Raw genomic sequence first — 55,352 nt, forward strand, 5'->3', positions numbered from 1 at the left:
ACAACGGCCGGGGCATGGTCATCATCCGCATCCTGACGGCGGAGGCGGGCGGCCGGCTCTCGGTCACGCCGACCGCCGAGGGCGGCAAGACGGTCTGGATCAGCCTCCCCTGGACGGCCTCGCCGCACCACGTGCTCACCCCTCTGACCTCTTAGCCCCGCGCGAACCCACCCCCGTCAGCCTCGGGCGAACCCGCCGCGCAGCAGGGCCCGCAGGGAGCGGGCGGCCGGGCCCGACTCCTCGCCGCGGTGCGCCACCGAGATCGTCCGGCGGAACGACGTCGGCTCCAAGGACCGTACGCCCAGCGGCGACGACGCCGTCGAGGCGACCATCTCCGGTACCACCGCCACCCCGAGCCCCGCGCTGACCAGCGCGCACACCAGCGCGTACCCCGGCGTACGGCAGACCACCGAAGGGGTCGCACCGGCCCGGGCGAGCGCCCCCTCCACGCCCCGTCGTGGCGGATGGCCGGGCGCGCTGCTGATCAACGGCTGACCCGCGAGCTCCTCGATCGGCAGCCGCCCCGAACCCTCCGCCAGGACATGGCCCGGCGCCGTGACGAGGACCAGCTCCTCCACCAGCAGGGGTTCCAGCTCGACCCCCGGCGGCAGCGGCGCCGGCTCGGCCGGCTCGTAGGCGTGGGTGAGCGCCAGATCGACCTCGCCCTCCGCCACCGCGATCACCCCGCCCGGCGGCTCGTACTCCGCGACCGTCAGCTCCACGTCCGGATGGGCCCGGCGGAACGCGCTGAGGACCGGGGGGAGCAGGTGGATTCCCACGGTGGTGAAGGTGCCGACGCGGAGGGTGCCGCCGGAGAGCCCGCTGAGCCGCGCCAGCTCGTGCCGGGCCCGTTCCATCTCGTCCAGGACCCGGCGGGCCCGGACGACGAGGAGCTCGCCCGCCGGCGTCAGCCGTGCGCCGCGGTGGTGGCGTACGAGCAGCGCGGCCCCCGCCTCCCGCTCCAGCTTGGCGAGCTGCTGCGAGAGAGCGGGCGGGGTGTAGCCCAGTCGAGCGGCGGCCCGGGTGATCGAGCCGTCCTCGGCGACGGCCACCAGCGCCGCGAGCCGCACCAGATCCTGCATAAAGCATCCCTTTGGCCAGACCCACGAGATCGTGTCTACACAGTAAAGGCTCGCACCGGGCAGGCTGGGGCCATGGATGGACAGCTGATCGCCTTCGTCGGGGTCGCGGCGGGCATGGTGGCCATGCCGGGCGCGGACTTCACCGTCGTCGTCCGCAGCGCTCTCGCCTCGCGCCGGGCCGGAGTGGCCTGTGCCGTCGGGGTGGCGGGCGGGCTCCTGGTGCACACCGCCCTCGCTATAGCCGGACTCGCGGCCGTCCTGATCGCCGTACCCGCGCTCTACCGGGCCCTGCAGATCGTCGGCGGCGCGTACGTCCTCTACCTCGGCGTGCAGGCCTTGCGCGGCGCGCTGCGGGCGACGGGCGAGTCGTCGGCCGACACCGCGGGGGAGCGGGCGGCCGGGCGGGCGCTGCGCCAGGGCTTCCTGACCAACGTCCTGAACCCCAAGGCGCCGGTGCTCTTCCTGAGTCTGCTGCCGCAGTTCGTGCCGGAGGGCGCGGCGGTGCTGCCCCGCACGCTGCTGCTCGCGTCGGTCGTGGTGCTCTTGGCCCTGCTCTGGTTCCCGCTGGTGGCGGTCCTGGTGGACCGCCTCGGCCACCGGCTGCGGCGGCCGCGGACGGCCCGGACCGTCCAGGGCGTGACGGGCGGCATGCTCGCCGCCCTCGGCGTGACGCTGCTCGTGTCGCCGGGGCACTGAGGGATGCCTCCGGGGCGCTGAGGGGTGTCTCCGGGGCACTGACGGGTGTCTCCGGGGCGCCGCGAGGGCGAGAGGTGCGGCGGCGCCACCGCACTCCCCGTCACGTCATGTCACATGTCAGGGCATGAGGCAGGGTGTCAGCGGACCCGGCCGTAATAGACCTTGGACGACCAGATCCTGTCGAGCTTCACCCAGGAGCCGGTCTTGGGCGAGTGCCAGATCTTGCCGCTCCCCGCATAGATCCCCACGTGGTAGACCCTTCCACCGGAGTGGAAGAAGACCAGGTCCCCCTTCCGCCTGCTGGACGCGGAGATGTGCCGGGTCTTGTTGTACTGCTGCTGCGCGGTACGAGGCAGTGACTTGCCCGCCTTCTTGTACGAGTAGAGCGTGAGCCCCGAGCAGTCGAACCTGGAGGGTCCGGACGCTCCGTACCTGTAGGGCGATCCCTTCTTCGACGCCGCGATGTTCAGCGCCTTGCCGGCGTGCGACGTCGCGGCCTGGGCCTCCGGTGCGGCACCTGGTGCCAGCATCGTGCCGCCGAGGGCGGCGAGGGTGAGAACCGAGACGGCTCCGGCCCGGGACAGCATGGACGGGACATGAATCTGCGCAGTCATGCGCAACCCTTCGTCAGCCGCCTGTGAAGGATGACCTGTCGGGTTCGGGCTGGCGAAGTCGCCCGGCCGCGGCTGCGGCTTCACCCCGAGGAACGGCCCCACTGGCCGGCCGTCCCGTACTGCTCGGGTCCTCCACTCCTGCCGATCCACTCCTGTCGACCAGGCATCCGGGACAGCGGCAGGACTCGGCGTCCGCCCGGACCGCCCCGCCGCGGTGGCGGGGGCTTGTCGTCGTGAGGGATCTTGACCCAGATCCCGGGCGAAATCCGAGTCGAAACGACGTTATGTGAGGCTCCTCACGACTGATCCATTCGGGTGGACAGGCATGTTTCGTGATCGTCGGAGGTTTGGCCGATGAGTCCCGGACCAGGGGTGGAACGCCCCATTCCGCCAGATGCGTACACCTGTTGCGCAACTCACCCCGCACATAAGTCGATTCATCGACTACGCCGAACGGGGGAGCGATTCTGCGGCTCCGCTGCTCCGAGTGGACCTCGACACGACACGCCCGTCTGTCAACTGTCCGGCGTCTCCGGGACCGTGACCCGGCCTGCCCGGCGCTCCCCGTCCAACACCCGCAGAGCGCGGGCCAATGTCTCCGCGTGGACCTCGCTCTCGCCCCGCACATGCATGACCGTCAGCGCGTCGCGCAGCGCGTTCACCCTCCCCACCAGGGCCTGGGCCGCGCGCAGCGCCCCATACGTATGCGATGACCTGGATGGATTGATCCGCCCCAGCAGATCGACGACTTCGAGGTACGCGTCGATGAACTCGCCCTCGGCGCGCGTCAGGGCCGGCAGCGGCGGCAGCTCGGGCACCATCCCCGGCTCACCTGGCCCCGGCGTCGCCGGCCGCCCCGCGATTCCGAATCACGTGATCCACCAGGCCGTAGTCGGTCGCGGCACGCGCGTCGAGGATCGTGGTGCGGTCGATGTCGGCGTCGATCCGCTCGCGGCTCTGCCCGGTGTGGGTGACCAGCATCCCCGCCACCATCGCGCGCAGCCTGATCAATTCCCTTGCCTGGATGTCGAGGTCGCTGGGCTGCCCCTGCAACGGCTCGTCCGTCGTGGGCTGCTGGAGCACGACCCGGGCGCCCGGCAGGGCGAGCCGCTTCCCCGGCGCGCCGGCCGCGAGCAGCACGGCGGCCGTCGACGCAGCCTGGCCGAGGCAGGTGGTCTCCACGTCGCAGGTGACGACCTGCATCGTGTCGTAGATCGCGGCCATCGCGCTGAGCGAACCGCCGGGGGAGTTGATGTAGAGCGAGATGTCCTGGTCCGGGGCGTCGTACTCCAGGTGCAGGAACTGGGCGATGACGTCGTTGGCCGAGGTCTCGTCGATCGGCGTGCCGAGGAAGACGATCCGCTCCTCGAGCAGCTTGGAGTACGGGTCGAGGGTCCGGCTCCCGAAGCTGGTGCGCTCGGTGAGCTCGGGCAGGACGTAGCGAGCGTGCATGACGGCGCCTCCTTGTAAAAAATGTACAGGACGTACAGGCCGTAAGATGAGGAGCATGGCCTACGAGATTCCGGTGACGCAAGCACGAGCAGAGCTCGCCGACCTGATCAACCGCGTGGTGTACGGCAACGAGCGCGTCGTCGTGACCCGGCACGGGAAGCCGCTCGTGGCCCTGGTATCGGCCGCTGACCTGGCGAAACTCGAAACCGAGCACGAGACGGCCGAGGACCTGGCGGTCAGCACCGTCTCCGAGGTCCGCCCGCTGTCGTCCGCTCCGGGTGAACAGGGCCGGTTCGGCCTCGCGGCCCGCCACCGCACCCCCGGCACCCCCGGCGCATGACAGAGCCGCGTGCCCCCGTCCGCTACAGCGGGGGCACGCGGCCGTACGAGAGGGGCGTCAGCCCACGGGTGCCGCTTCGGGGGCGGCCGGGGCGGACGCAGGCAGAGCCGCGGCGCGGTCGCGCCGGCCGCCGACGAGCAGCGCGGTCGTCCCGGCGGCCGCCCATATGGCGAGGACCAGCAGCGCCGCGCCCGCGCCCGCGCCGTCGAAGAACGCGACCGAGCGCAGCGCCGTCCCGCCCGCGCCCGGCGGCAGCCACTGACCCAACGCGCCCGCCGGCACGGGCAGCAACTCCGGCGCGCTCGCCACCCCCGAGAACGGGTTGCCCAGCAGCACCATGAGCAGCGCGCCGAGGCCCAGGCCCGGCTTGCCGATCAGGGCGGCGAGCCCCGCGATCGTGGCGCCGATGGCGAACACGGTCAGCCCGAGGACGCCGGCCTCGGTCCACCAGTAACCCGAGAGCGCGCCGAGCCAGCTGTCGGCGAGCGAGGCGCCGACGACGCCCGCGAGCGCGGCGGCGCCGAGGAGGGCGAGCGTCGCGCGGCCACGGCGCAGACCGAGGACGGTCACCACGATGCCGGAGGCGGCGCCGGCCAGGACCAGGGGGAACAGGCTCGCCCCGAACGCGCTGCCGCGGGGATCGCCGGCGGGGGTCGCCACGACGTCCGTCACCTTCACCTGGGTGCCCGGCGGGGCCTGGGCGGCCACGGCCTCGCGCAGCAGCCCGGCGACCACCGGGCTCGCGGCGGAGGCGGTCAGCAGTTCGGGGCCCTGCGGTGTGACGATCACCGCGCCGTATACGGCCCGGTCCTCGATCGCCGTACGGGCGGCGGCCTCGGAGTCGTAGCGGTGGACCTCGAAGGCCCCGTCGTGCGCGGCGAGACGCTGTTCCAGAGGGGCGGTCGCGGTGGCGGGACCCGCGACGCCGATCGGCAGGTCGCGGGGGGCGATCCGGGCGGCGGGCCAGGCGAAGGCCCACAGGGCCAAGGCCACGACGACCGGGATCAGCACCATCACCGCGAGGGTCTTACGGGTGGCGGTGGCAGGCATGACGTTCTCGATTCAAAGAGAAGGATCGTTCGTTTTGCGTAGTGGGGCCACTGTCCCGCCGGTGCGGGCGCTTGTCAAGAATGAATGTTCGTTTTAGGTTCTGTGCATGGCCCGTGTATCCCAGGAACACCTCGACGCCCGCCGCCGGCAGATCCTCGACGGCGCCGCGCGCTGCTTCGCCCGCAACGGCTTCCATGCCACATCGATGGCGGACGTGCTGACCGAGGTGGGCCTCTCGGCCGGCGCCGTATACCGCTACTTCCGCGGCAAGGAAGAGCTGATCGGCGCCATCGCGACGGAGGCGTTCACCGGAATCCGCAGCGCCTTCGAGGAGGCCTCCCGCGCGACTCCGCCGCCCACGCCCGACGTGCTGCTCGGCGCGGTCCTGCGGCTCTTCCTGGAGGAGCGCGTCGCGGGTGCCGACCGGCAGGCCTTCGCCCGGCTCATCCTCCAGGTCTGGTCGGAGACCCTCCGCAACGAGCAGCTCTTCGAGACGCTCTCCGCGGGGTACGACGGCATGCGCGAGGCGTGGGGGGAGCTCGTCGAGGCCTACCGCGCGAACGGGATCATGACGGCGGACGTCCCGGCCGACCGGGTCGCGCGCACCCTCATCGCCACGGCCCAGGGCTTCATCGCCCAGCAGGCGCTCTTCGGTGACGTGGAGGTCGACATCCTGGAGGACGGCCTGCGCGGGCTGATGTCCATGGAGATGCAAAGGCCGAGTTAACGCGCCGGAAAAACTTCCGCCCTAACGTGCAATGTCTGGCCGAGCAGCCGATCACCGCAGCTCAACAGAGTGTTGAAGATCGGTAAGGTCCGCTGCTGTCCGGGAGTGAACCGCCCGGTGGACGACTGTGAGGTGGAAGCGTGCAACTGACCCCGCACGAGCAGGAACGCCTGCTCGTTCATGTCGCGGCGGACGTCGCGGAGAAGCGCAGGGCGCGCGGAGTGAAGCTCAACCACCCCGAAGCCGTCGCCCTGATCACGTGCCACATCCTGGAGGGCGCGCGCGACGGGCGTACCGTCGCCGAACTCATGGCCTCCGGGCGCAAGGTGCTCACCCGCGACGACGTGATGGCGGGGATCCCCGAGATGATCCACGACGTCCAGGTCGAGGCCACCTTCCCGGACGGCACCAAGCTCGTCACCGTCCATGACCCGATCGTGTGACGGGGGAGTACCGCCGATGATTCCCGGAGAGATCCTTTTCGGTGAAGGTCCCGTGGCCCTCAACGAGGGCCGGCCGGTCACCCGCCTCACTGTCCTGAACGCCGCCGACCGGCCCGTCCAGGTCGGCTCCCACTACCACTTCGCCGAGGCCAACCCCGGACTGGACTTCGACCGCGCGGCCGCACACGGACAGCGGCTGCACATCGCCGCCGGCACCGCCGTGCGCTTCGAGCCGGGGATCCCCGTCGAGGTCGAACTCGTACCGCTGCGGGGCCGTCGTGTCGTCCCCGGTCTGCGCGGCGAGACCGCCGGCCCGCTCGACCCGTCCGACGCCGAGGCCGAGGGGGCCGACCATGCCTGAGCTCCACCGTGCCGTCTACGCCGATCTGTTCGGGCCCACCACCGGCGACCGCATCCGGCTCGCCGACACCGATCTCCTCGTCGAGATCGAGGAGGACCGCTCCGGCGGCCCCGGTCGCGCGGGCGACGAGGCCGTGTTCGGCGGCGGCAAGGTCATCCGCGAGTCCATGGGCCAGGCCCGTACGACCCGTGCCGAAGGCGCGCCCGACACCGTCGTCACCGGTGCCGTGATCATCGACCACTGGGGTGTCGTCAAGGCCGACATCGGCATCCGCGACGGCCGGATCACCGGCATCGGCAAGGCCGGCAACCCCGACACCATGGACGGTGTCCACCCCGAACTGGTCATCGGCCCCGAGACCGAGGTGATCGTCGGCAACGGGAAGATCGTCACCGCGGGCGCCGTCGACGCCCATGTCCACTTCATCTCGCCGACCGTCGTCGAGCAGGCCCTCGCCACGGGAGTCACCACCCTCGTCGGCGGCGGCACGGGCCCGGCCGAGGGCACCAAGGCCACGACCATCACCCCCGGCCCCTGGCACCTCGCCCGGATGTTCGAGGCCCTCGACACCTTCCCCGTCAACATCGGACTGCTCGGCAAGGGCAACACCATGTCCCGGGACGCCATGCACTCCCAACTCCGGGGCGGGGCGCTCGGGTTCAAGATCCATGAGGACTGGGGAGCCACCCCGGCCGTCATCGACGCCTGTCTGAGCGTCTGCGAGGAGACCGGCGCCCAACTCGCCATCCACACCGACACCTTGAACGAGGCGGGCTTCGTCGGCGACACCCTCGCCGCGATCGCCGGCCGCACCGTCCACGCGTACCACACCGAGGGCGCCGGAGGCGGGCACGCCCCCGACATCATCACCGTCGTCTCCGAGCCGTACGTACTGCCCAGCTCGACCAACCCCACCCGGCCCCACACCGTCAACACCATCGAGGAACACCTCGACATGCTGATGGTCTGCCACCACCTCAACCCGGCCGTCCCCGAGGACCTCGCCTTCGCCGAGTCCCGTATCCGGCCCTCCACCATCGCCGCGGAGGACGTCCTGCACGACCTGGGCGCCATCTCGATCATCTCCTCCGACTCCCAGGCCATGGGACGGATCGGCGAGGTGATCATGCGTACCTGGCAGACCGCGCACGTGATGAAGAAGCGCCGCGGCGCCCTGCCCGGCGACGGCCGCGCGGACAACCACCGGGCCCGGCGCTATGTCGCCAAGTACACGATCAACCCCGCCGTCGCACAGGGCATGGACCACCTCATCGGCTCCGTCGAGCCCGGCAAGCTCGCCGATCTCGTGCTCTGGGAGCCGGCGTTCTTCGGTGTGAAGCCGCAGACCGTGCTCAAGGGCGGCCAGATCGCGTACGCCCAGATGGGCGACGCCAACGCCTCCATCCCCACCCCGCAGCCCGTCCTGCCGCGCCCGATGTTCGGCGCGCTCGGCAAGGCAGCCGCCGCGGGATCGTTCAACTTCGTCGCCGAGGCGGCGATCGAGGACGACCTCCCGCAACGCGTCGGTGTCCACAAGGAGTTCACGCCCATCCGCAGCACCCGCAGGGTCACCAAGGCCGACATGCGGGAGAACGACGCCCTGCCCCGGGTCGAGGTCGACGCCGACACCTTCACCGTCACGATCGACGGCGAAGCGGTCGAACCGGCACCCGCCGCGGAACTGCCCATGGCCCAGCGCTACTTCCTCTTCTGATGACAGCGCCCACCACACCGCTCACCGAGCCCGGCGGCCGGCCGGACGACCGTCCGGCCGCGGGCCCCGGCGGCCGGGCCGCGCTCCTGGTGCTCGCCGACGGGCGCTTCCCCGCCGGCGGGCACGCCCACTCCGGCGGAGCGGAGGCCGCCGTCAAGGCCGGCCGGATCACGGACGCGGCGAGCCTGGCCGCCTTCTGTCGCGGCCGACTGCACACCACCGGTCTCACCGCGGCGGGACTCGCCGCCGCGGCCGCGCTCGGCCACGACCCGCACGCGCTCGACGCGGCCGCCGACGCCCGCACCCCGTCACCCGCCCTGCGCGCCGTGGCCCGCAAGCTCGGCCGGCAGATGATGCGCGCCGCCCGAGCCACCTGGCCCTGCCCCGAACTCGACGCGCTCGCCACGGCGTTCCCGCGCGGCGCGCACCAGCCGGTCGTCCTCGGCGTCACCGCGCGGGCGGCGGGCCTCGGCCCCGAGGACGCCGCGCACTGTGTCGCGTACGAGACGGTCAGCGGCCCGGCCACCGCCGCCGTACGCCTGCTCAGCCTCGACCCCTTCCGGGCCACCGCCGTCCTCGCCCGTCTCGCCCCCGAGATGGACCGGGTCGCGGAGCGCGCCGCCGCCGCGGCCCGCCTGGGCATCGGCGCCCTCCCGGCGGCCTCCGCACCCCTCCTCGACATCACCGCCGAACAGCACGCGGCGTGGCCCGTACGCCTCTTCGCTTCCTGAGACCCACTGGAGCCGTCCCATGCACCTCGACCACTCCCACGACCACCTCGGCGCCGTATCCGCCGACGCCCACCGCCCCGACGGCACCCGCCGCGCCCTGCGGATCGGGCTCGGCGGACCCGTCGGCTCCGGCAAGACCGCGACCGTCGCCGCGCTCTGCCGGGCGCTGCGCGACCGGCTCTCGATCGCCGTGGTCACCAACGACATCTACACCCGCGAGGACGCCGAGTTCCTGCTCCGCAACGCCGTCCTGCCGCCCGAGCGCATCCAGGCCGTCGAGACCGGCGCCTGCCCGCACACCGCGATCCGCGACGACATCTCCGCCAACCTCGAAGCCGTCGAGGAGCTGGAGGACACCGTGGGCCCCCTCGACCTCATCCTGGTCGAGTCCGGCGGCGACAACCTCACCGCCACCTTCTCCAAGGGCCTCGTCGACGCCCAGATCTTCGTCATCGACGTCGCCGGCGGCGACGACATCCCGCGCAAGGGCGGCCCCGGCGTCACCACCGCCGACCTGCTCGTCGTCAACAAGACCGACCTCGCCCCGTACGTCGGCTCCGACCTGGAGCGGATGGCCCGTGACGCCAAGGCGCAGCGCGGCGACCTCCCCGTCGCCTTCACCTCGCTCACCGGCGAGCAGGGTGTCGCCCCCGTCGCCGACTGGGTCCGCGAGCGGCTGGCCGCCTGGACCACGACCGCCGCCGCATGAGCCTGCGCGCCACCGCCCGGATCGTCGCCGACGCGGACGGCGGACTGCCCGTCCTCCGGAGCGACGGCCCCCTCGCACTCCGCCGCACGCGTACCACCGACGCGTACACCCGTGTCACCGTCGTCGGCGCCATGAGCGCGCCGCTCGGCGGCGACCGGCTGGCGATCGAGACGGAGGTACGGGACGGGGCGCGGCTCCTGGTCGACTCGGCCGCCGCGACCGTCGCCCTGCCCGGCCGCGGCACCGAACCCGCCACGTACGACCTCCGGATCACGGTGGGCGAGGGCGCGGTGCTGCGCTGGCTCCCCGAGCAGCTCGTCTCCGCCAGGGGATCCGACCTGTCGATGCGCACCACCGTCGAACTCGCCTCCACCGCACGGCTCGTGCTCAGGGAGGAGCAGATCCTCGGCCGTCACGGCGAGGAGACCGGAACCCTCGCCACCCGTCTCACCGTCCGCCGCGCCGGACTCCCGTTGCTCGACCAGGAGCTGGCGTACGGACCCGGAGCCGCCGGTGGCTGGGACGGCGGAGCGGTGCTCGCCGGGCATCGAGCGGCGGGCCAACTCCTGGTGGTGGACCCGGAGTTCGCGGAGAAGCCGGTGGAGCCCCGGCCGCTCGCCGAGAACGCCGTCCTGGCTCCGCTCGCCGGACCGGCGGCGCTGGTCACCGCCGTCGCCCCCGACGCGCTCCGGCTGCGCCGCATCCTCGACGAAGCGCTGGACAGCCTCGCCGCGTGGTGAGTTCACCGCTCAGCGGTACACGGCTGTCCGGTTATTGGTTCGGCAAAGAAACACCAGTGCGACCTTCCGCCGCGCGCCCCACTGACGAAAGGATCCCCCGGACAACCGACACCCACAGGGGGAGCGACCACGTGAGACGCACGGCAGTGCTCGGCTCGGCCGGCACTCTGATAGCGGGCACGCTCGTGGCGGGCGCGCTTGCCGCCCCGGCCGCGAGCGCCCAAGACCGGGGCCGGCCCGACGCGGAGGCGCGCGGAGCGGCCGTCGCCGCCCAGCGCGCCGCGGACCAGGGCATCGACTGGGAGGACTGCCCCGAGGACTGGGGCCTGGAGAAGCCCATCCAGTGCGGATGGGTCACAGTCCCGGTCGACTACGCGAAGCCGAACGGCAAGAAGATCAAGATCGCCGTCGACCGCATCGGCGCCACCGGTACCCCGGCCGAGCGCCAGGGCGCGCTGCTCTACAACCCCGGCGGTCCCGGCGGATCCGGCCTGCGCTTCCCGCGGCGGGTCACCACCAAGAACACCATCTGGGCGGGGGCCGCCAAGGCATACGACTTCGTCGGGTTCGACCCGCGCGGCGTCGGCCACTCGGCGCCCATCTCCTGCGTCGACCCGGCCGAGTTCGTCAAGGGCCCCAAGCTCGACCCGGTCCCCGACAGCGAGGCCGACAAGCGCGCCCAGCGCAAGCTCGCCGCCGAGTACGCCGAGGGATGCGCGGAGAAGAGCGGCGACCTCCTGCCGTACATCAACACCCTCAACACCGCCCGTGACCTCGACGTCATCCGCGCCGCGCTCGGCGAGAAGAAGCTCAACTTCGTCGGGGTCTCCTACGGCACCTACCTCGGCGCCGTCTACGGCACCCTCTTCCCGACGCACGTCCGCCGCATGGTGCTCGACAGCGTCGTCAACCCGTCGACGCGGAAGATCTGGTACGAGGCCAACCTCGACCAGGACATCGCCTTCGAGGGCCGGCTCAAGGACTGGATGACCTGGGTCGCCCAGAACGACGCCACCTACCACCTCGGCGACACCTACCCCGAGGTCCGCCGGCAGTGGGACATCCTGCGCGCCGACGCCAAGAAGAACCCCCTCGGCGGCAAGGTCGGTCCGGCCGAGCTCATCGGCTTCTTCCAGAACGCGCCGTACTACGACTCGATGTGGGCCCCGGTCGCCGAGGCCTGGAGCGCCTACGTCGCGGGTGACCCGCAGCCGCTGATCGACTCGGCGGCCTCCGACCCCACCGACACGGCCGGCAACGCCGCATCCGAGAACGGCAACGCCGTCTACACCGCCGTCGAGTGCGCGGACGCCCCCTGGCCGACCAGCTGGAGGAAGTGGGACCGGGACAACAGCCGGCTCCACGAGCGGTACCCGTTCATGACCTGGGCCAACGCCTGGATGAACCTGCCCTGCGCCACCTGGTCCACCCCGCGCCAGCGGCCGACCGAGGTCCGTACGGGCAAGGGCCTGCCGCCCGTGCTCATCACCCAGGCCGAGCGCGACGCGGCCACGCCGTACGCCGGAGCGGTCGAACTGCACAAGCGGTTCAAGGGCTCGCGCCTCATCACGGAGCGGGACGCCGGCTCGCACGGCATCACCAACCTCGCCAACCCGTGCCTCAACACCCGGGTGGAGGCCTACCTCCTCACCGGCAGGCTCGACAGCCGGGACGTGACGTGCGCACCGCACGCCACACCCCGGCCGTAGTCACGGGGTGACATCCGAGGGGCGGCCGTCGCGCGACGGCCGCCCCTCGCTCACGCATGGGCGGCGAGCCAGGCGTCCTCGGCCGCGTAGTCGAAGAAGTCCACCCCGTACTTCGCCAGGCCCGGGAAGGCCTGACGCCACTCCAGCTCGGCCACCCGCCGGGACAGGTACGCGACCGTCGCCGGCAGGGAATCGGCGTACGAGACGACCGGCCGGTACCCGAGCTCCCGCTGCGCCGCGCCCATGTCGTAGACGACCGGGTGGGGCGCGGTCCACGGAGTGAGCCCCACCGTGCCCTCCGGCGCCCCCTCGATCAGCACCGTCTCGCTCTCCACCCCGACGACGGCGTCGATCGCCGCGCCGATCTCCGCGACCGTCGGAGCCTCGGGATCACCCCCGTTGAGCACCCGGGTCCCCGGGTCGGCCGCCGCGAGCCGCACCAGTTCCCCGAGGTTGTCCACGTGCACCGGATGGAACCGGGACGCACCGTCGTACGCCAGGACGCGCACCGGCCGCCTGTCGAGCGCCCGCTTGACGAACCACAGCTCGCGCGGGCCCGGGCAGTACGGCCCGTGGATCGCGCCCGCCCGCAGCACGGTCGTCGGCAGCGCCTCGCCGGCCGCGAGCAGCTCCCGCTCCAGCGCCACCTTCCGTGTCCCGTACGTCCCTTCGCCCGGCGCGACCGTCGGCCACGACTCCGGGATCGGCACCGGGTAGGCGGGGAAGCCGTCGGGCTCCTCCTGGGTGTCGAAGCTACGGCCCCGGTCGTCCTCGTAGACCGCGCCGCTGGAGACCACCACGGCCGAGCCGATCCGGTCGGCGAGCCCCGTCAACTGCCGCCCGTGCCCCGCGTGGTAGCCGACGATGTCCACCAGGACGTCGCAGCCGTCACCGAGCGCCGTGGCGAGCGCGCCCTCCTCGTTCCGGTCGAGGGCGACCGACCGGACCTCGGCGGGCCACCTCTCGTCCCGTCCGCCGCCCCGCGAGGCGGCCGTCACCTCCCAGCCGTCCGCGACGAGCGCCCGCACGGCCGCCCGCCCCACCTGTCCTGTCGCTCCGACGACGAGTGCGTTCCCTTGTCCCATGGGCGCGACGCTACGGCGGAGGTGATCACCGGCCCAGGCTCTTTCGCCGTGCGCGGATCCGCCGTCAGCGTTCCCCGCGGGGGAACTTTCTCGGGGATCCGGTGTTCTTCGCCTTCGCCTCCTGCTCGGCGGCCTTCACCTTGGCCGCGTAGTCGTCGACGTACTCCTGGCCGGACAGCGCGAGGATCTCGTACATGATCTCGTCCGTCACCGCGCGGACCGCGGCCTTCTCGCCCTCCATGCCGGCGAAGCGCGAGAAGTCGAGCGGGGGCCCGAACCGGATGGTGACCCGCTTGACCCGGGGCACGACCTTTCCGGGCGGCTGGATCTCGAAGGTGCCCACCATCGCGCACGGGACGACCGGCACCCCTGCCGTGATCGCCATGACCGCGACCCCGACCTTGCCCTTGTAGAGCCGTCCGTCGTGCGAGCGCGTGCCCTCGGGATAGATGCCGAGCAGTTCACCCTTGGCCAGCACCCCGAGCCCCTCGCGGATCGCGGCCTTCCCTGCCTCCTTGCCCGAGCGGTCGACCGGGATCTGGCCGGCGCTGCGGAAGAACGCGGCGGTCAGCCTTCCCTTGATCCCCGGCCCGGTGAAGTACTCCTGCTTGGCGAGGAACGTGATCCGCCGCTTGAGGACGACCGGCATCAGGAAGTGGTCCGAGAACGACAGGTGATTGCCGGCGACGATCGCCGCGCCGTCCTCCGGGATGTGTTCGAGGCCCTCGATGCGCGGCCGGAACACCAGCCTCAGTAAGGGTCCGAGCAGCACGTACTTCAGGACGTAATAGAACAACTGTTGCCCCCGTCTCGGTAGAGCGATGATTATTTGTAACCACTGGCGCGACCCTGGTCCACACTGGAGACGGAGAGTGGGTCCCGATGGCTGCCGAACGCCCCCGCACGACGCGACGCAGAAGGCCCGGCGCAGCCGCCACCGCGTTCCTCTGCGCCCTGACGACCGCCGGGTTGTACGGATGTACCGATTCCGGTACCCCGGAACCGACCCCGAGCACCACCCCGACCGCCCCCGTCCCGCAGGGCGTCTCGCCCTTCACGGGACTGCCCGCCCGGGCGGCCCCGGTCCTCGCGGTCAAGATCGACAACGTGCCGCCGGCCCGCCCCCACACCGGGCTCGGCGCCGCCGACCTCGTCTACGTCGAGCAGGTCGAGGGAGGCCAGACCCGGCTGCTCGCCGTCTACTCCGGGCAGCTCCCCGACCGGATCGGTCCGGTGCGCAGCGCCCGCGAGTCCGACATCGAGCTGCTCCGGCAGTTCGGCCGCCCCGCGCTCGCCTACTCCGGCTCCCAGTCCGCCCTGAAACCGCTGCTCAAGGCCGCCCCGCTGTACGCCCTGCCACCCGAGGACGCCCCCGGGGCGTACGTCCGCGACCGCGGCCGGGCCGCGCCCCACAACCTCTACGTGCTGCCCGGGCGGGCGCTCGCCGCCGCCCCCGAAGCGGAAGACGCCAAGGACATCGGATTCCGCTTCGGACCGGCCCCCGAGGGCGGCGAGCCGGTCAACGAGCGCACCGTGCGCTTCCCGGCCTCCCGCTACACCTTCACCTGGAACGCGGCTGAAAAGGACTGGCGGGTCACGATGGACGGCAGACCCGCCCGTACCACCGACGACGGTCCGGTCACGGCGTCGACCGTCGTGGTGCAGTACGTGGACATCCGGCCGTCGCGCTTCCACGACGTCCTCGGCAGTGTCTCCCCGTACACCGAGACGGTCGGCAGCGGCAGCGCCGTCGTCCTGCGCGACGGCCGCGCCCACGAAGCCCGCTGGAGCCGCCCGGCCGCCGCGAACGGCACCGCCTTCACCGCTGCGGAGGGGGAGCCTCTGAACTTCGCCCCCGGCCGGACCTGGGTCGTTCTCGCCCCACGCGGATAGCCGGGCCCGCACCGGGTACCCGCCGCGCACGACCGGAAAGGACGCGACCAGGGAGGAGACGCGCCATGGGCGCCGACATGTGGGGATACTCCGAGTCCGCGGGACACGTGCCCGGAACCCGGCTCATCGGCTTCTCGGTGGAGGCCACCGACGGGGCCATCGGAAAGGTCGACAAGCACACCGAGGACGTCGGCCGGTCCTACCTCGTCGTGGACACCGGACCGTGGATCTTCGGTCGGCGGGTCCTGCTGCCCGCCGGCCTGGTCTCCCGCGTCGACACCGAGAACGAGACGATCCGTCTCTCCTGCTCGCGCGACGACGTCAAGGAGTCGCCGGATTTCGAGAGCGGGCAGCACCAGGACGACGGCAACTTCATCAAGCTGACGGAGCACTACTACAGCAACCGGCACATGTGAGACCCGCGCCGAGCCGGACCGGGCCCGAGGCGGCGACGGGGCTTCAGGACTGGGGCCCGCACTTCAGGACTGGGGACCCGGCCTGCCCGGACCGCGACGGCCCGGTCCCGCCGGGACGGAGCTGTCGGCGGCGGCCATACCGATGGTGACCACCCCGAGCACCACCCAGCCGAACCACAGCCAGCCGCTGCTACCGAGCGCCACCGTGTATGCCGTCGTCAGCACCAGGGCCGCGACCGTGATCACGCTCATCGCCTTCGTGGGACCGGACATGGGTCCGCCCTCCTCCTGACGGGGGCCGTCCTGTTCATCGTCACCCCTGAGGAGGGCGGAGCGCTACTCCCGCGTCGGGACGGGCCGGCCACCGCCCCGCAGCGAGGCGAGGTACGCGTTGTACGCCTCCAGCTCCTTGTCCCCGTCGCGGTCGGCGGCCCGGTCCTTGCGGACGGCCTGCCGCTGCTCGGAGCGGTACCACTGGAAGACCAGCGCGATCAGCACCAGCACCGAAGGGATCTCGCTGAAGGCCCAGGCGATGCCGCCCGCCGCGTTCTGGTCGGCGAGTGCGTCGATCCCGAGGGAGGCCGGCGGGTTCTGGTACGCCTTGATCATCGGCTCGCTCGCCATCATCAGGGCGATACCGAAGAAGGCGTGGAACGGCATGCCCGCGAAGAGCTCCAGCATCCGCATCACGTACCCCGGGCGGTGCGGCCCGGGGTCGACGCCCATGATCGGCCAGAAGAAGACCAGACCGACGGCGAGGAAGTGCACCATCATCGCGATGTGCCCGATCTTCGACCCCATCAGCGTGTCGAAGATCGGGGTGAAGTAGAAGCCGTACAGGCTCGCGATGAAGAGCGGGATCGTGAACGCCGGATGCGTGACGATCTTCATGTAGCGGCTGTGCAGCAGCATCAGGAGCAGCTCGCGCGGGCCCTTGTCGCCCCGGGCCGCGACCGGCAGGGCGCGCAGCGCCAGGGTCACCGGAGCGCCGAGCAGGAGCAGGATCGGCGAGAGCATCGAGATGACCATGTGCTGCACCATGTGCACGCTGAACATGACCATGCCGTAGTCGTTCAGCTTGGTGCACATCATCAGCGCCACGGAGAGCACGCCGACCGTGAAGAAGACGGTCCTGCTCACCGGCCAGCGGTCACCGCGTCCGCGCAGCCGCGCGACGCCCCAGCCGTACAGCGCGAGCCCCACGACACTGCCGACGAGGAAGAACAGGTTCGGCGAGAACTCCAGCCCCCGTCCCAGCGTGAACGGCGGCAGATCCATGGTCATGCCGTGCCCGCTGTGATCCATGTGTGTACTCCTGGAGCCCGATTCGCGCTTGTTGTCCGCACCAGACTAGAACCGCCCCCGTTCGCGGATGCGACCGGGGGCGGTTCGTGGTGCGGTACGAGGGGTCAGAGCACGGTCTCGGCTTCGGCGTAGCGCTCGGCGGGGACCGTCTTGAGGGTCTCCACGGCCTGGGCCAGCGGAACCATCGTGATCTCCGTGCCGCGCAGCGCCGTCAGCATGCCGAACTCGCCGCGGTGCGCCGCCTCCACCGCGTGCCAGCCGAAGCGGGTGGCGAGGACCCGGTCGTACGCGGTCGGCGTGCCGCCGCGCTGGACGTGACCGAGTATCACCGGCCGGGCCTCCTTGCCGAGCCGCCGCTCCAGCTCGACCGAGAGCTGGTTGGCGATGCCGGTGAAGCGCTCGTGCCCGTACTGGTCCTTGGCGCCGACCTCGAAGTTCATCGAGCCCTCGCGCGGCTTGGCGCCCTCGGCGACGACCACGATCGCGAAGCGCTTGCCCGCCTCGAAACGCTCGCCGACCCGGGCGGTCAGCTCGTCGATGTCGAAGGGGCGCTCGGGCACGACGATCGCGTGGGCGCCCGCGGCCATGCCGGAGTGCAGCGCGATCCAGCCGGTGTGCCGGCCCATGACCTCGACGATGAGCACGCGCTGGTGCGACTCGGCGGTGGTCTTCAGCCGGTCCAGGGCCTCGGTGGCCACCCCGACGGCGGTGTCGAAACCGAAGGTGACGTCGGTCGAGGCGATGTCGTTGTCGATGGTCTTCGGCACACCGACGATCGGCAGACCGGCCTGCGACAGCAGGTTGGCGGCCTTCAGCGTGCCCTCACCGCCGATCGGGATGATCGCGTCGAGGCCCAGCTCGGCGACATGGCCCCTGGCGCGCTCGACGCCGTCGACCAGATGCGCCGGCTGGACCCGGGAGGAGCCGAGGATCGTGCCGCCGCGGGCGAGGATGCCGGCCACCGCGTCCAGGTCGAGCTTGCGGTAGTCGCACTCCAGGAGGCCCTTCCAACCGTCGTGGAAGCCGATGACCTCGTCTCCGTGGTCGACGACGGCGCGGTGCACGACGGAACGGATGACGGCGTTCAGACCGGGGCAATCGCCTCCGGAGGTGAGCACACCAATGCGCATAGCCCAAATACCTTTGCAACGTGGGCCGACTCCCGGACCACGTCGTCCGGTTGGATCCCCGCCACCCTATCGGTGCTGGGAGGCGGGGCCGAACCCGATGTCCGCAGATTGGACACCGTATTTACTTACGAATCCAATGGGCGTAGGGGTGCTCAGACGTGCAGTCCGCCGGGCGGTCAGGCGGGCTGGGTCGCCGCCGCGATGCGCTCGGCGCGCAGCGCCTCGTACCACCGGTCGTCGGTCGGCGGCAGCGCGTTCACATCGAGGGCCAGCTTCAGGAGCAGGTCCGCGATCTGCGGGTTGCGGGCCATGACCGGGCCGTGCATGTACGTACCGAAGACGGTGTCGTTGTACGCGCCCTCGGTGCCGTCGCCCGTGCCGTTGCCCTTGCCCAGGACCGTACGGGCGAACGGGCGGGCCGTCGGGCCGAGATGGGTGATGCCCTGGTGGTTCTCGAACCCGGTCAGCTGGGGAAGGCCGAGGCGCGGGTCGATGTCCGCGAGCACGTCGCCGACGCACCGCTCGCCCTCGCCCCGGGTGGAGATGACATCGATCAGACCGAGGCCGGGCTCGCGCTCGCCGAGGTCGTTGATGAACTCGTGGCCCAGGATCTGGTAGCCGGCGCAGACCGAGAAGATGATCGCGCCGTTGGACGCGGCGCGCTCCAGGCCGCCGTCGCGGCGCAGCCGCTCGGCCGCGAGCCGCTGCGGCCGGTCCTCGCCGCCGCCGATCAGATAGATGTCGCCGGAGGTCGGGATCGGCTGGTCGCTGCGGACGTCGACGCGCTGGACGTCCAGACCGCGCTGGCGGGCGCGGCGCTCGACGACGAGGGCGTTGCCCTGGTCGCCGTACGTGCTGAGCAGGTCCGGGTAGACCCAGACCAGGCGCAGGCTGCTGTCACTCATGCTGCAAGTCCTCTACGGGTCAGTTGCCGACGCGGCGGCGGACGTCCTGGAAGGCGGTGTAGTTGGCGATCAGCTCGATCTGCCCGGGCGGGGCCAGCCGGACCGCCTCGTCGAGCGTCTCGCAGACACGGAACTCCACACCCGCGACCTCCAGGCGGACCGCCAGGTCCAGCTTGCGGTCGCCGATGACCATGATCGGGTGGCCGGCGAGCCGCCCGTAGTCGACGTCCCAGAGCCAGGAGGTGTCCGTGCCGTCGGCGCCGCGCGCGTTGACGGAGAGGATGACCGGGGTCGGCGGCTGGTCGATGAGGGAAAACGTTTCGAGCCAGCCGGCCGGGTTCTTCGCGAGCAGCAGCCGCAGCTCACGGCTCTGGAAGGACACCACGTCGTAGCGGCCGGCCACGGCCTGCACCTGGTACATGCGCTCCAGGGCGACCTGCGGCGGGACGCCGAAGACGGCGGCGACGGCGGCCGAGGTCGCGGCGTTGGCCTTGTTGGCCCGGCCGGGCAGCTGGAGGTGGATCGGCCAGGCCGAACCGTGCGGGTCCAGGACGTGGTCGCCGTTGAGCGCCCAACTCGGCGCCGGGCGGCGGAAACCGCACTCGCCGCAGAACCAGTCGTCGCCGGGGCGCTGCATCACACCGCCGCAGGCGGGGCACGACCAGGCGTCGTCCTTCCACTCCTGGCCGGCGGCGACCCACACCACGTTGGGGGAGGAGGAGGCGGCCCACACGATCAGCGGGTCGTCGGCGTTGGCGATGACCACGGCCTTCGTCCCGCTCAGACCCTCGCGCCACTTCTCGGCGAGCATCCGGGTCTCGGCGGCGCGGTCCAGCTGGTCGCGGGAGAGGTTGAGCAGCGCGATCGCCTTGGGCGTGGTGTCCCGGGCGACTCCGGCGAGGTACTTCTCGTCGACCTCGATCACGCCGTACTTGGCGTCCGAGCCGCCGGCCAGGGCCGAGGTGATGCCCGCGGGCATGTTGGCGCCCAGCGCGTTGGAGACGACGGGGCCGCTGGCCCGCAGGGCCTCGGCGATCAGCCGGGTCGTGGTGGTCTTGCCGTTGGTCGCGGACACCAGGACGACGTCCAGATGCTGCGCGAGCCGACCCAGCAGGTCCGGGTCGAGCTTCAGCGCCACCTTGCCGCCGATCACCGATCCGCTGCCGCGTCCCGCCGCGCGCGACACCGCCGCCGCGGCCTTGCCCGCCGTCACGGCCAGCTTGGCGCGTGGCGACAGCGGCTCTGGATTACCGGGGTGTCCTGACATCTTCCTTGTTCCTCCTTGCGTCGGTCCGGGCTCAGCCTATCGAGATCAGGCCAGCGACCCGAACTGCGGCACCCCTGCGACCCTCGACGAAACGTCGAGGTCACAGCGGACCGTACCCTTACGCCCATGCGAAACCGGCCGATCCCCGGCAGTTCCGGCCACGTCCGAGCGATGACACTGCTCGGCGACCCGGTGCTGCACGCCCCCTGTGAACCCGTCAGCGACTTCGGCCCGGAGCTGGCCGGGCTGATCGAGGACATGTTCGCGACGATGTACGCGGCGAACGGTGTCGGCCTCGCGGCGAACCAGGTGGGCGTGGGCCTGCGGGTCTTCGTGTACGACTGCCCGGACGACGAGGACGTGCGCCACCTCGGGCACCTGGTCAACCCGCGCCTGGTGGAGGCGGACGGCGAGGTGTTCCGGGGACCGGAGGGCTGTCTCTCCCTGCCGGGCCTGGAGGCCCCGACGCCCCGCTTCGACCGCGCGGTCGTGGAGGGTGTGCTGATGGACGGCACCCCGGCCAGGGTCGAGGGGACGGGGTTCTTCGCCCGCTGCCTCCAGCACGAGACCGACCATCTGGAGGGCGGTGTCTACGCGGACCACGTGACGGGGTGGCGCAGGTCACGTCTGCTGCGCGCGATCCGCAAGGAGCCGTGGGGCGGGGGAGCGGACGCGCTGCGCTCCTGAGCGGGGGCATCGCGGGTGCGGACGACAGTTGCGGCCCGGGGGCCGACCGTCGTCGGGCCCGGGCGCCGTGGGGCGCGGACGACAGCTGTGGACCGACGCCCGGCCGTCGTCGGTCCGGCGCCGCGGGGGTCGGTCAGAACCCCGGTGCTCCTACGCGGTCCTCCGCGTCCGCCAGGCGGCCCCAGAGGAGGTCGGCCATGGCCCGTACCAACTCGCTTCGCGAGCACGGGCGTTCGCCGAGCCACCAGTCACCCGCCGCGTGCATCATGCCGACGATGCCGTGGCCCCAGATCCGCGCCTGCGCCTCGCCGGCCGGGCCGAGGTCGATGCGTTCCGCGATGACCTGGCCGAGCTCCTCGCCCATGCGCCGCAGCACCGGCGCCGAGTGGCGGCCGACGTCGAAGCCCTGCTCGGCCTGGTGCGTCTCGTCCGCCGGGTGCATCAGGAAGCGGTAGACCTGCGGCATCGCCTCGATCGAGGCGAGGTACGTGTCGAGCGTGGCCTCGACCCGCCGGCGCCGGTCCGCCGGAGCGTCGAGCGCGGCCCGCAGGGCGGCGAGCAGGGCGTCGGTGTGCCGGGTCGCCAGGGCGCGGTAGAGCCCGCCCTTGTCGCCGAAGTGCCGGTAGAGGATCGGCTTCGTGATCCCCGCCTCGGCGGCGATCGCGTTCATCGACGCCTTGGGGCCGTCCCGGAGCACCACCCGGTCCGCCGCCTCCAGCAGTTCGCGGCGCCGCTGATCGGCCGGCTTCTGCTGGTCGGTGGTCCGTTGTGTGGTCTCCATAGCGTGTCTCCCCGCCCGTGCGAAATTTCCGTGAGGCTGTCGCAACGTAACACCCGTCCGGCACTCGGTGCCGCGCCGTCCCTGCCGCTCCGCCGCAGGTTGACAGCGCCTACCAGCCGGTAACAGACTGCTGTTACCGCAAGTAATGTACTGCTGGGAGGGAACATGGCCGAGTTCACGCTCGAACTCAACGACGACCAGAAGCAGGTCCGTGACTGGCTCCACGGATTCGCCGAGGACGTGATGCGCCCCGCCGCCGCCGAGTGGGACGAGCGTGAGGAGACTCCCTGGCCGATCATCCAGGAAGCCGCCAAGATCGGCATCTATTCTCTCGATTTCTACGCCCAGCAGTTCTTCGACCCGACCGGGCTCGGCATCCCGATGGCGATGGAGGAGCTCTTCTGGGGAGACGCGGGCATCGCCCTCTCCATCGTCGGCACCGGCCTCGCCGCCGTCGGCGTCCTCGCCAACGGCACCGAGGAGCAGATCGGCACCTGGATCCCGCAGATGTACGGCGACGTCGACGACGTCAAGGTCGCCGCCTTCTGCTCCTCGGAGCCCGACGCCGGCTCCGACGTCGCCTCCATGCGCACCCGCGCCGTCTACGACCAGGCCAAGGACGAGTGGGTCCTCAACGGCACCAAGACCTGGGCGACCAACGGCGGCATCGCCAACGTCCACGTCGTCGTCGCCGCCGTGGACCCCGAGCTCGGCTCCAAGGGGCACGCCTCCTTCATCGTGCCGCCGAGCACCCCCGGTCTCTCCCAGGGCCAGAAGTTCCAGAAGCACGGCATCCGCGCCTCGCACACCGCCGAGGTCGTCCTGGAGGACGTCCGCATCCCCGGCCACTGCCTGCTCGGCGGCAAGGAGAAGCTCGACGAGCGGCTCGCCCGGGCCCGTGAGAAGGCCAGGGCGGGTGGCGGCGAGCGCGTGAAGAACGCCGCCATGGCCACGTTCGAGGCCTCCCGCCCCGCCGTCGGCGCCATGGCCGTCGGCACGGCCCGTGCCGCGTACGAGGTCGCCCTCGACTACGCCAAGACCCGTGAGCAGTTCGGCCGCCCGATCATCGACAACCAGGGCGTCGCCTTCCAGCTCGCCGACATGCGCACCCAGATCGACGCCGCCCGGCTGCTGGTCTGGCGCGCCTCCTGGATGGCGACCGCCGGCAAGCCGTTCACCTCGGCCGAGGGCTCGATGTCCAAGCTGTACGCGAGCGAGGTCGCCAAGAAGGTCACCGGCCAGGCCATCCAGATCCTCGGCGGCAACGGCTACACCCGCGAGTACCCCGTGGAGCGCATGCACCGCGACGCGGCCATCTACACGATCTTCGAAGGCACGAGCGAGATCCAGCGCCTCGTGATCGCCCGGACGCTCTCCGGTATGCCGATCCGCTGAGCCCCGGCGGGCCCACGCCCCTTCCCGCGCCCCTTCCGGCCCCCCGTCAGGGGCCGGGAAGGGGCGTTCCTGTGTCAGCCCGTACGGCCGGAAGGTCACACGACGCAGAATTCGTTCCCCTCCGGGTCCTGGAGCACCACCGCGTAATAGTCCATCCCGTGCGGCTCGTCCATCGTGTACAGGATCGCCGCCCCGAGCGCCGTCAGCCGGGCCACCTCCCCGTCCACGCGCTCGCGCCGCAGCGCCAGCGGTACGTCCCGTCCGCCGCCGACCTTCAGATCCAGATGCACCCGGTTCTTGACCGTCTTCGGCTCGGGGACCTGCTGGAACCAGACGCGCGGCCCGGTGCCCTTCGGGTCCACGATGGACTCGGGCAGCTCCCCGACCCCCTCGCCCAGCTCCTCGTCGGGCACGCCGATCGACGCCCAGTACGCCCGCCAGCTCTCGTGGCCCTCGGGCGGCGGCTGGGGCACATAGCGCAGGGCGTCCGCCCAGAAACGTACGAGCCGCTGGGGGTCCGCGCAGTCGATGGTGATCTGCAGAGTCATGTCGATCGGTTCCATGGGGCGAGCGTCCCAGACGCCACTGACAGCGGGCTCAACTGACCTGATCCGGCCTGGTGTTCGTTTCGTCCTACCGGTGGGTCACCTGGGTGCGGCACAATCGTCGGGCCGGTGACGATCAAGGGGGCAACGTACACATGGCTACCACCACCACCGCGATTCCGGGCCCGGCGGGGCTACCGCTGCTCGGCTCGATGTTCGACCTCAAGAGCGACGCGCTCGGCACCTTCCTGAAGGCCCAGCGCGCGCATGGTGACGTCGTCCGGATCACGGCGGGACCGCCCGGAGTGCGCGCCACCGTCTACGGGATCTTCTCGGCCGAAGGGGTCCAGCAGGTCCTCGCCACCCAGGCCGCCAACTTCCGCAAGGACAACGCCTTCTACCAGGAGGTGCGCGAGTCCTTCGGAAACGGTCTGCTGACCAGCCAGGACGAGGACTATCTGCGGCAGCGCCGGCTCGTCCAGCCGCTCTTCACCCGCCGCCGGGTCGACAGCTACGCCGAGGCCATCGCCGCCGAGGTCACGACCCTCACCGAGGAGTGGCGTACGGCGGAGAGCTCCACCGTCGACGTCATCGACGAGATGACCCGGCTCGCCCTGCGCGCCGTCGCCCGCATCCTCTTCGGCACGGACGTCGAGGCCGCCGTCGAGATCGTCGAGCGGGCCTTCCCGGTGATGGGCGACTACGTCCTGCGTCGCGGCTTCTCGCCCCTCAACGTCCCCCGCGACTGGCCCACCCCCGGCAACCGCCGCGCCGCCGCCGCGCACGAGGAGTTGTACGCCGTCTGCGACCGGATCATCGCCGAGCGGAGGACGGCCGACGGCGCGCGGGCCGCCGGGGGCGAAGAGGCCGAGGCGCAGGACCTGCTCACCCTCCTCGCCGAGGCGGAGAGCGCCGAGGACGGCAGCTTCGACGCCGGCGAACTGCGCGAGCAGGTCCTCGTGTTCCTGCTCGCCGGGCACGAGACGACGGCCACCTCCCTCGGCTTCGCCCTCCATCTCCTCGCCCTCCACCCGGAGCAGCGCAAGCGGGCGCACGAGGAGGTCGACAGCGTCCTGGCGGGCCGTACCCCCGGCGCCGCCGACCTCGACGCCCTGCCCTACCTCACCCAGGTGCTCAAGGAGGCCATGCGGCTCTTCCCGGCCGGACCGGTCATCGGCCGCCGCGCCGTCGCCGCCACCGAGATCGGCGGGCACACGATCCCGGCGGGCGCCGATGTGGTCGTCGCGCCGTGGGTGACCCACCGGGACCCCGCGTACTGGGAGGAGCCGGAGCGCTTCGCCCCCGACCGCTTCACGCCCGAGGCCGAGGCGAGCCGTCCCCGCTACGCCTGGTTCCCCTTCGGGGGCGGCCCGCGCGCCTGCATCGGCCAGCACTTCTCGATGCTGGAGTCGGTCGTCGCGCTGGCGATGATCCTCCAGACCTACGACCTGGAGGCGGTCGACACCGAGGTGCCGGTCACCTCGGCGATCACCCTCCGCGCGACCGGCCCGGCACGCTGCCGGATCCGGCCCCGGGCCTAGCGGAGGGGCGGGCCCCGCCCGTCAGCGTCGGGTCGAGACGACGACGGTCGCGTACAGCTCGTCCGAGGTGAGCACCCGCGAGGTCAGGCCGTGCCCGGTGAGCGTCTCGACGGCCCGGGCGGCCTGCCGCTCGGACGTCTCGACCAGCAGATGCCCACCGGGCGCCAGCCAGTGGGCGGCCTCGGCCGCCACCCTGCGCAGCACGTCGAGGCCGTCCGAGCCGCCGTCGAGCGCGACCAGCGGCTCGTGCTCGCGTGCCTCGGGCGGCAGCAGCCCGACGTCCTCGGTCGGCACGTACGGGACGTTGGCGACCAGCACCTCGACCCGGCCGCGCAGCACGTCGGGCAGCGGGGCGAACAGGTCGCCCTCGAAGACCCGGCCGCCGCGCGGCTCGATGTTGCGCCGCGCGCAGCGCACGGCGGCGGGATCGATGTCCGAGGCGTACACCTCGGCGCCCTCGACGGCCGAGAGCAGGACCGCTCCCGCCGCGCCGGACCCGCAGCACAGATCGACGCACAGGGCTCCGGGACCGGCCAGGCCCACGGCCCGTTCGACGAGGAACTCCGTACGCCGCCGCGGTACGAACACGCCGGGGTCGACGGCGACGCGCAGCCCGGCGAAGGCCGCCCAGCCCACGACGTGCTCGATGGGCAGGCCGGCGGCCCGGCGTGTGATCATCGTGTCGAGGTCCTCGCCACAGCGGGCCGAGGAGAACAGGAGCTCCGCCTCGTCCTCGGCGAACACGCAGCCCGCGGCGCGGAGTCGGGAGACGGTGGTGGAACGAAGGGAGAAAGAGGGGTCGATCGACATGGAACCTTCCGGGAAGCCGAGGGGCACTCCCGTGGTCACCTCTGTCGGGCGGACCACACGGTCGTCGAGGGGGAGCACCCTGCCTGCGTGGCGTTGATGGGTCCCACCTCCTCGGTCGTCCGTTGCTGGAGCCGTACACATTACATGATCGACACCGTGTGGATCACTCGACGGCGCGGCCTGATCAGGCGGAAAGCTGCGCCTCGATCGCCGCGACGACCTCGGCGGCCTCCGGCTCGGTGCGCGGACGGAAGCGCGTGATCCGCCCGTCCCGGCCGATCAGGAACTTCTCGAAGTTCCACTGCACGTCCCCGGCCTCGCCCTCCGCGTCCGCGACCCGGGTCAGCTCGGCGTAGAGCGGGTGACGGGCGTCGCCGTTCACCTCGGCCTTCTCCAGGAGAGGGAACGTCACGCCGTACGACGTGGAGCAGAAGGTCTGGATCTCCTCCGCGCTGCCCGGCTCCTGGCCGAGGAACTGGTTGCACGGCACGCCGAGCACGGTGAAGCCGCGGTCCCCGTACTGCTTCTGCAGCCGCTCCAGCCCCTCGTACTGCGGCGTCAGACCGCACTTCGAGGCCACGTTGACGACCAGGACGGCCTGGTCGCGGTAGTCGGCCAGCGAGATCGGGTCACCGGACAGGGTGCGCAGCGGAATGTCGTACAGGCTCATGAACAGCTCCTCGTCGAGACTGGGGATGTCCTCACCCTACGATCCCCGGCTACAGCTTGCGGAAGAGTCCCTCCTGGACCACCGACACCAGCAGTCGGCCCTCGCGGTCGTAGATGCGGCCGCGGGCCAGGCCGCGGCCGGCCGTCGCGATCGGGGACTCCTGGTCGTAGAGGAACCACTCGTCCGCCCGGAAGGGGCGGTGGAACCACATCGCGTGGTCCAGGGACGCCATGTCGAAGCCGCGCGGGCCCCAGAGCGGCTCGACGGGGATGCGGACCGCGTCCAGGAGCGTCATGTCGGAGGCGTACGTCAGCGCGCAGGTGTGCACCAGCGGGTCGTCCCCGAGCGGGCCCACCGCGCGCATCCACACCGCGCTGCGCGGATCCGCGTCCCGGACCTCGTCCTTGGTCCAGCGCAGCCGGTCCACGTAGCGGATGTCGAACGGCTGCCGCCGGGCCATCCGCTCCAGGGCCTCCGGCAGCGCGCCCAGATGGTCGCGGATCTCGTCGGCCAGCCGCGGCAGCGTCTCCGGGTCCGTCATGTGCCGTGGCGGCAGCTGGTGCTCGAACCCGGCCTCCTCCGGCAGGTGGAAGGAGGCGGTCAGGTTGAAGATCGTCCGGCCCTGCTGGATCGCGGTGACCCGGCGCGTGGTGAAGGAACGCCCGTCGCGCACCCGCTCCACCTGGTAGACGATCGGGACGCCCGGCCGGCCCGGGCGCAGGAAGTAGGAGTGCAGCGAGTGCACCGGCCGGTCGCTCTCCGTGGTGCGCCCGGCCGCCACCAGGGCCTGGCCGGCGACCTGCCCGCCGAAGACCCGTTGCAGCGACTCCTGCGGGCTCTGGCCGCGGAAGATGTTGTCCTCGATCTGCTCCAGGTCGAGCAGGTCGACGAGGCTCTCGGCGGGGTTGGTCACCGTTTTTCTCCTTAGAGCTGTCCCACGGACGTCACGCGGACGACCGCCCGGCCCTCCTCGTCGGAGGCCGCGAGATCCACCTCCGCGCTGATGCCCCAGTCATGGTCGCCGTTCGGGTCGGCGAAGGTCTGCCGGACGCGCCACAGGCCGTGGGCGGCGTCCTCCTCGATGTTCAGCAGCTTCGGGCCGCGCGCGTCCGGACCCGTGCCCAGGTCGTCGTACTCGTCCCAGTACGCGTCCATCGCCTCGCCCCACGCGTCCGCGTCCCAGCCCGACTCGCCGTCCAGCTCGCCCAGCGCGTCCACGTTGTCCAGCGCCGCCAGCTCCACGCGGCGGAACATCGCGTTGCGCACGAGGACCCGGAAGGCGCGCGCGTTCGCCGTGACCGGCTTGACCTGGTCGGCCTTCTCCTGCGCCTGCTCGGCCGTCTCGACCTCGGGGTTCGCCAGCTGCTCCCACTCGTCGAGGAGCGAGGAGTCCACCTGGCGCACCATCTCGCCCAGCCACTCGATCAGATCCTGGAGGTCCTCGGTCTTCAGGTCGTCCGGGATCGTGTGGTCGAGCGCCTTGTACGCGCTCGCGAGGTAGCGGAGCACGATGCCCTCGGTCCGGGCCAGCTCGTACCAGGAGGTGAACTCCGTGAAGGTCAGCGCCCGTTCGTACATGTCACGGATGACGGACTTCGGCGAGACCGGGTGGTCGCCGACCCACGGGTGGGACGTCCGGTACACGTTGTACGCGTGCCAGAGCAGCTCCTCCAGCGGCTTCGGGTACGAGATCTCCTGGAGCCGCTCCATCCGCTCCTCGTACTCGACGCCGTCCGCCTTCATCCGGCCGACCGCCTCGCCGCGCGCCTTGTTCTGCATGGCGGCGAGGATCTGGCGCGGGTCGTCGAGCGTCGACTCGACGACGGAGACCATGTCCAGGGCGTACGACGGCGATTCCTTGTCGAGCAGGTCGAACGCGGCGAGCGCGAACGTCGACAGCGGCTGGTTCAGCGCGAAGTCCTGCTGGAGGTCGACCGTGAGCCGGATCGTGCGGCCCTCGGCGTCCGGGGTGTCCAGCTGCTCCACCACACCGCCGTCGAGCAGCGAGCGGTAGATCGCGATGGCCCGGCGGATGTGCCGCAGCTGGGCCTTGCGCGGCTCGTGGTTGTCCTCCAGGAGCTTGCGCATCGCCTCGAAGGCGTTGCCCGGCCGGGCGATCACCGAGAGCAGCATGATGTTGGTGACCTTGAAGCGCGAGGTCAGCGGCTCGGGATCGGCGGCGATCAGCTTCTCGAAGGTGGTGTCGCTCCACGCGACGAAGCCCTCCGGGGCCTTCTTGCGCACCACCTTGCGGCGCTTCTTCGGGTCGTCGCCGGCCTTGGCGAGCGCCTTCTCGTTCTCGATGACGTGCTCGGGGGCCTGCGCGACCACGAGGCCGGCCGTGTCGAAGCCCGCCCGGCCGGCCCGGCCGGCGATCTGGTGGAACTCCCGCGCGCGCAGGGTCCGCACACGGTTGCCGTCGTACTTGGTCAGGGCCGTGAACAGCACCGTACGGATGGGGACGTTGACGCCCACGCCGAGCGTGTCCGTCCCGCAGATGACCTTCAGCAGACCGGCCTGGGCCAGCTTCTCCACGAGGCGCCGGTACTTCGGGAGCATGCCCGCGTGGTGCACGCCGATGCCGTGGCGCACGTAGCGCGAGAGGTTCTGGCCGAACTTGGTGGTGAAGCGGAAGCTGCCGATCAGCTCGGCGATCTTGTCCTTCTCCTCGCGCGTGCACATGTTGATGCTCATCAGCGACTGCGCCCGCTCGACGGCCTGCGCCTGCGTGAAGTGCACGATGTAGACCGGAGCCTGCTTGGTCTCCAGGAGCTCGGTCAGCGTGTCCGTGATGGGCGTGAGCCGGTACTCGTACGAGAGCGGCACCGGCCGGGTCGCGGAGCGGACCACCGAGGTCGGGCGGCCCGTGCGCCGCGTCAGGTCCTTCTCGAACATCGACACGTCGCCGAGGGTCGCCGACATCAGCACGAACTGCGCCTGCGGGAGCTCCAGGATCGGGATCTGCCACGCCCAGCCGCGGTCCTGCTCCGCGTAGAAGTGGAACTCGTCCATCACGACCTGGCCGATGTCGGCGTACTTGCCGTCGCGCAGCGCGATCGAGGCCAGGACCTCCGCCGTGCAGCAGATGACGGGCGCGTCGGCGTTCACCGAGGCGTCGCCGGTCAGCATGCCCACGTTCTCGGTGCCGAAGATCTTGCACAGGTCGAAGAACTTCTCCGACACCAGGGCCTTGATCGGCGCGGTGTAGAAGGTCACCTGGTCATTGGCCAGCGCCGTGAAGTGCGCCCCCGCCGCGACCAGGGACTTTCCCGATCCGGTGGGGGTCGACAAGATCACGTTCGCCCCCGAGACCACCTCGATCAGCGCCTCCTCCTGGGCCGGGTAGAGCGTGATGCCCCGGTCCTCCGCCCATGAGGAGAAAGCCTCGAAGAGGGCGTCGGGGTCGGCGTTCGGCGGCAGCTGATCGATAAGGGTCACGCCCCCATCTTGCCTGGATTCCGCTCGGAGGAGGGAACCGGCCATCGGCGTGAAGATCACGGACGATACGCTGTCGCGTCGACCGGCCGTCAACTGAGCGCCGGCACCTGAGGAATGGGGCGGGCACAAGCATGATGGGACCGGCGCACTCGCTGTCCGGAGCGGCGGCCTGGCTGGGCGTCGGAGCGGCTGCCGCCGCCGCGGGCCACCCGATGCCGTGGCCGGTCGTCGTCGTCGGAGCGCTCATCTGCGCGGGCGCGGCGCTCGCCCCGGACCTCGACCACAAGTCCGCGACCATCTCGCGCGCCTTCGGACCGGTCTCCAAGGGGCTCTGCGAGATCGTCGACAAGCTCTCGTACGCCGTCTACAAGGCGACCCGCTCCACCGCCGACCCCCGCCGCTCGGGCGGGCACCGCACGCTCACCCACACCTGGCTCTGGGCGGTCCTGATCGGCGCCGGAGCCTCGGCCCTGGCCATCACCGGCGGCCGCTGGGCCGTCCTCGGCATCCTCTTCGTCCACCTCGTGCTCGCCGTGGAAGGTCTGCTGTGGCGGGCGGCCCGGATGTCCAGCGACATCCTGGTCTGGCTGCTCGGCGCCACCAGCGCCTGGATCCTCGCGGGCGTCCTGGACCAGCCGGGCAACGGCGCGGACTGGCTCTTCACCGCGCCCGGGCAGGAGTACCTCTGGCTGGGGCTGCCGATCGTCCTGGGCGCCCTGGTGCACGACATCGGCGACGCCCTGACCGTCTCCGGCTGCCCGATACTGTGGCCGATCCCGGTGGGCCGGAAGCGGTGGTACCCGGTCGGGCCGCCGAAGGGAATGCGGTTCCGCGCGGGCAGCTGGGTCGAGCTGAAGGTCCTGATGCCGGCGTTCATGCTGCTCGGCGGGGTCGGCGGGGCCTCGGCGCTCGGCTTCATCTAGCGCGCCCAGGACGCCGCGGACGAGCCCGTCGTCCACCGGGGCCGGATCAGCCGTGCCACGACCTCCACAGCGCCGCGTACGCCCCGTCCGCCGCGACCAGTTCGTCGTGGCTGCCCAGCTCGCTGATGCGGCCCTCCTCGACCACCGCGATCACGTCCGCGTCGTGCGCGGTGTGCAGCCGGTGGGCGATCGCGACGACCGTACGGCCGTCCAGGACCCGGGCCAGCGAGCGCTCCAGATGACGCGCCGCCCGCGGGTCCAGGAGCGAGGTCGCCTCGTCCAGGACCAGCGTGTGCGGATCGGCGAGCACCAGCCGTGCGAGGGCGATCTGCTGGGCCTGGGCCGGGGTCAGCGCGAACCCGCCCGAACCGACCTCGGTGTCCAGACCCTCGTCGAGCGCCCGCGCCCAGCCGTCCGCGTCGACCGCGCCGAGGGCCGCCCACAGCGCGGCGTCCTGCGCGCCCGTCCGCGCGAGCAGCAGGTTGTCCCGGAGCGAACCGACGAAGACATGGTGCTCCTGGTTGACCAGGGCCACGTGCTCGCGCACGCGCTCCGCCGGCATCTTCGCCAGCTCGGCCGCGCCGAGCGTCACCGAACCGGTGCGCGGACCGTAGATGCCCGCGAGCAGTCGGCCGAGCGTGGACTTGCCCGCGCCGGACGGGCCGACGAGGGCGATCCGGGTGCCGGGAGCCACGTCCATCGACACCTCGTGCAGCACGTCGACGCCCTCGCGGTAGCCGAAGCGCACCTCGTCCGCGCGGACCGTCCGTCCCTCGGGCCGTACCTCCTCGTCCCCGGCGTCCGGCTCGATCTCCCGGACTCCGACGAGCCGGGCCAGCGACACCTGGGCCACCTGCAGCTCGTCGTACCAGCGCAGGATGATGCCGACCGGCTCGACCAGCATCTGGGCGAGCAGCGCGCCCGTGGTCAGCTCCCCGACGTCGATCCAGCCCTGGAGCACGAACACCCCGCCGAGCATCAGGACGCCCGCGAGGACGAGGCTGTGCGTGAGGTTGATGACCGGGAAGAGGACCGAGCGCAGACCCAGTGTGTACCGTTCCCACGCGGTCCACTCCCGGATGCGCCGGTCGGAGAGGGCGACCCGGCGGGCGCCGAGGCGGTGTGCCTCGACGGTGCGGCCCGCGTCGACGGTCTCGGCGAGCGCGGCGGCGACCGCCGCGTACCCCGCGGCCTCGGAGCGGTACGCCGACGGGGCCCGCTTGAAGTACCACCGGCAGCCCACGATCAGCAGCGGCGCCGCGATCAGCAGGGCGAGCGCGAGCGGGGGCGCGGTCACGGCGAGCCCGCCGATCAGCAGTCCGGCCCAGACGGCGCCGATGGCGAGCTGCGGGACGGCCTCCCGCATCGCGTTGGCCAGCCGGTCGATGTCGGTGGTGATACGGGACAGCAGGTCGCCGGTCCCGGCCCGTTCGAGGACGCCCGGCGGCAGCCCGACCGACCGTACGAGGAAGTCCTCGCGCAGATCGGCCAGCATCTCCTCGCCGAGCATCGCTCCTCGCAGCCGCACCAGCCGTACGAAGAAGGTCTGGACGACGAGCGCGATCGCGAACAGGGCGACGGTGCGCCCCAGATGGAGGTCGCGCGCCCCTTCGGAGAGCCGTTCGACGAGCGAGCCCAGCAGGTAGGGGCCCACCATCGAGGCGGTCACCGCGACCGCGTTGACGCCGATGAGAAGCGCGAACGCCCTGCGGTGACGGCTCAGCAGATCGCGTACATAGGTGCGTACGGTCGCGGTCGTGCCCACGGGCAGCGTCGTCGCCGACGTCGGGGCCGCCGGGTCGTACGCCGGTGGCGCCAGGCCGATCATGCCGACTCTCCTTCCAGCTCGGCCTCGAGCTTCTCGCCGAGCTTGTCTTCCATGGCCAGGTCTTCCGTGGACCGGTCGTCCAGGCCCTGTTCGTCGTCGGTCTCGCGGGTGACGACGGCCCGGTAGAGCGGTTCGGTACGCAGCAGTTCGCGGTGCGTACCGACGGCGACCACCTCGTCGTCGTGGACGAGGGCCACCCGGTCGGCCCGGTCGAGCAGCAGCGGCGAGGAGGCCAGGACCACCGTCGTACGGCCCTCGCGCAGCCCCCGCACTCCGGCGGCGACGCGCGCCTCGGTGTGCGAGTCGACCGCCGAGGTCGGCTCGTCGAGGACCAGCACCTCCGGGTCGGTCACCAGGGAGCGGGCCAGCGCGAGGCGCTGGCGCTGGCCACCGGAGAGGGACCGGCCGCGCTCGGTGATCCGGGTCCGCATCGGGTCGCCGTCGGAGTCCACGGACGCCTGCGCGAGCGCGTCGAGGACGTCGCCGCACTGCGCCGCGGCCAGTGCGTCCTCGGGACGGACCGCGCGTGAGCAGGGCACGTCGAGCAGCTCGTGGAGCGTGCCCGAGAGCAGGACCGGGTCCTTGTCCTGGACCAGCACCGCGGTCCGGGCCGTGTCCAGGTCCAGTTCGTCGAGGGGGACTCCGCCGAGGAGGACGGAGGTGTGTCCCTCGCCGGTCTCGGTGGGGTGGCCGCCGAGCCGGTCCGCGAGCCTTCCGGCCGCGTCCGGGTCGCCGCAGACGACCGCGGTGAGGAGGCCGGCCGGGGCGAGCAGCCCGGTGACGGGGTCGTACAGATCGCCCGTCGCCGGGGAGTGCCCGTCCGTCGGCGTCGTGGTGGTCGTGGTCCGCGCCAGCGACAGCACCCGGGCCGCGCGCTTGGCGGAGGGCCGGGAGAAGGAGTACGCCATGGCGATCTCCTCCACATGGCGCAGAGGATGCAGCATCAGCGCCACCGCGCCGTAGACGGTGACCAGTTCGCCGACCGCGATCCGCCCGTCGAGCGCGAGCCGCGCCCCGTACGCGAGCACGCCCACCAGGAGCAGACCCGGCAGCAGGACCTGCACCGCCGCGATCAGCGCCCACATCCGGGCGCTGCGGACGGCGGCGCGCCGGACCTCCTGGGAGGCGACCCGGTAGCGGGCGAGGAACAGCTCCTCGCCGCCGATGCCGCGCAGCACGCGCAGCCCGGCCACGGTGTCCGAGGCGAGTTCGGTGGCCCGGCCCGCCTTCTCGCGCTGCGCGTCGGCCCGGCGGGTGGCGCGGGGCAGCAGCGGCAGTACGGCCAGCGCCAGCACCGGAACGGCCGCCGCGACCAGCAGGCCGAGGGCCGGCTGGTAGACCACGAGTCCCACGCAGACCAGGACCATGGTCAGCGCGGCCGCGGCGAACCGGGACAGCGCCTCGACGAACCACCCGATCTTCTCGACGTCTCCGGTGGAGACGGCCACGACCTCGCCGGCGGCCACCCGCCGGGTCAGGACGGAGCCCAGCTCGGCGGTCTTGCGGGACACCAGCTGCTGGACGCGCGCGGCGGCGGTGATCCAGTTGGTGACGGCGGTGCGGTGGAGCATCATGTCTCCGACCGCGATGGCCGTGGCGAGCAGGGCGAGCAGGCCGCCCGCGAGCGCGAGCCGCCCGCCGTCGCGGTCCACGACGGCGTCCACGGAGAGGCCGACGGCGAGGGACAGCCCGGCGATGCCGAGCTGGAGCAGCAGGCCCCACAGGAGCGCCTTCACCTGCCCGCCGAGCTGGTTGCGGCCGAGCCAGAGGAGGAACCGGGTGCCCGAGCGGACGTCCGGGACCCCTGGGTCGGCATACGGTAGATCGCGAATCTTCATGTCGTCCCAGGGCTTTCCGTCTCTTCGCCGGGTGGCGCAAACCGTGCAAGGTTCGCGCCGAGGGGCCGCCCGCAGCAATCGATTTATTCGCAGAGGCGCACAGAACGCGCCAAGGTCGCACGACGCCCTCTGGACGCCTCGGAGGCCCCGCGCTTCACTCGCGACCCATGAGACAACAGAAGATCATGAGCATGATCGGCGGGCTCGTCCTGGCCGCGGGCGCCCTGTTCACGGCGCATCCGGCCGCCGCGGACGCCCCGGCCGATCCGCCGCCGGCCGAGTTCGGCAGCGACTGGAACGATCCGCTGACCGCCGCGCCGCCGGTGGCCCAGCCCCCGACAAGATCCTGCGACGTCCTGCTCGCCGCGGCGCGGTTCCGTGACTTCACGCCGTACAAGGGGAGTTACGTACCGCCGAAGGAGTGCGGAACGCGCTGGAGCAAGGTCGTCCTGCGCCTCGAAGGAGCGGTGAAGGGGCGTCAGTACGACCGGCTCGGCCATCTCGCCGTCGGCGGCGTGGAGATCCTCCGCACCTCCACGCCCCAGCCCTCGCCGGACGGGATCGAGTGGACGGTGGAGAAGGACGTCACCCGCTACCGCGACACGCTCGCCCGCCCCCAGCCGGTCGAGATGCTCATCGGCAACGTCGTGAACGAGACGTACACCGGTGTGATCGACGTCCGCGTCACCCTCACCTTCTACACCGCCGGAGGGACGGTGAAGCCCGCGCCCGGCACCCCCGACCGGGTGCTGCCGCTCGACTCCACCGGCCTGACCACCCCGCGCAACACCGAACGCGTCCTCGCCGAGGTGTACGCGACCGGTTCCGGCGGCGGCTGCGAGGAGTACTGGTACCTGACCGTGCCCGACGCCGCCCCGTACTCCTGCAAGGCGACCGACGGGCCGTACCGCGAGGTCCGGATCTCCGTCGACGGACGGACGGCGGGCATCGCCGCTCCCTTCCCGACGGTGTGGACGGGCGGCTGGTCCAACCCCTTCCTCTGGTACGTGACCCCCGGCCCCCGCGCCTTCGACATCCAGCCGATCGTCTACGACCTGACCCCCTTCGCCGGCCTCCTCAACGACGGCCGCGCCCACCGGGTCGAGGTCTCCGTCGCGGGCGTCCCCGCCGGACAGACCGGCTGGAGCACACCGGCCAACATCCTGCTCTGGCAGGACGAGGGCCGTGCCGTGGTCACTGGAGGGCTCGACCGTCACGAGGAGTCCACTCCGCTCAACTCCTCCGTGCACACGCCCGGTTCGGAGCACCGGCTGGACACCGAGGGCGGGCACGCGCTCACCGTCGCCGGCCATCTGGACACCTCGCACGGCCGCGTCGACACCACGGTCACCCGGACCCTCGCGCACACCTCCACGCACCGCTGGGCCGAGGGCGAGAACCCGGACGCGCTCACCGCACGCTGGACCGACGACGAGACCGTGACCGTCGGACGCACCAGCACCCGGACCCACCGCGCGTACACCATGGACGGCGAGACGACGATCGGCGCGGGCGACCGTCTGCGGACCGTGCTGGCCCTCGGCGACCGCGCCCGCACGGAGGTCGTGCGGGGCGGCAAGCGGCTCTCCTGGTCCCACCTCGACCACAGCTACGCCGGCGACGCCACGTACACCACGGGTGTGCCGCGCGATCAGCGGCACGCGGTCGGGACGACGTCCGACCGCTACCGGGTCCACGGCTCCGACGGCTCGTACGGCTCCGACGGCTGCTACGACCGCGGTGTGAAGACGGAGCAGGGGGCGGTCACGGAGGACCGGCTGCGCTGCTGAGCAGCGCGGGGCCGGGCGGCTCGCGCCTCCGTAGGGCCCCGCGGGGCCCGGCCGACGCGGCCGGGCCCCGCAGGTCCGCGTATGCCCGTCGCTACGCCGGCTTGGCCGAGTCCACGCCGGAACGGGCCTTCTTCCACTCGCCGCGGGTGAAGTCCGGGATCGCCTGCGGTGCGCCCTTGGCCTTGATCGAGGCATGGCTGAGCGGCACCGGAGCCGTCCACACCGCCGCGTCGTAGACGTCGAAGTCGGGGACCAGGCCGAGCTGCATGGTCTGCATCAGCCGGTAGAGCATGATGTAGTCCATCCCGCCGTGCCCGCCCGGCGGATTGGCGTGTTCCTTCCAGAGCCAGTGGTCGAACTCCGTGGCGTACGCCCCGAAGTCGCCCCACTGGTGACCCTGGTGGTCCGGCTCCAGATAGATCCGCGCCGGGTAGTCCTCGAACACACCCCGGGTCCCGCCCAGACTGTTGATCCGGCTGTACGGGTGCGGCGTCGAGACGTCGTGCTCCAGCCGGATCACCCGGCCCTTCGCCGTCTGGACCAGACTGATCGTCCGGTCGCTCCCGACGTACGTCTCCTTCCAGCTGGGGTCGCCCGACGGCATGTTCTCCGCCCGGTACTGCGCGAGTCCCAGCGCCGGTGTCCCGAAGCTGCTGATGCTCACCACGCGGTCGCCCCGGTTGACGTCCATGTAGTTGGCGACCGGCCCGAAGCCGTGGTTCGGGTAGAGATCGCCCCGCAGCCTGGTGTGCCAGAGCCGGCGCCAGGGACCCTCGTAGTACGTGGGGGAGAACATCAGCTCCCGCAGATCGTGGTTGTACGCCCCCGCCCCGTGCAGCAGGTCACCGAACCTGCCCGCGTGCGCCATCCGCAGCACCCGCATCTCGTTGCGGCCGTAGCAGCAGTTCTCGAGCTGCATGCAGTGGCGCCGGGTCTGCTCCGAGAGGTCGACCAGCTCCCACAGGTCGTCCATCGTCATGGCGATCGGACACTCCACGCCGACGTGCTTGCCGTTCAGCATCGCCGCGCGCGCCATCTCGAAGTGGAGTTCCCAGGGCGTCGCCACATAGACGAAGTCCAGGTCGGAGCGCTTGCAGAGGTTCTCGTAGTCGTCCTCGCCGTTGGTGTACACGGCGGGAGAGGGCTGTCCCGCCGCGACGACCTTCGCGGCGGCGCGCTCCGTCTTGTCCTTGACGGGGTCGCAGATCGCGACCACCTTGACCCAGGGGAGGGCGAGGAAGAGGTCGATCATGCTGCCGCCCCGGTTGCCGAGGCCGACGATCCCGATCCGGACCGTGGAGCGCCGCTGGAAGGGGACACCGGCCATGGTGGCGCCTCTGCGGCGGGGGGCCCGGACGGCCTGCGCCGCGGCTTCGGCGGCATCGGAGGGGGCGGCCTCGGCGTTGCCGGTGTTCAGGGCGCCGAGGCCGATGCCCGCTCCCGCGACCCCGGCCGTGGTCCGCAGGACGGAGCGGCGGCTCGGCGGCTGCGGTGCGTTGTCGTTCATGGAACCTCCAGTAGCTGTGTGCACGGCTGGCTCATGAATCCCGCTCAGGACCCTGGCCGTTGAGACTGGTGGTGCGCAAGGGCGCGTATTGGATTCTTGCGACGGGGTAGTTGGACTCTTCCATTCCGGGTCGCCGGACCATGCGGACGACGAGGGCCACTCACCCACATGGGGCAAGGGACCCTCGTCGTGTCTGACGGGATGTCAGGGTGGATTCGGCCCGGGGCGTCAGGGCCGGGTCGCGCGCTCCAGCGCCAGGAGCACGGACCGATAGCTCCGGCCGGTCGCCCGCTCCATGCCGATCTCACACATGCGGTTCGCCGACAGATGCATGTCGAACGGACGCGCCGTCACCTCGGCCGCCTCACGCGCCGTGGCCGAGGCCGTCAGCTCCGGATGCAGCATGCCCCGGTCGCCCGCGAAGGCGCAGCAGCCCGCGTCGGCCGGTACGACGACCTCCTCGGCGCAGGCCCGGGCCAGCGCCGTCAGCTGCTCCTCATCCCCCAGGTGCCGCATGGAACAGGTCGGATGCACCACGGCGGAGCCCACCGTGCGACGGATCTCCAGCCGGGGCAGCAACTCCTCGGCGACCCACACCAGCGAGTCGACGACGGTCAGCTCCGCGTGCAACTCCCGGTTGTCGTCGGTGAGGTACGGAACGACCTCGTGGGCGATCCCGAGCGTGCAGGACGACGCGTCGACCACCAACGGCAGCCGCCCGCCCGCCGTCCAGCCCCAGGCCGCCTCGACGATCCTGTTGGCCATCACCTCGTTGCCGCGCTCGTACCCCTTGGAGTGCCAGATCGTCGCGCAGCACGTACCGGACACGTCCTGCGGGATCCACACCGGCCGGCCCGCCCGGCCGGCGAGCGCCACCATCGCGTCGGGGAGGGACGGCCCCCGCGCCCCGTCGGGCCCGCCGAAGATCCGGTTCACACAGGCCGGGTAGTACACGGCGACCGCCGCCGGGCGGTGGGTGCGGGGGAGCCGGCGGGGCGCCGCGCCCGGGATCTCCGGCAGCCACTCCGGTACGAGATCGGGCCGTACCGCCTTGCGTACCGCGCCCGTCACCGCGCCCAGAAGGCGGTCGCCGATCCGGTCGGCCGCCGCGACGGCGAGCCGGGCCGAGGCCTCCACGGCCCGGAAGTTCCGCGCCGCGAGCGCCGCCGTCCGCTCCTCGCGCGGCGAGTGCCGCTCATGGCGGAAGTCCTTCATCAGCGCCCCGGTGTCGATCCCGACCGGGCACGCCAGCTTGCACGTGGAGTCGCCGGCGCAGGTGTCCACGGCGTCGTAGCCGTAGGACTCCAGGAGGCTCGCCTCCACCGCGGAACCGTCGGCCTGGCGCATCATCTCCCGGCGCAGCACGATGCGCTGACGTGGGGTTGTCGTCAGATCCTGGCTGGGACAGGTCGGTTCGCAGAAGCCGCACTCGATGCACGGATCGGCGATCGCCTCCACCCGCGGGATCGTCTTGAGGCCGCGGAGATGGGCCTGCGGATCGCGGTCGAGGACGATCCGGGGTGCGAGCACCCCGTCCGGGTCGATGACCTCCTTGGTCCGCCACATCAGCTCCGTGGCCTTCGTCCCCCACTCCAGCTCCAGGAAGGGGGCGATGTTGCGGCCGGTGGCGTGCTCGGCCTTGAGGGAGCCGTCGAACCGCTCCACCGTCAGCTTGCAGAACTCGTCCATGAACGCGGCGTACCGCGCCACGTCGCGGGGTTCGGCGGCGTCGAAGGCCAGCAGGAAGTGGAGATTGCCGTGGGCGGCGTGACCGGCCACGGCCGCGTCGAACCCGTGCTGGGCCTGAAGGGCCAGAAGGTCGGCGCAGGCCTCGGCGAGCCGGGCGGGCGGTACGGCGAAGTCCTCGGTGATCAGCGTCGTACCGGACGGGCGCGAGCCGCCCACCGCGGTCACGAACGCCTTGCGGGCCTTCCAGTACCCGGCGATGGTCCCCGGGGCGCGGGTGAACGCGTTGTCCACCGAGGCGACGGGCGCGACGAGCTCCAGCCCTTCGAGGACAGCGGCGGCCGCCCGTTCGTACGCCTCCAGGGCGGCGGCGTCCTCGGCGCGGAACTCGACCAGGAGGGCCGACGTCTCCTTGGGCAGCTCCGCCCAGTCGGCGGGGACTCCGGAGACACTGACCGAGGCGCGCAGGGTGTTGCCGTCCATCAGCTCGACGGCGATCGCCCCGGCCTCGGTGAAGAGCGGCACGGCGGCGGCCGCGGCGGGCAGCGACGGGAAGAACAGCAGCGCGGTGGCGACGTGCCGGTCCAGCGGCAGGGTGTCGAAGACGACCTCGGAGATGAACCCGAACGTGCCCTCCGAGCCGACCATGAGGCCGCGCAGGATCCGCACCGGCGTCGCGCCGTCCAGGAACGCGTCCAGACGGTACCCGTTGGTGTTCTTGATGGCGTACTTGGCGCGGATCCGTGCGACCAGCTCCGGATCGGCCTCGATCTCGGCCTTGAGAGCCATCAGCCCCGCGCACAGCTGCGGCTCGGCGCGCGCGAGCTCCTCGTCCGCGGCCGGGTCGGCGGTGTCGACCACGGTGCCGCTCGGCAGCACGAAGGTGAGGGAGGCGACGGTCCGGTACGAGTTCCTGGTCGTCCCCGCCGTCATCCCCGAGGCGTTGTTGGCGACGACCCCGCCGATCGTGCAGGCGACCGCGCTCGCCGGGTCGGGCCCGAGGACCCGGCCGTGGCGGGCGAGGGCGGCGTTGGCCCGGGCGACGGTGGTGCCGGGGCGGATCCGGGCGCGGGCGCCGTCGTCGAGGACCTCGACCCCCGCCCAGTGCCTGCGCACGTCGACGAGGATGTCCTCCCCCTGCGCCTGTCCGTTCAGACTCGTCCCGGCCGCCCGGAAGACCACCTCGCGGCCCTTGCCGTGGGCGTACGAGAGGAGGGCGGAGATGTCGTCGATGTCCTCCGCGACCACCACGACCTGCGGGACGAAGCGGTAGGGACTGGCGTCGGAGGCGTACCGCACCAGGTCGGAGATCTTCGAGAGGACCTTCTCGGGGCCGAGGAGCGCCACCAGTTCCTCCCGCAGCACGCGCGGCGTGCCCTTGGACTGGAGATCGGGGACCCGGTCGGGAGCCGGACTCCGCTTCGTAGCGGCGCGCAGGGCCTGCGGGTTCGGCTCCAGCAGTGGCATGGCACGGCTCCCCTCGGCGCTCCGGGCGCCCGCGCGGTCAGCAGCGGCGCTCCGGCACATGGTCGACCAGAGCGGACAGCAGACCTTCGAGCACCTCGCGCTGGTCGACGGTCAATGGAGCAAGGATGTCCTCTGCGGCGGCCCTGCGCGCGCTTCGCAACGCGCGCAGGGTGTCCCGACCGGCGTCGGTGAGCTCGATCCTGACCACCCGTCGGTTGGTCGGATCGGCGACGCGGCGCACCCGGCCGGCCGCCTCCAGCCCGTCCACGACACTCGTGACGGCCCGGGGGACGACCTCCAGGCGCTCGGCGAGATCCGCCATCCGGGGCGGGTGCTCGTAGTGCGCGACCGTGCGCAGCAGCCGAGACTGGGCCGGTGTGATGCCGACCGGCTCCAGGAGCCGCTTCTGGCTGCGCTGCAGCCGTCGGGTGAGGCGGAGCAGCTGCTCGGCGAGAAGGCCGTCGGCGTCGGGGGTGTCCATGGCGGAAACAATATCAGGACCATGTTCATTGTGAGTATGGGTAACAATGAGCTATGCTCTGATCGATCTGATTGCTCTCACCCCTCGTAGGAGCCCATGCGCCCCCATGAAGAGTCCGAATGGACACCCCCACCGCGCGATCCCGCGCAGCCGAAGGAGCCCGCGCAGACGCGGCGCATCCTGCGGCTCTTCCGTCCCTACCGCGGCCGGCTCGCGCTCGTCGGCCTGCTCGTCGGCGCCTCGTCCCTGGTGACGGTCGCCTCGCCGTTCCTCCTCAAGGAAATCCTCGACACCGCCATCCCGCAGGGCCGGACCGGGCTGCTCAGCCTGCTCGCCCTCGGCATGATCGTCATCGCCGTGACGACCAGCGTCTTCGGCGTGCTCCAGACCCTCATCTCCACCACCGTCGGCCAGCGGGTGATGCACGACCTGCGCACCGCGGTCTACGCGCAGCTGCAGCGGATGCCGCTCGCCTTCTTCACCCGTACGCGCACGGGCGAGGTCCAGTCCCGGATCGCCAACGACATCGGCGGCATGCAGGCGACGGTCACCTCGACCGCCACCTCCCTCGTCTCGAACCTCACCGCCGTCGTCGCCACCGTCGCCGCGATGCTCGCGCTCGACTGGCGGCTGACCGTCGTCTCGCTGCTCCTGCTGCCGGTCTTCGTCTGGATCAGCCGCCGCGTGGGCCGCGAGCGCAAGCGGATCACCACCCAGCGGCAGAAGCAGATGGCCGTCATGGCCGCGACCGTCACCGAGTCGCTCTCCGTCAGCGGCATCCTGCTCGGCCGCACCATGGGCCGTTCCGACTCGCTGACCAAGTCCTTCGCCGAGGAGTCCGAGCGCCTCGTCGACCTCGAAGTGCGCTCCTCCATGGCCGGACGCTGGCGGATGTCCACCATCGGCATCGTCATGGCCGCGATGCCCGCGCTGATCTACTGGGCCGCGGGCTTCGCCCTCCAGACCGGAGGCCCGGCCATCTCGCTGGGCACGCTGGTCGCCTTCGTCTCGCTCCAGCAGGGCCTGTTCCGCCCGGCCGTGAGCCTGCTGTCCACGGGCGTCCAGATGCAGACCTCCCTCGCGCTCTTCCAGCGGATCTTCGAGTACCTCGACCTGCCCGTCGACATCACCGAGCCCGAGGATCCGGTCCGCCTGGAGAAGATCAGCGGCGAGGTGACGTTCGAGAACGTCGACTTCCGCTACGACGCCGACGCGCCCGGCCGTCCGACGCTCGACACCATCGCCCTGGCCGTCCCGGCGGGCGGCAGCCTCGCGGTGGTCGGACCCACCGGCTCCGGAAAGTCCACCCTCAGCTATCTGGTGCCCCGGCTCTACGACGTGACCGGCGGCCGGGTCCTGATCGACGGCGTCGACGTCCGCGAGCTCGACTTCGACACCCTCGCCCGGGCGGTGGGCGTGGTCTCCCAGGAGACGTATCTCTTCCACGCCTCCGTCGCCGACAACCTGCGCTTCGCCAAGCCCGACGCCACGGACGAGGAGATCCGTGCCGCCGCCCGCGCCGCGCAGATCCACGACCACATCGCCGGACTGCCCGAGGGGTACGACACCCTCGTCGGCGAACGCGGCTACCGCTTCTCTGGCGGCGAGAAGCAGCGCCTCGCGATCGCCCGCACCATTCTGCGCGACCCGCCCGTCCTCATTCTCGACGAGGCGACCAGCGCGCTGGACACCCGTACGGAACACGCCGTGCAGCAGGCCATCGACGCCCTCTCGGCCGGACGCACCACCATCACCATCGCCCACCGGCTCTCCACCGTCCGGGACGCGGACCAGATCGTGGTCCTCGAAGCCGGCCGGATCGCCGAGCGCGGCACGCACGAGGAGCTCCTCGCCCGGGACGGCCGGTACGCAGCACTGGTGCGCCGTGACGAACACACGAACGCGGGAGCGGTTGTTCCCCAGAACGTGTGATCGTTCCCGAATTCGTTGCTCAACTCCCTTGTGGCGACTGATGATTACGGTGCGCAAGCGACGGGCTGCAGACCGCGACCGCGCACTGTCCCGCAGATGTATCTCGCACAAGGAGAACGCACCACCATGAACGTCATCACCAACCTGCTCGCCGGCGTCTTCCACTTCCTGGGCTGGCTCGTCTGACCTGACGCCCGGCAGGAGAGCGGCGCCGTCGGGTTCCCCGTCCCAGGGGACCGGCGGCGCCGCCACATGTGCGGCTCCCCGGTTTCGCGGCTGAGCCGGGTTAGCGTGCGCCCATGACGCACCGGACCTGGCAGCCCGCACACCGTCGTCGCCGCCCCCGGCTCACCCGGCTCGGCCGGTTCGCCCTGCTCCTGGGGGCGGGCATCGCCGTGGCCGCGGCGATCACCATCCCCTTGATGCTGCTCTTCGGCGAGGAGGAGCGTGCCCCCGTTCCCGTCCCCGAGAAGCGGCGGACCCTACTCGTCCCGGAGGGCTGGCGGGCGGGTCAGGTGTACGCGGCCGTGGACCGCTCCCTCGGCCTCCCCGAAGGCACCACCCGCCAGGCGGCGGACGTCCGCGCCGCCACGCTGGGTCTGCCGGCCGCGGCCGGGGGGAACCCGGAGGGGTACCTCTTCCCGGCGACGTACCCGATGGAGCCCGCGACGACCCCGGAGGGCCTGCTGCGGTACATGGTCCAGACGGCGGGCAAACGTTTCGGCACCGATCACATCACCGCCGGCGCCCAGCGCAACGGGGTGAGCGTGCACCAGACCGTGATCATCGCCAGCATCGTCCAGGCCGAGGCCGACAGCGGTGAGGACATGACCAAGGTCGCCCGCGTCGTCTACAACCGCCTCAAGCGCGGGATGGCGCTCCAGATGGACTCGACGCTGAACTACGCCCTGGGGCGCTCCACCGTCGACACCACGCACGCGGACACCAGGATCGACAGCCCGTACAACACCTACGAGCGCCCCGGACTGCCGCCCAGCCCGATCGGGAACCCGGGGGAGCAGGCCATGGCGGCGTCCATCGAGCCGGCGAAGGGCGACTGGCTGTACTTCGTGACCGTGAAGCCGGGCGACACCCGCTTCACCGCCGACTACGCCGAACACCAGGCGAACGTGGAGGAGTTCAACGCCCACCGCCGCGCGGCGAAACAGGGCTGATCTACGCGGTCGCCACGGGCTCCCGCGCCAGCAGGTGCCGGATCTCGGCGACGGCCGTGCGTCCGGCCCGGTTCGCGCCGATGGTCGAGGCCGAAGGCCCGTAGCCGACGAGGTGGACGCGCTCGTCCCGGGCCGCCCGCGTGCCCTCGATCCGTATGCCGCCGCCCGGCTCGCGCAGCCTGAGCGGGGCCAGGTGGTCGATGGCGGCGCGGAAGCCGGTCGCCCAGAGGATCACGTCGGCGTCGACGGTCCCGCCGTCGGCCCAGACCACGCCGGTCGGCGTGATCCGGTCGAACATCGGGTGGCGGTCCAGGACGCCCCGCGCGCGTGCGTCGCGGATCGCGTCGGTGAGCGGAAGCCCGGTGACGGAGACGACGCTCTGCGGCGGCAGCCCGCGCCGTACCCGCTCCTCGACCAGCGCGACCGCCGCCCGGCCGGCCATCTCGTTGAACGGGCCCTCGCGGTAGACGGGCTCGCGCCGGGTCACCCAGGTGGTCTCGGCCGCGACCTCGGCGATCTCCATCAGATGCTGCGTCCCGGACGCGCCGCCGCCGACCACGATCACCCGCAGACCGGCGAACTCCTCGGGCCCGGGGTAGTTCGCGGTGTGCAGCTGGCGGCCGCGGAAGGTCTCCTGGCCCTGGTAGCGGGGCCAGAAGGGGCGGTCCCAGGTGCCGGTGGCGTTGATCAGGGCACGAGCGGCGTACGCCCCCTCCGAGGTCTCGACGAGCAGCCGCCCGCCCTCGCCCTCACGGACGGCGCTCACCGCCACGGGCCGGTGGACGCGCAGATCGAAGCGCTCCTCGTACGCCGTGAAGTACTCCCCGATCACCTCGGACGAGGGCCGGCGGCCGTCGGCGCCGGTCAGCTCCATCCCGGGCAGCGCGTGCATTCCGTGGACCTTGCCGTAGGTGAGCGAGGGCCAGCGGAACTGCCAGGCACCACCGGGTCGCGGCGCGTGGTCGAGGACGACGAAGTCGCGATCGGGCGCGAGGCCCGTGCGGCGCAGGTGGTAGGCGGCGGAGAGCCCCGCCTGCCCGGCACCGATCACGACCACGTCGACGTCTCGTACATCCTGCCCGCTCTCAACCCCGAAATCGTTCACGATTCCACCAACCGGGGAGCGGGCCGGGATCTTCCCGACACGGCGAAGGCTCGTCCGTCACCGCCCTCCGGCCACGAGGAGCGGGGCCCCACCGGGCGCGGAGGCCGGACGGCCGTTGGCCGCAGGGACGCCGAGCAGCGGCGAAGCGGGGATCCTGGGCAGCAGACCGCGCGCCGCCAGCTCCGGCGTCACACCCTCCCCGAACCAGTACGCCTCCTCCAGATGCGGGTACCCGGACAGGACGAAGTGCTCCACACCCAGGTCGTGGTACTCCTCGATCCGGTCGGCGACATCGGCGTGGCTGCCCACGAGCGCGGTACCGGCCCCGCCTCGTACGAGACCCACACCCGCCCACAGGTTCGGGCTGATCTCCAGCTTGTCCCGCTCCAGCGAGCCGCCGCCGTGCAGCGCCAGCATCCGCTGCTGACCGACCGACTCGCTCCGGCCCAGCGTCTGCTGCGCCGCCGCGATCGTCTCCGCGTCGAGGTCGGACAGCAGCCGGTCCGCGACCGACCACGCCTCGCGCGCGGAGTCCCGCGAGATGGTGTGCAGCCGGACGCCGAACCGCACCTCACGCCCGCGCTCCTCGGCGAGCCTCCTGATCCAGTCGATCTTCCCCTTGACCTGCCACGGCGGCTCGCCCCAGGTCAGATACACATCCGCGTGCTCGGCCGCGACCGGCCCGGCGGCCGCGGACGAACCGCCGAAGAAGATCTCCGGGAGCGGATCCGGCGGCAGCGCGGTGAGCCCGCCCTCCACCTGGTAGTGCTCGCCCTCGAAGTCGAACGGAGAGCCGCTCCACGCGCCGCGTACGACCGAGAGGAACTCGGCCGTGCGGGCGTAGCGCCGGTCGTGGTCCAGGTGGTCGCCGAAGCGCCGCTGCTCCACCGAGTCGCCGCCGGTCACCACGTTGAGCAGCAGCCGCCCCCGGGTGATCCGCTGGTACGTGGCGGCCATCTGCGCCGCGAGCACGGGCGAGATCACCCCCGGCCGGAACGCCACGAGGAACTTGAGCCGCTCCGTGTGCTGGGCGAGTGCCGCCGTCGTCAGCCAGGCGTCCTCGCACCACGTCCCGGTCGGCGTCAGCACGGCCTCGAAGCCCAGCTGCTCGGCCGCCTTGGCGATCTGCGCCAGATACTCGATGTCGGGCGCGCGTACGCCGGTCACGGTCCCGGACCGGGTGATGCCGCCGTCGGTGTAGGCGTGCCGGTCGACGAGCGTACGGCCGTCGCCGCCGGTCGGCAGGAACCAGTGCAGGTGGACGGTCATGAGGAGGAGCCCTTTCCGTAGCTGCGCGCCGGGGTGGTGGACGGCGGCAGGTTCTTGTTGAAGCGGGTGTCGACGTAGTCGGCGAAGTCGAACCTCCGCGGAATGAGCTTCAGTTCGGCGAAGGTGTCGGCGATCTCCTGCTCGGAGGCGATGGCCTCCTTGTCGATGGCGACCGCGATCCTGGTGCCGTTGCTGCGCTTCACGGCGGCGAGGGCGACGTCGTAGGGCAGCCCGGTCTCCTTCGCCCAGACCTTCGCCCACACGTCGGGGTGGTCGTGGACCCAGTCCTGGGCGCGGCGCAGGCGCTCGATGTAGTCGCCGATCGCCGCGGACTTCTCCTTGTCGGCCAGCGCGGCGGGCGCGGCGACCTGGAAGCCGAGACCGTTGACGACGCCCCGGCCGTCGGTCAGCACGCGGGCCTTGCCGCTCGTGAGCACCTGCGAGGTGTACGGGTCCCAGACGGCCCAGGCGTCGACCTTGCCGCTGGTGAACGCGGCGAGCGCGTCGGCGGGCTGGAGCAGGCTCACCTTGACGTCGTCGAGGGTGAGCCCGGCCTTCTTCAGGGAGGCGACCAACTGGAAGTGGGCGGAGCTGCCCTGGGCCACGGCGACCGTACGGCCCTTCAGATCCTGGGGCGTGCGCAGCGGCGAGTCCTTGGCGACCAGGATCGCCTCGCCGGCCGAGTCGCCGTGCGTGGCCGCGACCACGGCGATCTTCGAGTCGGCGCCGGCGGCGAAGACGGGCGGGGTGTTGCCGACGGCACCGATGTCGACCGCCTTGGCGTTCACCGCCTCCAGGAGCGGTGGGCCGGAGGTGAAGGTCGACCATGTGATGCGGTAGGGAAGATCGTCGAGTTCACCCGCGGCGCGCAGGACGGCTTCCGCGCCGCCCTTCTGGTCGCCGACGCGGAGGACGACGGAGCCCTTGCCGTCGGAACCGGAGTCGGCGGACGAGGGCGAGGAGCAGGCGGAGGCCAGCAGGGCGAGGGGAAGGAGGAGGACGGCGGGCAGGAAAGAACGCTTCATGGGACGGGTCTTCCGGTTCGGGTGGCGGGGCCGGCCTGGTGTCAGGCGGCGTGGGCGGCGGCAGGGAGTTCCGCCTCGACGCCGAGTTCGGCGAGGAGGCGGGAGCGCAGTACGGCGAAGGCGGGATCGCCGGCGGAACGGGGACGGTCGAGGCCGACGGGGGAGTCGTACGCGATGATCCCGTCCCGCATCACCAGCACCCGGTCCGCGAGCAGCAGCGCCTCGTCGACGTCGTGCGTGACGAGCAGCACCGCGCATCCGCGCCGCTGCCACAACTCGGCCACCAGCCGCTGCGCCTTGATCCGGGTGAGCGCGTCGAGGGCGCCGAACGGCTCGTCGAGCAGGAGGAGGTCCGGTTCCCGTACGAGAGCGCGGGCGAGCGAGGCACGCTGGGCCTCGCCGCCGGACAGGGTCTTGGGCCACGCGCCCGAGCGGTGGCTGAGCCCGACCTCCTCCAACGCCCGTTCGGCGACGGCCCGTTCGGGCCTCCCGGGCAGGCCCAGGAGCACGTTGCGCCACACCCGCCTCCAGGGCATGAGACGGGGGGCCTGGAAGGCGACGGCTCGGCGCCGGGGGACGAGGACCGTACCGGAGATGTCCCGGTCGAGCCCCGCGAGGACCCTCAGCAGGGTGGACTTGCCGCAGCCGCTGTGTCCGAGGAGGACGGTGAACTCCCCGGCCCGCAGGGTCAGATCGAGCCGGTCGATGACGGGACGGCCGTCGAAGGAGCGGGTCAGCCCCTCGACGGTCACTGCCCGGTGAAGGTCGGTCGCCATTGCAGCAGCAGCCTTTCGAGAGTACGGACGACGGCGTCGGCGAGGAGGCCGAGGAAGGCGTAGACGACGAGGCAGACGACGATGACGTCGGTACGGAAGAACTCGCGCGCCTGGTTCATGAGGAAGCCGATGCCGGCGTCGGCGTTGATCGACTCGCCGAAGACGAGCGCGAGCCAGGCGGTCGCCAGCGAGTACCGCAGCCCGGTCATGGCGCCCGGCAGCGCCCCGGGCAGCACGACATGCCGGATCAGACCCCAGCGCCCGAGTCCCAAGGACTGGCCCGCTTCGACCAGTTGGGCGTCGACGCCGCGGATCCCGGCGTACACGTTCAGATAGAGATGGAAGGCGACACCGAGCGCGATCAGCGCCACCTTGGGCGCCTCGCCGATGCCCAGCCAGATGATGAACAGCGGGATGAGGCCGACCCAGGGGACCGTCCGGAGCATCTGCACGGTCGCGTCGACCAAGTCCTCGCCGAGCCGCGACAGGCCCGACACCAGGGCGAGCGAGACGCCGATCGTCCCGCCCAGCAGCAGTCCGACGGCGACGCGTTGGAGCGAGACGCCCATGGCGTTCGGCAGGGTTCCGTCGGCGATCAGCTCACCGCCGGCCCGGGCGATGGTCCCGGGGGAGGCGAGCACGTCAGGGGGCAGGACGCCGGTCGAGCTGAGCACCTGCCAGGTGACGAGCAGAAGGAGCGGGCCGACGGTACGGCGCAGCCAGCGGGGCACGGCGGGTCGCCGGGCACCGGACCGGGAGGTGGTGCGTGAGGCGGGAAGAATCTCCTCGACATCAGAAATAGGAGATATGTCGGGCAGGAGTTCGGGCGGGGCGTGGCCAACCGTCATGGAGGGGCTCCGGGGGAGGGGAGAAGGTACGCCTCAGCGACCGTGAGCGCGCCGAGGGCGCGCGAAAACCGGGTGTCAGCGCAGGGAGATCAGGTGTGAGAGGGCGTCAGCAGCCGCGACGACACGCGGCGGAGGCCACCCGCAGCAGGTCGATGTGACCGCGCGTGGTGAGCAGGGCTGTACGCAACATGGCGCAGAACGTAGCGACTCGTTCCGGTGCCGGTCAACGCCGTCTCGGTGCGTGGACGCGCGATCCCGCGCTGTGGGCGGCAGGATGACCTCATGTCGACCTTCACCACCCGCGTACTCACGCTCACCACCGGCTCCTCGGAGACGGTCACCGACCTGACCCGGGCCTGCACCGACTTCCTCACGGAGGTGGCCCCCGGCACCGACGGCCTCCTCAACCTCTTCGTCCCCCACGCCACGGCGGGCCTGGCCATTCTCGAGACGGGCGCGGGCAGCGACACCGACCTCCTCACGGCCCTGCACCACCTCCTGCCGGCCGACGACCGCTGGCAGCACCGCCACGGCTCCCCGGGCCACGGCCGCGACCACGTCCTCCCGGCCCTGGTCCCACCGCACGCGACGGTGCCGGTGATCGGGGGCCGACTGGACCTGGGAACGTGGCAGTCGATCTGCCTCGTGGACACGAACAAGGACAACCCGGAGCGTCAGGTCAGGCTGACGTTCCTGGGTTAGTTGCGGTATCGCGGGACTGTGGGCGTGCTCTCCGGCCGTACCAAAGTGTCGGCCGCCGGATCCTGGTGGAACTCGCCGAGGATCAGCTGTTGGCCGCCGCCTCGGTGTCGGACGGCAGGCGCTGCGGCGTTCGGCTGACGGTCAGGCCGGCCGCTGTCCCGGCGCGGGCGAAGACCGGCGCGTCCAGGACGGCCGCCGCGTGGGGATCGTTGTTGAAGTACGCGTAGACCTCGTGGTCGTCGGGCCAGGTGGCCGCGAGCCGCCGTACCCACGTCTGCAGGGACTGCCGGCCGTAGTGCGGCCAGAGCCGGGCGCGCCCGACGTGGAAGCGGACGTAGCCCCATTCCGCGGTCCGCCACAACGGTGTGACGGGCCGTGCCTGAACATCCGCCCAGCACAACGCGGCGCCGCGGCGTTCGAGGACGGACCGGACCGCGGGGGTCCACCACGAGTCGTGGCGCGGCTCGACGGCGACCCGGGTGCCGGCCGGGAAGCAGCTGAGGCAGTCGTCCAGAAGCCCGTGATCCGCCCGCAGCGTAGGGGGCAGCTGGAGCAGCACCGGGCCGAGCCGGTCACCGAGACCGGCGGCGTGGCTCATCAGCCGGTGTACGGGCTCCTCCGGGTCGCGCAGCCGCTTGACGTGGGTCAGGAAGCGGCTCGCCTTGACGGCGACGACGAAGTCCTGCGGTGTGCGGTCCCGCCATGCGGCGAAGGTCTCCCAGGTGGGCAGCCGGTAGAAGGCGTTGTTGACCTCCACGGTGGCGAAGCGCGCCGCGTACTCTTCGAGCCACAGCCTCTGCGGCATCCCGGCCGGATACAGGACACCGCGCCAGTCCTTGTACTGCCACCCCGACGTGCCGACGAACAGGGTCATACACCCATCAAAGCACGCACTGTGCCGGTACGAGGTCACACTCGACCGCGCCGCCTGGTGCCACAGGACCGGCCACCTTCAGCCGGCGGTGGCACGCGGTTGTCCGCTCGAGCCTCGGACCACCAGATGTGTGGGGACCGTGAGGGTGCGGGCTCGAGAGCGGTCGCCGTCCAGGCGGGCGAGGGCGGTTCTGGCCGCGGCTTCGCCGATGGCTGCCGGGTCCTGGGCCACCACGGTCAGCGCCGGTTCGAGCACCTCGGCGAGCGGAAGGTCGTCGAAGGCGACCAGGGCGACGTCCTTACGTGCTGAGCGGGCGAGTTGGGCGACGACTCCCAGGGCCACGATGTTGTTCGCCGCGAACAGGGCGGTGGGCGGATCCGGCAGCCGCAGCAGTGCGGTGGTTGCGGCGGCGGCAGTCTCCTGGCCGTGCGCCCCTGTCACGAGAGTTCGGTCGTAGGGCAGATCCGCCGCCGCGAGCGCGGAGCGGTAGCCGGCGAGGCGCTCGCGGCGGGTGTAGAGCTTGGGGGGGAGGTCGCCGATGAATCCGATGCGCTGGTGGCCGTGTGCGATGAGATGGGAAACGCCCTCCTGGACACCGGTCCGGTTGGAGCTGACGACGCAGTCGGCCGACAGTCCGACTCCCGGGCGGTCGAGGAAGAGGATGGGCAGTCCGGCCGCGCGTGATGCCTTGAGGTAGCTGTGGTCGGCCCCGAATGCGGGCACCACCATCAGCATGCTGACGCGCCGGGCCAGGAAGGTCTGGGTCAGCACCCGCTCGCGTTCCGGGTCTTCGGCCGATGAACCCATGAGCAGGGTGAGTCCCCGGCTTCTCACCACGTCCTCGATGCTGCCGGCCACCGTTCCGAAGAACGGGTTGCCCAGGTCCGGTACCACAAGCCCGACGGTGGTGTCAGGGCCCCCTACACGGATGTTGCGGGCCATGAGGTTCGGCTGGAAGCCCAGCTTCGCCACCGCGGCGAGCACGCGCTCCCGCGTCTGCGCCGAGCTCGGTCCGTCCTCGTTGAGTACCCGGGAGACCGTCTTGGCGCTCACGCCCACCTCTCGGGCGACATCGGCCAGAGTGGGGCGGCGAGTCGCGGCCATGTACCACCGTTCCTGTGCGTTCGTCGGGCCCGACCCCGCGAGGGCCGGGCCCGGTATTCTCTCTGAGATCTGATTCAGTGGGCTGACACGCCTGCCGCCTTGGCGGCGTCCGCGTCGGAGACGACGGTACCGCCCTCCTCGACACGCAGCGCCCCGGTCATGATGGCGACGACCTCGGCCATGGAGTAGTCGGACGGCTTGATGAGGGCCTCACGTCGGCCGAGCCGGTGTACGTGGATGCGGTCGGCGATTTCGAAGACGTGCGGCATGTTGTGGCTGATCAGGACCACGGGCATGCCCTTGTCGCGGACCCGGCGGATCAGGTCGAGGACCTGTCCGGATTCCTTGACGCCCAGCGCGGCCGTGGGCTCGTCCATCACGACGACACTGCGGGCCCAGGCGACCGAGCGGGCCACGGCCACGGCCTGCCGCTGGCCGCCGGAGAGAGTCTCCACCGGCTGGGACAACGACCGCAGACCGATCTTGAGGTCCGCCATGTGGGCCGCTGCCTCCTGCCGCATCCGCTTCTTGTCGAGCATGCGGAACGCGCTGCCGAGCAATCCGGGCCGGCGCAGCTCGCGTCCGAGGAACATGTTGGAGGCGATGTCCATGGAGGCTGCCACGGCCAGGTCCTGGTAGACGGTCTCTATGCCGTGCTGCCGGGCGCTCTGCGGACCGCTGAACCGGATGGGCTCGCCGTTCAGCCGTACCTCCCCCTCGTCCGGGGTGATCGCGCCGGTCAGTGCCTTGATCAGGCTGGTCTTGCCCGCTCCGTTGTCGCCGATGACGGCGAGCACCTCGCCAGGCAGCAGGTCGAAGTCGGCACCGTCGATGGCGGTGACGTGGCCGTACCGCTTGACCAGGCCGCGGGCCTGGAGGACAGGGGTGTCGGTGCTCATCGGGCCTTCTTCCGGGAGATCTGGTCGACGGTCACGGCCAGGATCACCAGGGCGCCGGTGATCAGAGTCTGGTAGATCGAGGCGACACCCATCAGCTGGAGGCCGTTGCGGAACACGCCCACGATGAGGACGCCGACGAAGGTGCCGAGGACGGCGCCGCGCCCGCCGAAGAGGCTGGTTCCGCCGAGGACGACGGCGGTGATGCTGTCCAGGTTGTCGGTCTGGCCGGCCTGCGGGTCGCCGACGCCGGTGCGGGAGATCAGGAGAAGTGCGGCGATCCCGTACACGAGTCCGGCCAGGGAGTAGATGCCGATCGTCAGTCGGGACGTGCGGATGCCGTTGAGGCGGGCGGCCTCAGGGCTGTTGCCGAGTGCGTACACGTGCCGGCCCCACGACGTGCTGCTCAGCGCGTACGCGAAGAGCAGGAACAGGGCGATCGTCACGAGCGAGCCGTACGTGATGTCGGTGTTGCCCAGTGGGAACGTCTCACCGAGGGCGGTCAGCGGCGCCGGGACGTTCGTGACCGTCTGCTCGGCGGAGTAGATGTGGGTCAGGGCGAACGCCACGTTGAGCATGCCGAGCGTCACGATGAACGGCGGCAGCGGGATCAGCTGCACGAGCAGGCCGTTGACCAGTCCGAAGCCTCCGCAGACCACGAGTCCCAGGGTGATCGCGGCGATCGGCGGAAGGGTGCCCTCGGCCGCCATCTTGGCGATGACGATGCTACCGAACGCCATCACGGCACCGCAGGAGAGGTCGATGCCCGCCGTAAGGATGATCAGGGTCTGGCCGATGGCGAGCGTGCCCACGACCATGACCTGCTGGACGATCAGGGAGAAGTTGCCACCGGTGAGGAACTGCTCGGTCGTCAGGGAGAAGAAGACGCAGGCGAGTAGGAGGGCGGCGACTGGGCCCGCGGTCGGTGTGGTGAGCAGCCGGCGGACCGCGGTCGGTCCTTTCAGCTGGGCGTAGGGCGTGGTGGTGGCAGTCATTGGGGTCCTTGCCGGTGGTGGTTGTTCGCCGGTGGTGGATGAGGGCGGTCCGGCCCCGGCTACAGGGGCTGGGCCGGACCGGTCGGCTGACGCCGGGGCTCAGCCCCAGCAGTTCTCCAGGCCGTACGCGGTGTCCTTGGCGTCGACGCCCGACTGCGTCCTGTCGGTGATCAGGGTGACGCCGGTGTCGGTGTAACCGGATGCCTTCTTGCCGTCCTTGGCAAAGTCCGCGACGGCCTTCACGCCGAGGGACGCCATCTTGAGCGGGTACTGCTGCGAGGTCGCAGCGATCTTGCCTTCCTGGACGGCCTTCGTGCCCGTGCAGCCGCCGTCGACGGAGACGACCAGCACCTTCTTCTCCAGACCCTTGGCCTTCAGCGCGGTGTAGGCGCCCAGAGCCGCCGGCTCGTTGATCGTGTAGACGACGTTGATGTCCGGCGCCTTCTGCAGACAGTTCTCCATCGCGGTCTGCCCCTTGGCCTGGTCTCCGCCGGTGTCCTGCATGCACACGACCGAGGGGTCGCCCTCCGGGACGCCGAAGCCCTTGAGGAAGCCCTCGTGCCGCTGCACGCCCACAGCCACTCCGGGCGCGAGGTCAAGAGTGGCGATCTTCGCCTGCTTGCCGGCCATGGCGGCCCTGGCGTATCGGCCGATGAGCTCGCCGGCCTTGACGTTGTCGGTGGCGAACAGGGCGTCGGTGGCGTCCTGCGGCTCGGTCGGGCTGTCAAGGGCGATGACCAGGACGCCCTTGGCGCGGGCCTTCTCGAGGGCGGGGACGATCGCCTTGGAGTCGTTGGGCGTGATGAGGATGCCCTTCACACCGGAGTTGACCATGTTCTCGATCGCGGTGACCTGGCCCGCGTTGTCGCCGTCGAACTTTCCGGCCGCGCTGACG

General features: G+C 71.6%; 55 protein-coding genes and 1 riboswitch (2 of these 56 only partly in view). Of the genes, 21 read left to right on the forward strand and 34 right to left on the reverse strand.

Translation table 11 applies throughout. From position 1 onward, the window contains the following. Positions 1–155, forward strand: partial view of an ATP-binding protein gene (locus M5362_RS11065; protein WP_260227267.1) — the end only. The gene continues 298 nt to the left of window position 1, outside the view; the window shows 155 of its 453 coding nt (coding positions 299–453); its start codon lies off the left edge, out of view; it ends in the stop codon at positions 153–155. 21 nt (positions 156–176) lie between these two features. Here the strand turns inward: M5362_RS11065 and M5362_RS11070 are convergent, their stop codons facing one another. Continuing rightward, positions 177–1,082 carry a LysR family transcriptional regulator gene (locus M5362_RS11070; RefSeq protein WP_260227268.1) on the reverse strand — a complete coding sequence of 302 codons (906 nt, stop codon included), beginning with the start codon at positions 1,080–1,082 and terminating at the stop codon, positions 177–179. Between the two features lie 72 nt (positions 1,083–1,154). Here M5362_RS11070 and M5362_RS11075 point away from each other — a divergent pair, with 72 nt between their 5' ends. Continuing rightward, entirely contained in the window at positions 1,155–1,778 is a 624-nt protein-coding gene (locus tag M5362_RS11075; protein ID WP_260227269.1) for a LysE family translocator, read from the forward strand. A gap of 137 nt (positions 1,779–1,915) precedes the next feature. On the opposite strand, the gene M5362_RS11080 is transcribed toward M5362_RS11075, so the two are convergent. The 3 genes from M5362_RS11080 to M5362_RS11090 all read right to left on the reverse strand — a co-directional run bounded on the left by M5362_RS11080 (position 1,916) and on the right by M5362_RS11090 (position 3,844). Then, positions 1,916–2,392 carry a C40 family peptidase gene (locus M5362_RS11080; protein ID WP_260227270.1) on the reverse strand — a complete coding sequence of 159 codons (477 nt, stop codon included), beginning with the start codon at positions 2,390–2,392 and terminating at the stop codon, positions 1,916–1,918. A gap of 3 nt (positions 2,393–2,395) precedes the next feature. Beyond that, positions 2,396–2,593, reverse strand: a riboswitch (cyclic di-AMP (ydaO/yuaA leader). A gap of 314 nt (positions 2,594–2,907) precedes the next feature. Continuing rightward, positions 2,908–3,213: a hypothetical protein gene (locus M5362_RS11085; RefSeq protein ID WP_260227271.1), complete on the reverse strand. Its 306-nt coding sequence runs from the start codon at positions 3,211–3,213 to the stop codon at positions 2,908–2,910. A gap of 7 nt (positions 3,214–3,220) precedes the next feature. Further along, entirely contained in the window at positions 3,221–3,844 is a 624-nt protein-coding gene (locus M5362_RS11090; protein WP_260227272.1) for an ATP-dependent Clp protease proteolytic subunit, read from the reverse strand. Positions 3,845–3,899: 55 nt separating this feature from the next. On the opposite strand from M5362_RS11090, the gene M5362_RS11095 reads away from it, so the two are divergent. Next, positions 3,900–4,184, forward strand: coding sequence for a type II toxin-antitoxin system Phd/YefM family antitoxin (locus M5362_RS11095; RefSeq protein WP_260227273.1), 285 nt, complete (start codon positions 3,900–3,902; stop codon positions 4,182–4,184). A 57-nt stretch (positions 4,185–4,241) separates the two neighbouring features. Here M5362_RS11095 and M5362_RS11100 read toward each other — a convergent pair whose 3' ends face one another. After that, positions 4,242–5,234 carry an ABC transporter permease gene (locus tag M5362_RS11100; protein ID WP_260227274.1) on the reverse strand — a complete coding sequence of 331 codons (993 nt, stop codon included), beginning with the start codon at positions 5,232–5,234 and terminating at the stop codon, positions 4,242–4,244. Between the two features lie 106 nt (positions 5,235–5,340). Between M5362_RS11100 and M5362_RS11105 the strand changes: the two genes are divergently transcribed. From M5362_RS11105 to M5362_RS11140, 8 genes are all read left to right on the forward strand, one after another. Beyond that, positions 5,341–5,961, forward strand: a complete 621-nt coding sequence (locus tag M5362_RS11105; protein WP_260227275.1) for a TetR/AcrR family transcriptional regulator — start codon at positions 5,341–5,343, stop codon at positions 5,959–5,961. Between the two features lie 140 nt (positions 5,962–6,101). Then, positions 6,102–6,404, forward strand: a complete 303-nt coding sequence (locus M5362_RS11110) for an urease subunit gamma (RefSeq protein ID WP_260227276.1) — start codon at positions 6,102–6,104, stop codon at positions 6,402–6,404. Positions 6,405–6,420: 16 nt separating this feature from the next. Next, a complete protein-coding gene (locus M5362_RS11115; RefSeq protein WP_260227277.1) occupies positions 6,421–6,765 on the forward strand; it encodes an urease subunit beta in 345 nt (114 codons plus the stop codon). Then, positions 6,758–8,479: an urease subunit alpha gene (locus tag M5362_RS11120; RefSeq protein ID WP_260227278.1), complete on the forward strand. Its 1,722-nt coding sequence runs from the start codon at positions 6,758–6,760 to the stop codon at positions 8,477–8,479. Before M5362_RS11115 ends, M5362_RS11120 begins: the two co-directional genes overlap by 8 nt. After that, positions 8,479–9,210: an urease accessory protein UreF gene (locus M5362_RS11125; RefSeq protein ID WP_260227279.1), complete on the forward strand. Its 732-nt coding sequence runs from the start codon at positions 8,479–8,481 to the stop codon at positions 9,208–9,210. The genes M5362_RS11120 and M5362_RS11125 overlap by 1 nt, the downstream gene beginning before the upstream one ends. A 19-nt stretch (positions 9,211–9,229) precedes the next feature. After that, positions 9,230–9,919 (forward strand): urease accessory protein UreG, encoded by a 690-nt coding sequence (ureG, locus tag M5362_RS11130; RefSeq protein WP_260227280.1) that lies wholly within the window; start codon positions 9,230–9,232, stop codon positions 9,917–9,919. Further along, entirely contained in the window at positions 9,916–10,659 is a 744-nt protein-coding gene (locus tag M5362_RS11135; RefSeq protein WP_260227281.1) for an urease accessory protein UreD, read from the forward strand. Before ureG ends, M5362_RS11135 begins: the two co-directional genes overlap by 4 nt. A gap of 131 nt (positions 10,660–10,790) precedes the next feature. After that, the gene (locus M5362_RS11140; RefSeq protein ID WP_260227282.1) at positions 10,791–12,368 is read left to right on the forward strand and encodes an alpha/beta hydrolase; all 1,578 of its coding nucleotides are present in this window, start codon (positions 10,791–10,793) and stop codon (positions 12,366–12,368) included. 50 nt (positions 12,369–12,418) lie between these two features. Here the strand turns inward: M5362_RS11140 and M5362_RS11145 are convergent, their stop codons facing one another. After that, positions 12,419–13,453 (reverse strand): NAD(P)-dependent oxidoreductase, encoded by a 1,035-nt coding sequence (locus tag M5362_RS11145; protein ID WP_260227283.1) that lies wholly within the window; start codon positions 13,451–13,453, stop codon positions 12,419–12,421. A gap of 64 nt (positions 13,454–13,517) precedes the next feature. Beyond that, on the reverse strand, positions 13,518–14,249 hold the full coding sequence (locus M5362_RS11150) for a 1-acyl-sn-glycerol-3-phosphate acyltransferase (RefSeq protein ID WP_260227284.1): 732 nt from the start codon (positions 14,247–14,249) through the stop codon (positions 13,518–13,520). A gap of 86 nt (positions 14,250–14,335) precedes the next feature. Between M5362_RS11150 and M5362_RS11155 the strand changes: the two genes are divergently transcribed. Continuing rightward, complete coding sequence (locus M5362_RS11155; protein WP_260227285.1) at positions 14,336–15,346, forward strand: DUF3048 domain-containing protein; 1,011 nt, start codon at positions 14,336–14,338, stop codon at positions 15,344–15,346. Between the two features lie 65 nt (positions 15,347–15,411). Then, a complete protein-coding gene (locus M5362_RS11160; protein WP_260227286.1) occupies positions 15,412–15,762 on the forward strand; it encodes a PRC-barrel domain-containing protein in 351 nt (116 codons plus the stop codon). 63 nt (positions 15,763–15,825) lie between these two features. Here M5362_RS11160 and M5362_RS11165 read toward each other — a convergent pair whose 3' ends face one another. The 5 genes from M5362_RS11165 to M5362_RS11185 all read right to left on the reverse strand — a co-directional run bounded on the left by M5362_RS11165 (position 15,826) and on the right by M5362_RS11185 (position 20,369). After that, positions 15,826–16,035 (reverse strand): hypothetical protein, encoded by a 210-nt coding sequence (locus M5362_RS11165; RefSeq protein WP_260227287.1) that lies wholly within the window; start codon positions 16,033–16,035, stop codon positions 15,826–15,828. Between the two features lie 63 nt (positions 16,036–16,098). Next, the gene (locus tag M5362_RS11170) at positions 16,099–17,067 is read right to left on the reverse strand and encodes a cytochrome c oxidase assembly protein (protein ID WP_260227288.1); all 969 of its coding nucleotides are present in this window, start codon (positions 17,065–17,067) and stop codon (positions 16,099–16,101) included. A 104-nt stretch (positions 17,068–17,171) separates the two neighbouring features. After that, on the reverse strand, positions 17,172–18,197 hold the full coding sequence (locus M5362_RS11175) for a 6-phosphofructokinase (RefSeq protein WP_260227289.1): 1,026 nt from the start codon (positions 18,195–18,197) through the stop codon (positions 17,172–17,174). Between the two features lie 176 nt (positions 18,198–18,373). Then, positions 18,374–19,102 (reverse strand): type 1 glutamine amidotransferase, encoded by a 729-nt coding sequence (locus tag M5362_RS11180; protein ID WP_260227290.1) that lies wholly within the window; start codon positions 19,100–19,102, stop codon positions 18,374–18,376. 19 nt (positions 19,103–19,121) lie between these two features. After that, a complete protein-coding gene (locus M5362_RS11185) occupies positions 19,122–20,369 on the reverse strand; it encodes a MurT ligase domain-containing protein (RefSeq protein WP_260227291.1) in 1,248 nt (415 codons plus the stop codon). Positions 20,370–20,495: 126 nt separating this feature from the next. Between M5362_RS11185 and def the strand changes: the two genes are divergently transcribed. Beyond that, the gene (def, locus tag M5362_RS11190; RefSeq protein ID WP_260227292.1) at positions 20,496–21,056 is read left to right on the forward strand and encodes a peptide deformylase; all 561 of its coding nucleotides are present in this window, start codon (positions 20,496–20,498) and stop codon (positions 21,054–21,056) included. Between the two features lie 133 nt (positions 21,057–21,189). Here the strand turns inward: def and M5362_RS11195 are convergent, their stop codons facing one another. Beyond that, a complete protein-coding gene (locus tag M5362_RS11195) occupies positions 21,190–21,837 on the reverse strand; it encodes a TetR/AcrR family transcriptional regulator (protein ID WP_260227293.1) in 648 nt (215 codons plus the stop codon). Between the two features lie 165 nt (positions 21,838–22,002). Here M5362_RS11195 and M5362_RS11200 point away from each other — a divergent pair, with 165 nt between their 5' ends. Continuing rightward, positions 22,003–23,232: an acyl-CoA dehydrogenase family protein gene (locus tag M5362_RS11200; RefSeq protein ID WP_260227294.1), complete on the forward strand. Its 1,230-nt coding sequence runs from the start codon at positions 22,003–22,005 to the stop codon at positions 23,230–23,232. A gap of 95 nt (positions 23,233–23,327) precedes the next feature. Here the strand turns inward: M5362_RS11200 and M5362_RS11205 are convergent, their stop codons facing one another. Further along, positions 23,328–23,795 (reverse strand): VOC family protein, encoded by a 468-nt coding sequence (locus M5362_RS11205; protein ID WP_260227295.1) that lies wholly within the window; start codon positions 23,793–23,795, stop codon positions 23,328–23,330. 137 nt (positions 23,796–23,932) lie between these two features. Here M5362_RS11205 and M5362_RS11210 point away from each other — a divergent pair, with 137 nt between their 5' ends. Beyond that, positions 23,933–25,318: a cytochrome P450 gene (locus M5362_RS11210; RefSeq protein WP_260227296.1), complete on the forward strand. Its 1,386-nt coding sequence runs from the start codon at positions 23,933–23,935 to the stop codon at positions 25,316–25,318. Between the two features lie 21 nt (positions 25,319–25,339). Here the strand turns inward: M5362_RS11210 and M5362_RS11215 are convergent, their stop codons facing one another. From M5362_RS11215 to M5362_RS11230, 4 genes are all read right to left on the reverse strand, one after another. Then, positions 25,340–26,128: a putative protein N(5)-glutamine methyltransferase gene (locus M5362_RS11215; RefSeq protein WP_260227297.1), complete on the reverse strand. Its 789-nt coding sequence runs from the start codon at positions 26,126–26,128 to the stop codon at positions 25,340–25,342. A 184-nt stretch (positions 26,129–26,312) separates the two neighbouring features. Then, complete coding sequence (locus M5362_RS11220; protein WP_260227298.1) at positions 26,313–26,798, reverse strand: glutathione peroxidase; 486 nt, start codon at positions 26,796–26,798, stop codon at positions 26,313–26,315. 49 nt (positions 26,799–26,847) lie between these two features. Then, positions 26,848–27,711 (reverse strand): acyl-CoA thioesterase II, encoded by an 864-nt coding sequence (locus M5362_RS11225; protein WP_260227299.1) that lies wholly within the window; start codon positions 27,709–27,711, stop codon positions 26,848–26,850. Between the two features lie 11 nt (positions 27,712–27,722). After that, positions 27,723–30,296 carry an RNA helicase gene (locus tag M5362_RS11230; RefSeq protein ID WP_260227300.1) on the reverse strand — a complete coding sequence of 858 codons (2,574 nt, stop codon included), beginning with the start codon at positions 30,294–30,296 and terminating at the stop codon, positions 27,723–27,725. A gap of 71 nt (positions 30,297–30,367) precedes the next feature. Here M5362_RS11230 and M5362_RS11235 point away from each other — a divergent pair, with 71 nt between their 5' ends. Continuing rightward, the gene (locus M5362_RS11235; protein WP_260227301.1) at positions 30,368–31,159 is read left to right on the forward strand and encodes a metal-dependent hydrolase; all 792 of its coding nucleotides are present in this window, start codon (positions 30,368–30,370) and stop codon (positions 31,157–31,159) included. Between the two features lie 46 nt (positions 31,160–31,205). On the opposite strand, the gene M5362_RS11240 is transcribed toward M5362_RS11235, so the two are convergent. After that, complete coding sequence (locus tag M5362_RS11240; RefSeq protein ID WP_260227302.1) at positions 31,206–32,987, reverse strand: ABC transporter ATP-binding protein; 1,782 nt, start codon at positions 32,985–32,987, stop codon at positions 31,206–31,208. After that, entirely contained in the window at positions 32,984–34,825 is a 1,842-nt protein-coding gene (locus M5362_RS11245) for an ABC transporter ATP-binding protein (RefSeq protein WP_260227303.1), read from the reverse strand. Before M5362_RS11245 ends, M5362_RS11240 begins: the two co-directional genes overlap by 4 nt. Positions 34,826–34,992: 167 nt before the next feature. Between M5362_RS11245 and M5362_RS11250 the strand changes: the two genes are divergently transcribed. After that, positions 34,993–36,615 (forward strand): peptide-N4-asparagine amidase, encoded by a 1,623-nt coding sequence (locus M5362_RS11250; RefSeq protein ID WP_260227304.1) that lies wholly within the window; start codon positions 34,993–34,995, stop codon positions 36,613–36,615. Between the two features lie 91 nt (positions 36,616–36,706). Here the strand turns inward: M5362_RS11250 and M5362_RS11255 are convergent, their stop codons facing one another. From M5362_RS11255 to M5362_RS11265, 3 genes are all read right to left on the reverse strand, one after another. Next, positions 36,707–38,122: a Gfo/Idh/MocA family protein gene (locus M5362_RS11255; RefSeq protein ID WP_260227305.1), complete on the reverse strand. Its 1,416-nt coding sequence runs from the start codon at positions 38,120–38,122 to the stop codon at positions 36,707–36,709. A gap of 228 nt (positions 38,123–38,350) precedes the next feature. Then, positions 38,351–41,275: an FAD-binding and (Fe-S)-binding domain-containing protein gene (locus M5362_RS11260; protein ID WP_260227306.1), complete on the reverse strand. Its 2,925-nt coding sequence runs from the start codon at positions 41,273–41,275 to the stop codon at positions 38,351–38,353. Positions 41,276–41,312: 37 nt separating this feature from the next. Next, the gene (locus tag M5362_RS11265) at positions 41,313–41,756 is read right to left on the reverse strand and encodes a MarR family winged helix-turn-helix transcriptional regulator (RefSeq protein ID WP_260227307.1); all 444 of its coding nucleotides are present in this window, start codon (positions 41,754–41,756) and stop codon (positions 41,313–41,315) included. Positions 41,757–41,852: 96 nt separating this feature from the next. Between M5362_RS11265 and M5362_RS11270 the strand changes: the two genes are divergently transcribed. Further along, positions 41,853–43,688, forward strand: coding sequence for an ABC transporter ATP-binding protein (locus tag M5362_RS11270; RefSeq protein ID WP_260227308.1), 1,836 nt, complete (start codon positions 41,853–41,855; stop codon positions 43,686–43,688). A gap of 299 nt (positions 43,689–43,987) precedes the next feature. Next, positions 43,988–44,863: an endolytic transglycosylase MltG gene (gene mltG, locus M5362_RS11275; protein WP_260227309.1), complete on the forward strand. Its 876-nt coding sequence runs from the start codon at positions 43,988–43,990 to the stop codon at positions 44,861–44,863. Position 44,864: 1 nt separating this feature from the next. Here mltG and M5362_RS11280 read toward each other — a convergent pair whose 3' ends face one another. From M5362_RS11280 to M5362_RS33290, 6 genes are all read right to left on the reverse strand, one after another. After that, positions 44,865–45,920, reverse strand: coding sequence for an NAD(P)-binding domain-containing protein (locus M5362_RS11280; protein ID WP_260227310.1), 1,056 nt, complete (start codon positions 45,918–45,920; stop codon positions 44,865–44,867). A 105-nt stretch (positions 45,921–46,025) separates the two neighbouring features. Next, positions 46,026–47,237, reverse strand: a complete 1,212-nt coding sequence (locus M5362_RS11285; RefSeq protein WP_260227311.1) for an LLM class flavin-dependent oxidoreductase — start codon at positions 47,235–47,237, stop codon at positions 46,026–46,028. Then, complete coding sequence (locus M5362_RS11290; protein ID WP_260227312.1) at positions 47,234–48,262, reverse strand: ABC transporter substrate-binding protein; 1,029 nt, start codon at positions 48,260–48,262, stop codon at positions 47,234–47,236. The genes M5362_RS11285 and M5362_RS11290 overlap by 4 nt, the downstream gene beginning before the upstream one ends. A 41-nt stretch (positions 48,263–48,303) precedes the next feature. After that, positions 48,304–49,038 carry an ABC transporter ATP-binding protein gene (locus M5362_RS11295; protein ID WP_260227313.1) on the reverse strand — a complete coding sequence of 245 codons (735 nt, stop codon included), beginning with the start codon at positions 49,036–49,038 and terminating at the stop codon, positions 48,304–48,306. Next, the gene (locus M5362_RS11300) at positions 49,011–49,886 is read right to left on the reverse strand and encodes an ABC transporter permease (RefSeq protein ID WP_260227314.1); all 876 of its coding nucleotides are present in this window, start codon (positions 49,884–49,886) and stop codon (positions 49,011–49,013) included. The genes M5362_RS11295 and M5362_RS11300 overlap by 28 nt, the downstream gene beginning before the upstream one ends. 106 nt (positions 49,887–49,992) lie before the next feature. Next, a complete protein-coding gene (locus tag M5362_RS33290) occupies positions 49,993–50,076 on the reverse strand; it encodes a putative leader peptide (protein ID WP_351816447.1) in 84 nt (27 codons plus the stop codon). A gap of 92 nt (positions 50,077–50,168) precedes the next feature. On the opposite strand from M5362_RS33290, the gene M5362_RS11305 reads away from it, so the two are divergent. Further along, positions 50,169–50,588 (forward strand): secondary thiamine-phosphate synthase enzyme YjbQ, encoded by a 420-nt coding sequence (locus M5362_RS11305; RefSeq protein WP_260227315.1) that lies wholly within the window; start codon positions 50,169–50,171, stop codon positions 50,586–50,588. A gap of 82 nt (positions 50,589–50,670) precedes the next feature. Here the strand turns inward: M5362_RS11305 and M5362_RS11310 are convergent, their stop codons facing one another. From M5362_RS11310 to M5362_RS11330, 5 genes are all read right to left on the reverse strand, one after another. Beyond that, a complete protein-coding gene (locus M5362_RS11310) occupies positions 50,671–51,462 on the reverse strand; it encodes a DUF72 domain-containing protein (RefSeq protein WP_260227316.1) in 792 nt (263 codons plus the stop codon). 78 nt (positions 51,463–51,540) lie between these two features. Then, positions 51,541–52,566 carry a LacI family DNA-binding transcriptional regulator gene (locus tag M5362_RS11315; protein ID WP_260227317.1) on the reverse strand — a complete coding sequence of 342 codons (1,026 nt, stop codon included), beginning with the start codon at positions 52,564–52,566 and terminating at the stop codon, positions 51,541–51,543. A 74-nt stretch (positions 52,567–52,640) separates the two neighbouring features. After that, complete coding sequence (locus M5362_RS11320) at positions 52,641–53,465, reverse strand: ATP-binding cassette domain-containing protein (RefSeq protein WP_260227318.1); 825 nt, start codon at positions 53,463–53,465, stop codon at positions 52,641–52,643. Further along, a complete protein-coding gene (locus tag M5362_RS11325) occupies positions 53,462–54,457 on the reverse strand; it encodes an ABC transporter permease (RefSeq protein WP_260227319.1) in 996 nt (331 codons plus the stop codon). Before M5362_RS11325 ends, M5362_RS11320 begins: the two co-directional genes overlap by 4 nt. 99 nt (positions 54,458–54,556) lie before the next feature. After that, positions 54,557–55,352, reverse strand: the 3' portion of a protein-coding gene (locus M5362_RS11330) for a sugar ABC transporter substrate-binding protein (protein ID WP_260227320.1). It continues 215 nt past the right edge of the window; the window shows 796 of its 1,011 coding nt (coding positions 216–1,011); its start codon lies beyond the right edge, outside the window — the gene reads right to left on this strand; the stop codon is at positions 54,557–54,559.

This window comes from Streptomyces sp. Je 1-79 (assembly GCF_025195125.1).
GTDB lineage: Bacteria > Actinomycetota > Actinomycetes > Streptomycetales > Streptomycetaceae > Streptomyces.

Bases quoted from the DNA above. Each gene is read 5' to 3' on its own strand.
- M5362_RS11075 (WP_260227269.1), top strand. From the start codon at position 1,155: ATGGATGGACAGCTGATCGCCTTCGTCGGGGTCGCGGCGGGCATGGTG.
- M5362_RS11080 (WP_260227270.1), bottom strand. From the start codon at position 2,392: ATGACTGCGCAGATTCATGTCCCGTCCATGCTGTCCCGGGCCGGAGCC.
- M5362_RS11305 (WP_260227315.1), top strand. From the start codon at position 50,169: ATGTCGACCTTCACCACCCGCGTACTCACGCTCACCACCGGCTCCTCG.
- M5362_RS11270 (WP_260227308.1), top strand. From the start codon at position 41,853: ATGCGCCCCCATGAAGAGTCCGAATGGACACCCCCACCGCGCGATCCC.
- M5362_RS11215 (WP_260227297.1), bottom strand. From the start codon at position 26,128: ATGTCGATCGACCCCTCTTTCTCCCTTCGTTCCACCACCGTCTCCCGA.
- M5362_RS11245 (WP_260227303.1), bottom strand. From the start codon at position 34,825: ATGAAGATTCGCGATCTACCGTATGCCGACCCAGGGGTCCCGGACGTC.
- M5362_RS11180 (WP_260227290.1), bottom strand. From the start codon at position 19,102: ATGAGTGACAGCAGCCTGCGCCTGGTCTGGGTCTACCCGGACCTGCTC.
- M5362_RS11095 (WP_260227273.1), top strand. From the start codon at position 3,900: ATGGCCTACGAGATTCCGGTGACGCAAGCACGAGCAGAGCTCGCCGAC.
- M5362_RS11195 (WP_260227293.1), bottom strand. From the start codon at position 21,837: ATGGAGACCACACAACGGACCACCGACCAGCAGAAGCCGGCCGATCAG.
- M5362_RS11145 (WP_260227283.1), bottom strand. From the start codon at position 13,453: ATGGGACAAGGGAACGCACTCGTCGTCGGAGCGACAGGACAGGTGGGG.
- M5362_RS11220 (WP_260227298.1), bottom strand. From the start codon at position 26,798: ATGAGCCTGTACGACATTCCGCTGCGCACCCTGTCCGGTGACCCGATC.
- M5362_RS11120 (WP_260227278.1), top strand. From the start codon at position 6,758: ATGCCTGAGCTCCACCGTGCCGTCTACGCCGATCTGTTCGGGCCCACC.
- M5362_RS11295 (WP_260227313.1), bottom strand. From the start codon at position 49,038: ATGGCGACCGACCTTCACCGGGCAGTGACCGTCGAGGGGCTGACCCGC.
- M5362_RS11070 (WP_260227268.1), bottom strand. From the start codon at position 1,082: ATGCAGGATCTGGTGCGGCTCGCGGCGCTGGTGGCCGTCGCCGAGGAC.
- M5362_RS11185 (WP_260227291.1), bottom strand. From the start codon at position 20,369: ATGTCAGGACACCCCGGTAATCCAGAGCCGCTGTCGCCACGCGCCAAG.
- M5362_RS11205 (WP_260227295.1), bottom strand. From the start codon at position 23,795: ATGGAACCGATCGACATGACTCTGCAGATCACCATCGACTGCGCGGAC.
- M5362_RS11085 (WP_260227271.1), bottom strand. From the start codon at position 3,213: ATGGTGCCCGAGCTGCCGCCGCTGCCGGCCCTGACGCGCGCCGAGGGC.
- M5362_RS11170 (WP_260227288.1), bottom strand. From the start codon at position 17,067: ATGGATCACAGCGGGCACGGCATGACCATGGATCTGCCGCCGTTCACG.
- M5362_RS11290 (WP_260227312.1), bottom strand. From the start codon at position 48,262: ATGAAGCGTTCTTTCCTGCCCGCCGTCCTCCTCCTTCCCCTCGCCCTG.
- M5362_RS11160 (WP_260227286.1), top strand. From the start codon at position 15,412: ATGGGCGCCGACATGTGGGGATACTCCGAGTCCGCGGGACACGTGCCC.
- M5362_RS11175 (WP_260227289.1), bottom strand. From the start codon at position 18,197: ATGCGCATTGGTGTGCTCACCTCCGGAGGCGATTGCCCCGGTCTGAAC.
- M5362_RS11100 (WP_260227274.1), bottom strand. From the start codon at position 5,234: ATGCCTGCCACCGCCACCCGTAAGACCCTCGCGGTGATGGTGCTGATC.
- M5362_RS11320 (WP_260227318.1), bottom strand. From the start codon at position 53,465: ATGAGCACCGACACCCCTGTCCTCCAGGCCCGCGGCCTGGTCAAGCGG.
- M5362_RS11250 (WP_260227304.1), top strand. From the start codon at position 34,993: ATGAGACAACAGAAGATCATGAGCATGATCGGCGGGCTCGTCCTGGCC.
- M5362_RS33290 (WP_351816447.1), bottom strand. From the start codon at position 50,076: ATGTTGCGTACAGCCCTGCTCACCACGCGCGGTCACATCGACCTGCTG.
- M5362_RS11200 (WP_260227294.1), top strand. From the start codon at position 22,003: ATGGCCGAGTTCACGCTCGAACTCAACGACGACCAGAAGCAGGTCCGT.
- mltG (WP_260227309.1), top strand. From the start codon at position 43,988: ATGACGCACCGGACCTGGCAGCCCGCACACCGTCGTCGCCGCCCCCGG.
- M5362_RS11090 (WP_260227272.1), bottom strand. From the start codon at position 3,844: ATGCACGCTCGCTACGTCCTGCCCGAGCTCACCGAGCGCACCAGCTTC.
- M5362_RS11135 (WP_260227281.1), top strand. From the start codon at position 9,916: ATGAGCCTGCGCGCCACCGCCCGGATCGTCGCCGACGCGGACGGCGGA.
- M5362_RS11265 (WP_260227307.1), bottom strand. From the start codon at position 41,756: ATGGACACCCCCGACGCCGACGGCCTTCTCGCCGAGCAGCTGCTCCGC.
- M5362_RS11285 (WP_260227311.1), bottom strand. From the start codon at position 47,237: ATGACCGTCCACCTGCACTGGTTCCTGCCGACCGGCGGCGACGGCCGT.
- M5362_RS11240 (WP_260227302.1), bottom strand. From the start codon at position 32,987: ATGATCGGCCTGGCGCCACCGGCGTACGACCCGGCGGCCCCGACGTCG.
- M5362_RS11125 (WP_260227279.1), top strand. From the start codon at position 8,479: ATGACAGCGCCCACCACACCGCTCACCGAGCCCGGCGGCCGGCCGGAC.
- M5362_RS11105 (WP_260227275.1), top strand. From the start codon at position 5,341: ATGGCCCGTGTATCCCAGGAACACCTCGACGCCCGCCGCCGGCAGATC.
- def (WP_260227292.1), top strand. From the start codon at position 20,496: ATGCGAAACCGGCCGATCCCCGGCAGTTCCGGCCACGTCCGAGCGATG.
- M5362_RS11325 (WP_260227319.1), bottom strand. From the start codon at position 54,457: ATGACTGCCACCACCACGCCCTACGCCCAGCTGAAAGGACCGACCGCG.
- M5362_RS11210 (WP_260227296.1), top strand. From the start codon at position 23,933: ATGGCTACCACCACCACCGCGATTCCGGGCCCGGCGGGGCTACCGCTG.
- M5362_RS11155 (WP_260227285.1), top strand. From the start codon at position 14,336: ATGGCTGCCGAACGCCCCCGCACGACGCGACGCAGAAGGCCCGGCGCA.
- M5362_RS11115 (WP_260227277.1), top strand. From the start codon at position 6,421: ATGATTCCCGGAGAGATCCTTTTCGGTGAAGGTCCCGTGGCCCTCAAC.
- M5362_RS11260 (WP_260227306.1), bottom strand. From the start codon at position 41,275: ATGCCACTGCTGGAGCCGAACCCGCAGGCCCTGCGCGCCGCTACGAAG.
- M5362_RS11315 (WP_260227317.1), bottom strand. From the start codon at position 52,566: ATGGCCGCGACTCGCCGCCCCACTCTGGCCGATGTCGCCCGAGAGGTG.
- M5362_RS11310 (WP_260227316.1), bottom strand. From the start codon at position 51,462: ATGACCCTGTTCGTCGGCACGTCGGGGTGGCAGTACAAGGACTGGCGC.
- M5362_RS11255 (WP_260227305.1), bottom strand. From the start codon at position 38,122: ATGAACGACAACGCACCGCAGCCGCCGAGCCGCCGCTCCGTCCTGCGG.
- M5362_RS11235 (WP_260227301.1), top strand. From the start codon at position 30,368: ATGATGGGACCGGCGCACTCGCTGTCCGGAGCGGCGGCCTGGCTGGGC.
- ureG (WP_260227280.1), top strand. From the start codon at position 9,230: ATGCACCTCGACCACTCCCACGACCACCTCGGCGCCGTATCCGCCGAC.
- M5362_RS11300 (WP_260227314.1), bottom strand. From the start codon at position 49,886: ATGACGGTTGGCCACGCCCCGCCCGAACTCCTGCCCGACATATCTCCT.
- M5362_RS11165 (WP_260227287.1), bottom strand. From the start codon at position 16,035: ATGTCCGGTCCCACGAAGGCGATGAGCGTGATCACGGTCGCGGCCCTG.